Source organism: Myxococcota bacterium (assembly GCA_041389495.1).
In the GTDB taxonomy this organism is placed as follows: Bacteria; Myxococcota_A; UBA9160; order UBA9160; family UBA4427; genus JAWKRT01.
Map to the genome: position 1 here is coordinate 114,213 of JAWKRT010000002.1, position 52,763 is coordinate 166,975.

The 52,763-nt window shown below is 75.4% G+C and carries 66 protein-coding genes (2 of these 66 cut by a window edge); 46 read left to right on the top strand and 20 right to left on the bottom strand.

Annotated features, from left to right (window positions below; genetic code table 11):
- Positions 1–121 carry the 5' portion of a DUF1330 domain-containing protein gene (locus R3E88_11185; protein MEZ4217032.1) on the bottom strand. Its footprint begins 356 nt before the window's first position, so 121 of the gene's 477 nt are visible here — the first part of the coding sequence; the start codon lies at positions 119–121; its stop codon lies off the left edge, out of view.
- Positions 122–272: 151 nt separating this feature from the next.
- On the opposite strand from R3E88_11185, the gene R3E88_11190 reads away from it, so the two are divergent.
- The 4 genes from R3E88_11190 (at position 273) to R3E88_11205 (ending at position 2,436) form a co-directional block, all read left to right on the top strand.
- Positions 273–761, top strand: a complete 489-nt coding sequence (locus tag R3E88_11190) for a hypothetical protein (GenBank protein MEZ4217033.1) — start codon at positions 273–275, stop codon at positions 759–761.
- Between the two features lie 25 nt (positions 762–786).
- Positions 787–1,353: a methyltransferase gene (locus R3E88_11195; protein ID MEZ4217034.1), complete on the top strand. Its 567-nt coding sequence runs from the start codon at positions 787–789 to the stop codon at positions 1,351–1,353.
- Positions 1,354–1,441: 88 nt separating this feature from the next.
- Positions 1,442–1,834, top strand: coding sequence for a DUF427 domain-containing protein (locus tag R3E88_11200; protein ID MEZ4217035.1), 393 nt, complete (start codon positions 1,442–1,444; stop codon positions 1,832–1,834).
- Positions 1,831–2,436 carry a hypothetical protein gene (locus R3E88_11205; GenBank protein ID MEZ4217036.1) on the top strand — a complete coding sequence of 202 codons (606 nt, stop codon included), beginning with the start codon at positions 1,831–1,833 and terminating at the stop codon, positions 2,434–2,436. Before R3E88_11200 ends, R3E88_11205 begins: the two co-directional genes overlap by 4 nt.
- Before the next feature lie 6 nt (positions 2,437–2,442).
- Here R3E88_11205 and R3E88_11210 read toward each other — a convergent pair whose 3' ends face one another.
- Positions 2,443–2,859: a heme-binding domain-containing protein gene (locus R3E88_11210; GenBank protein ID MEZ4217037.1), complete on the bottom strand. Its 417-nt coding sequence runs from the start codon at positions 2,857–2,859 to the stop codon at positions 2,443–2,445.
- Positions 2,860–3,033: 174 nt separating this feature from the next.
- On the opposite strand from R3E88_11210, the gene R3E88_11215 reads away from it, so the two are divergent.
- The 9 genes from R3E88_11215 to R3E88_11255 all read left to right on the top strand — a co-directional run bounded on the left by R3E88_11215 (position 3,034) and on the right by R3E88_11255 (position 8,468).
- Positions 3,034–3,423 carry a diacylglycerol kinase family protein gene (locus R3E88_11215; protein ID MEZ4217038.1) on the top strand — a complete coding sequence of 130 codons (390 nt, stop codon included), beginning with the start codon at positions 3,034–3,036 and terminating at the stop codon, positions 3,421–3,423.
- A gap of 45 nt (positions 3,424–3,468) precedes the next feature.
- Positions 3,469–3,930 (top strand): SAM-dependent methyltransferase, encoded by a 462-nt coding sequence (locus tag R3E88_11220; protein MEZ4217039.1) that lies wholly within the window; start codon positions 3,469–3,471, stop codon positions 3,928–3,930.
- Positions 3,931–3,944: 14 nt separating this feature from the next.
- Complete coding sequence (locus R3E88_11225) at positions 3,945–4,628, top strand: lysoplasmalogenase (GenBank protein MEZ4217040.1); 684 nt, start codon at positions 3,945–3,947, stop codon at positions 4,626–4,628.
- A gap of 32 nt (positions 4,629–4,660) precedes the next feature.
- On the top strand, positions 4,661–5,077 hold the full coding sequence (locus R3E88_11230; protein ID MEZ4217041.1) for a hypothetical protein: 417 nt from the start codon (positions 4,661–4,663) through the stop codon (positions 5,075–5,077).
- A 570-nt stretch (positions 5,078–5,647) separates the two neighbouring features.
- Positions 5,648–5,833: a hypothetical protein gene (locus R3E88_11235; protein ID MEZ4217042.1), complete on the top strand. Its 186-nt coding sequence runs from the start codon at positions 5,648–5,650 to the stop codon at positions 5,831–5,833.
- A gap of 263 nt (positions 5,834–6,096) precedes the next feature.
- Positions 6,097–6,717, top strand: a complete 621-nt coding sequence (locus R3E88_11240) for a hypothetical protein (protein MEZ4217043.1) — start codon at positions 6,097–6,099, stop codon at positions 6,715–6,717.
- 4 nt (positions 6,718–6,721) lie between these two features.
- The gene (locus tag R3E88_11245) at positions 6,722–7,390 is read left to right on the top strand and encodes an aquaporin (protein MEZ4217044.1); all 669 of its coding nucleotides are present in this window, start codon (positions 6,722–6,724) and stop codon (positions 7,388–7,390) included.
- Complete coding sequence (locus R3E88_11250; protein MEZ4217045.1) at positions 7,378–7,788, top strand: hypothetical protein; 411 nt, start codon at positions 7,378–7,380, stop codon at positions 7,786–7,788. Before R3E88_11245 ends, R3E88_11250 begins: the two co-directional genes overlap by 13 nt.
- Before the next feature lie 11 nt (positions 7,789–7,799).
- Positions 7,800–8,468 carry a VTT domain-containing protein gene (locus tag R3E88_11255; protein ID MEZ4217046.1) on the top strand — a complete coding sequence of 223 codons (669 nt, stop codon included), beginning with the start codon at positions 7,800–7,802 and terminating at the stop codon, positions 8,466–8,468.
- 25 nt (positions 8,469–8,493) lie between these two features.
- Here R3E88_11255 and R3E88_11260 read toward each other — a convergent pair whose 3' ends face one another.
- Positions 8,494–8,964: a hypothetical protein gene (locus tag R3E88_11260; protein MEZ4217047.1), complete on the bottom strand. Its 471-nt coding sequence runs from the start codon at positions 8,962–8,964 to the stop codon at positions 8,494–8,496.
- 28 nt (positions 8,965–8,992) lie between these two features.
- Positions 8,993–9,739, bottom strand: a complete 747-nt coding sequence (locus tag R3E88_11265; GenBank protein MEZ4217048.1) for a hypothetical protein — start codon at positions 9,737–9,739, stop codon at positions 8,993–8,995.
- A gap of 182 nt (positions 9,740–9,921) precedes the next feature.
- On the opposite strand from R3E88_11265, the gene R3E88_11270 reads away from it, so the two are divergent.
- From R3E88_11270 to R3E88_11320, 11 genes are all read left to right on the top strand, one after another.
- The gene (locus tag R3E88_11270) at positions 9,922–10,602 is read left to right on the top strand and encodes a hypothetical protein (protein MEZ4217049.1); all 681 of its coding nucleotides are present in this window, start codon (positions 9,922–9,924) and stop codon (positions 10,600–10,602) included.
- Entirely contained in the window at positions 10,599–11,684 is a 1,086-nt protein-coding gene (locus R3E88_11275) for a TIGR03617 family F420-dependent LLM class oxidoreductase (protein MEZ4217050.1), read from the top strand. Before R3E88_11270 ends, R3E88_11275 begins: the two co-directional genes overlap by 4 nt.
- Entirely contained in the window at positions 11,681–12,301 is a 621-nt protein-coding gene (locus R3E88_11280) for a GNAT family N-acetyltransferase (GenBank protein ID MEZ4217051.1), read from the top strand. Before R3E88_11275 ends, R3E88_11280 begins: the two co-directional genes overlap by 4 nt.
- Entirely contained in the window at positions 12,298–12,810 is a 513-nt protein-coding gene (locus R3E88_11285) for a hypothetical protein (protein ID MEZ4217052.1), read from the top strand. The genes R3E88_11280 and R3E88_11285 overlap by 4 nt, the downstream gene beginning before the upstream one ends.
- Positions 12,811–12,839: 29 nt before the next feature.
- Entirely contained in the window at positions 12,840–13,307 is a 468-nt protein-coding gene (locus tag R3E88_11290; protein ID MEZ4217053.1) for a hypothetical protein, read from the top strand.
- Positions 13,308–13,378: 71 nt separating this feature from the next.
- Positions 13,379–14,422, top strand: a complete 1,044-nt coding sequence (locus tag R3E88_11295; GenBank protein MEZ4217054.1) for a TauD/TfdA family dioxygenase — start codon at positions 13,379–13,381, stop codon at positions 14,420–14,422.
- On the top strand, positions 14,419–15,033 hold the full coding sequence (locus R3E88_11300; GenBank protein ID MEZ4217055.1) for a nuclear transport factor 2 family protein: 615 nt from the start codon (positions 14,419–14,421) through the stop codon (positions 15,031–15,033). The genes R3E88_11295 and R3E88_11300 overlap by 4 nt, the downstream gene beginning before the upstream one ends.
- Positions 15,023–15,589 carry a hypothetical protein gene (locus R3E88_11305; GenBank protein ID MEZ4217056.1) on the top strand — a complete coding sequence of 189 codons (567 nt, stop codon included), beginning with the start codon at positions 15,023–15,025 and terminating at the stop codon, positions 15,587–15,589. Before R3E88_11300 ends, R3E88_11305 begins: the two co-directional genes overlap by 11 nt.
- Before the next feature lie 105 nt (positions 15,590–15,694).
- Positions 15,695–16,516 (top strand): alpha/beta fold hydrolase, encoded by an 822-nt coding sequence (locus R3E88_11310; protein ID MEZ4217057.1) that lies wholly within the window; start codon positions 15,695–15,697, stop codon positions 16,514–16,516.
- On the top strand, positions 16,516–17,064 hold the full coding sequence (locus tag R3E88_11315) for a hypothetical protein (GenBank protein MEZ4217058.1): 549 nt from the start codon (positions 16,516–16,518) through the stop codon (positions 17,062–17,064). The genes R3E88_11310 and R3E88_11315 overlap by 1 nt, the downstream gene beginning before the upstream one ends.
- Positions 17,065–17,105: 41 nt before the next feature.
- Positions 17,106–17,525 (top strand): hypothetical protein, encoded by a 420-nt coding sequence (locus R3E88_11320; GenBank protein ID MEZ4217059.1) that lies wholly within the window; start codon positions 17,106–17,108, stop codon positions 17,523–17,525.
- 25 nt (positions 17,526–17,550) lie between these two features.
- Here the strand turns inward: R3E88_11320 and R3E88_11325 are convergent, their stop codons facing one another.
- Positions 17,551–17,880 (bottom strand): hypothetical protein, encoded by a 330-nt coding sequence (locus tag R3E88_11325; protein MEZ4217060.1) that lies wholly within the window; start codon positions 17,878–17,880, stop codon positions 17,551–17,553.
- A gap of 182 nt (positions 17,881–18,062) precedes the next feature.
- Between R3E88_11325 and R3E88_11330 the strand changes: the two genes are divergently transcribed.
- The 5 genes from R3E88_11330 to R3E88_11350 all read left to right on the top strand — a co-directional run bounded on the left by R3E88_11330 (position 18,063) and on the right by R3E88_11350 (position 21,275).
- Positions 18,063–18,662: a hypothetical protein gene (locus R3E88_11330; protein MEZ4217061.1), complete on the top strand. Its 600-nt coding sequence runs from the start codon at positions 18,063–18,065 to the stop codon at positions 18,660–18,662.
- 55 nt (positions 18,663–18,717) lie between these two features.
- Positions 18,718–19,224: a hypothetical protein gene (locus R3E88_11335; protein ID MEZ4217062.1), complete on the top strand. Its 507-nt coding sequence runs from the start codon at positions 18,718–18,720 to the stop codon at positions 19,222–19,224.
- Between the two features lie 111 nt (positions 19,225–19,335).
- Entirely contained in the window at positions 19,336–19,719 is a 384-nt protein-coding gene (locus R3E88_11340; GenBank protein MEZ4217063.1) for an MAPEG family protein, read from the top strand.
- A complete protein-coding gene (locus tag R3E88_11345) occupies positions 19,710–20,426 on the top strand; it encodes a CoA pyrophosphatase (GenBank protein ID MEZ4217064.1) in 717 nt (238 codons plus the stop codon). The genes R3E88_11340 and R3E88_11345 overlap by 10 nt, the downstream gene beginning before the upstream one ends.
- Positions 20,427–20,504: 78 nt before the next feature.
- Positions 20,505–21,275, top strand: coding sequence for an SDR family NAD(P)-dependent oxidoreductase (locus tag R3E88_11350; protein MEZ4217065.1), 771 nt, complete (start codon positions 20,505–20,507; stop codon positions 21,273–21,275).
- 9 nt (positions 21,276–21,284) lie between these two features.
- Here R3E88_11350 and R3E88_11355 read toward each other — a convergent pair whose 3' ends face one another.
- Both R3E88_11355 and R3E88_11360 read right to left on the bottom strand, forming a co-directional pair.
- Complete coding sequence (locus R3E88_11355; GenBank protein ID MEZ4217066.1) at positions 21,285–21,611, bottom strand: DUF4286 family protein; 327 nt, start codon at positions 21,609–21,611, stop codon at positions 21,285–21,287.
- A 23-nt stretch (positions 21,612–21,634) separates the two neighbouring features.
- The gene (locus R3E88_11360; protein MEZ4217067.1) at positions 21,635–22,537 is read right to left on the bottom strand and encodes a fumarylacetoacetate hydrolase family protein; all 903 of its coding nucleotides are present in this window, start codon (positions 22,535–22,537) and stop codon (positions 21,635–21,637) included.
- Positions 22,538–22,734: 197 nt separating this feature from the next.
- Here R3E88_11360 and R3E88_11365 point away from each other — a divergent pair, with 197 nt between their 5' ends.
- The 8 genes from R3E88_11365 (at position 22,735) to egtB (ending at position 29,252) form a co-directional block, all read left to right on the top strand.
- The gene (locus R3E88_11365; protein ID MEZ4217068.1) at positions 22,735–23,454 is read left to right on the top strand and encodes a hypothetical protein; all 720 of its coding nucleotides are present in this window, start codon (positions 22,735–22,737) and stop codon (positions 23,452–23,454) included.
- Between the two features lie 68 nt (positions 23,455–23,522).
- Positions 23,523–25,229, top strand: coding sequence for an ATP-binding protein (locus tag R3E88_11370; protein ID MEZ4217069.1), 1,707 nt, complete (start codon positions 23,523–23,525; stop codon positions 25,227–25,229).
- An 82-nt stretch (positions 25,230–25,311) separates the two neighbouring features.
- Entirely contained in the window at positions 25,312–25,863 is a 552-nt protein-coding gene (locus R3E88_11375; GenBank protein ID MEZ4217070.1) for a hypothetical protein, read from the top strand.
- 25 nt (positions 25,864–25,888) lie between these two features.
- Entirely contained in the window at positions 25,889–26,596 is a 708-nt protein-coding gene (gene ccsA, locus R3E88_11380) for a cytochrome c biogenesis protein CcsA (GenBank protein MEZ4217071.1), read from the top strand.
- Positions 26,593–26,697 (top strand): heme exporter protein CcmD, encoded by a 105-nt coding sequence (ccmD, locus tag R3E88_11385; GenBank protein MEZ4217072.1) that lies wholly within the window; start codon positions 26,593–26,595, stop codon positions 26,695–26,697. Before ccsA ends, ccmD begins: the two co-directional genes overlap by 4 nt.
- 66 nt (positions 26,698–26,763) lie before the next feature.
- Entirely contained in the window at positions 26,764–27,189 is a 426-nt protein-coding gene (locus R3E88_11390) for a VOC family protein (protein ID MEZ4217073.1), read from the top strand.
- Positions 27,190–27,241: 52 nt separating this feature from the next.
- Positions 27,242–27,919, top strand: a complete 678-nt coding sequence (locus R3E88_11395; protein ID MEZ4217074.1) for a class I SAM-dependent methyltransferase — start codon at positions 27,242–27,244, stop codon at positions 27,917–27,919.
- Positions 27,906–29,252: an ergothioneine biosynthesis protein EgtB gene (egtB, locus tag R3E88_11400; protein MEZ4217075.1), complete on the top strand. Its 1,347-nt coding sequence runs from the start codon at positions 27,906–27,908 to the stop codon at positions 29,250–29,252. The genes R3E88_11395 and egtB overlap by 14 nt, the downstream gene beginning before the upstream one ends.
- A gap of 51 nt (positions 29,253–29,303) precedes the next feature.
- On the opposite strand, the gene R3E88_11405 is transcribed toward egtB, so the two are convergent.
- The 3 genes from R3E88_11405 to R3E88_11415 form a co-directional block, all read right to left on the bottom strand.
- Positions 29,304–32,168, bottom strand: a complete 2,865-nt coding sequence (locus R3E88_11405; protein ID MEZ4217076.1) for a fused MFS/spermidine synthase — start codon at positions 32,166–32,168, stop codon at positions 29,304–29,306.
- 40 nt (positions 32,169–32,208) lie between these two features.
- The gene (locus tag R3E88_11410; GenBank protein ID MEZ4217077.1) at positions 32,209–32,982 is read right to left on the bottom strand and encodes a hypothetical protein; all 774 of its coding nucleotides are present in this window, start codon (positions 32,980–32,982) and stop codon (positions 32,209–32,211) included.
- Positions 32,983–33,045: 63 nt separating this feature from the next.
- Positions 33,046–33,327, bottom strand: a complete 282-nt coding sequence (locus tag R3E88_11415) for an acylphosphatase (GenBank protein MEZ4217078.1) — start codon at positions 33,325–33,327, stop codon at positions 33,046–33,048.
- Positions 33,328–33,423: 96 nt separating this feature from the next.
- Here R3E88_11415 and R3E88_11420 point away from each other — a divergent pair, with 96 nt between their 5' ends.
- Positions 33,424–35,394: a cation:proton antiporter gene (locus R3E88_11420; protein ID MEZ4217079.1), complete on the top strand. Its 1,971-nt coding sequence runs from the start codon at positions 33,424–33,426 to the stop codon at positions 35,392–35,394.
- Here R3E88_11420 and R3E88_11425 read toward each other — a convergent pair.
- Genes R3E88_11425 through R3E88_11435 form a run of 3 tightly spaced genes read right to left on the bottom strand, consistent with a single transcriptional unit; the run spans position 35,391 to position 38,304 of the window.
- Positions 35,391–36,293, bottom strand: coding sequence for a glycosyltransferase family A protein (locus R3E88_11425; protein ID MEZ4217080.1), 903 nt, complete (start codon positions 36,291–36,293; stop codon positions 35,391–35,393). The two genes, R3E88_11420 and R3E88_11425, sit on opposite strands and share 4 nt — an antisense overlap.
- The gene (locus R3E88_11430) at positions 36,290–37,309 is read right to left on the bottom strand and encodes a lysylphosphatidylglycerol synthase transmembrane domain-containing protein (GenBank protein MEZ4217081.1); all 1,020 of its coding nucleotides are present in this window, start codon (positions 37,307–37,309) and stop codon (positions 36,290–36,292) included. The genes R3E88_11425 and R3E88_11430 overlap by 4 nt, the downstream gene beginning before the upstream one ends.
- Complete coding sequence (locus R3E88_11435) at positions 37,306–38,304, bottom strand: glycosyltransferase (protein MEZ4217082.1); 999 nt, start codon at positions 38,302–38,304, stop codon at positions 37,306–37,308. The genes R3E88_11430 and R3E88_11435 overlap by 4 nt, the downstream gene beginning before the upstream one ends.
- Positions 38,305–38,518: 214 nt before the next feature.
- Here R3E88_11435 and R3E88_11440 point away from each other — a divergent pair, with 214 nt between their 5' ends.
- Genes R3E88_11440 through R3E88_11455 form a run of 4 tightly spaced genes read left to right on the top strand, consistent with a single transcriptional unit; the run spans position 38,519 to position 42,434 of the window.
- Positions 38,519–39,616: a class I SAM-dependent methyltransferase gene (locus R3E88_11440; GenBank protein ID MEZ4217083.1), complete on the top strand. Its 1,098-nt coding sequence runs from the start codon at positions 38,519–38,521 to the stop codon at positions 39,614–39,616.
- Positions 39,613–40,560, top strand: a complete 948-nt coding sequence (locus R3E88_11445) for a PhzF family phenazine biosynthesis protein (protein ID MEZ4217084.1) — start codon at positions 39,613–39,615, stop codon at positions 40,558–40,560. Before R3E88_11440 ends, R3E88_11445 begins: the two co-directional genes overlap by 4 nt.
- Positions 40,557–41,195: a glutathione S-transferase family protein gene (locus R3E88_11450; protein MEZ4217085.1), complete on the top strand. Its 639-nt coding sequence runs from the start codon at positions 40,557–40,559 to the stop codon at positions 41,193–41,195. The genes R3E88_11445 and R3E88_11450 overlap by 4 nt, the downstream gene beginning before the upstream one ends.
- 12 nt (positions 41,196–41,207) lie before the next feature.
- Positions 41,208–42,434 carry an MBL fold metallo-hydrolase gene (locus R3E88_11455; protein ID MEZ4217086.1) on the top strand — a complete coding sequence of 409 codons (1,227 nt, stop codon included), beginning with the start codon at positions 41,208–41,210 and terminating at the stop codon, positions 42,432–42,434.
- Positions 42,435–42,461: 27 nt separating this feature from the next.
- On the opposite strand, the gene R3E88_11460 is transcribed toward R3E88_11455, so the two are convergent.
- Both R3E88_11460 and R3E88_11465 read right to left on the bottom strand, forming a co-directional pair.
- On the bottom strand, positions 42,462–43,274 hold the full coding sequence (locus R3E88_11460; GenBank protein MEZ4217087.1) for a thioesterase family protein: 813 nt from the start codon (positions 43,272–43,274) through the stop codon (positions 42,462–42,464).
- A gap of 6 nt (positions 43,275–43,280) precedes the next feature.
- On the bottom strand, positions 43,281–44,492 hold the full coding sequence (locus R3E88_11465) for a cytochrome P450 (GenBank protein MEZ4217088.1): 1,212 nt from the start codon (positions 44,490–44,492) through the stop codon (positions 43,281–43,283).
- 151 nt (positions 44,493–44,643) lie between these two features.
- On the opposite strand from R3E88_11465, the gene ilvD reads away from it, so the two are divergent.
- Positions 44,644–46,326 (top strand): dihydroxy-acid dehydratase, encoded by a 1,683-nt coding sequence (gene ilvD, locus R3E88_11470; protein MEZ4217089.1) that lies wholly within the window; start codon positions 44,644–44,646, stop codon positions 46,324–46,326.
- A gap of 39 nt (positions 46,327–46,365) precedes the next feature.
- The gene (locus R3E88_11475; GenBank protein MEZ4217090.1) at positions 46,366–46,797 is read left to right on the top strand and encodes a DUF1573 domain-containing protein; all 432 of its coding nucleotides are present in this window, start codon (positions 46,366–46,368) and stop codon (positions 46,795–46,797) included.
- A gap of 31 nt (positions 46,798–46,828) precedes the next feature.
- On the opposite strand, the gene R3E88_11480 is transcribed toward R3E88_11475, so the two are convergent.
- The 3 genes from R3E88_11480 to R3E88_11490 are packed head-to-tail and all read right to left on the bottom strand — an operon-like array spanning position 46,829 to position 49,020.
- Positions 46,829–47,815: a phosphatase PAP2 family protein gene (locus R3E88_11480; protein ID MEZ4217091.1), complete on the bottom strand. Its 987-nt coding sequence runs from the start codon at positions 47,813–47,815 to the stop codon at positions 46,829–46,831.
- Positions 47,812–48,249: a nuclear transport factor 2 family protein gene (locus R3E88_11485; GenBank protein ID MEZ4217092.1), complete on the bottom strand. Its 438-nt coding sequence runs from the start codon at positions 48,247–48,249 to the stop codon at positions 47,812–47,814. Before R3E88_11485 ends, R3E88_11480 begins: the two co-directional genes overlap by 4 nt.
- Before the next feature lie 15 nt (positions 48,250–48,264).
- The gene (locus R3E88_11490; protein MEZ4217093.1) at positions 48,265–49,020 is read right to left on the bottom strand and encodes an SDR family oxidoreductase; all 756 of its coding nucleotides are present in this window, start codon (positions 49,018–49,020) and stop codon (positions 48,265–48,267) included.
- Between the two features lie 91 nt (positions 49,021–49,111).
- Here R3E88_11490 and R3E88_11495 point away from each other — a divergent pair, with 91 nt between their 5' ends.
- Complete coding sequence (locus R3E88_11495; protein MEZ4217094.1) at positions 49,112–50,257, top strand: CaiB/BaiF CoA-transferase family protein; 1,146 nt, start codon at positions 49,112–49,114, stop codon at positions 50,255–50,257.
- Between the two features lie 26 nt (positions 50,258–50,283).
- Here the strand turns inward: R3E88_11495 and R3E88_11500 are convergent, their stop codons facing one another.
- Together R3E88_11500 and R3E88_11505 are read right to left on the bottom strand one after the other, a co-directional pair.
- Positions 50,284–50,817: a response regulator gene (locus tag R3E88_11500; protein MEZ4217095.1), complete on the bottom strand. Its 534-nt coding sequence runs from the start codon at positions 50,815–50,817 to the stop codon at positions 50,284–50,286.
- Positions 50,814–52,139 (bottom strand): HAMP domain-containing sensor histidine kinase, encoded by a 1,326-nt coding sequence (locus R3E88_11505; protein MEZ4217096.1) that lies wholly within the window; start codon positions 52,137–52,139, stop codon positions 50,814–50,816. The genes R3E88_11500 and R3E88_11505 overlap by 4 nt, the downstream gene beginning before the upstream one ends.
- A gap of 107 nt (positions 52,140–52,246) precedes the next feature.
- On the opposite strand from R3E88_11505, the gene R3E88_11510 reads away from it, so the two are divergent.
- On the top strand, positions 52,247–52,763 hold the 5' portion of the coding sequence (locus tag R3E88_11510) for a glycerophosphodiester phosphodiesterase family protein (protein ID MEZ4217097.1). Its footprint extends 464 nt past the window's final position; 517 of the gene's 981 nt are visible here — the first part of the coding sequence; the start codon lies at positions 52,247–52,249; its stop codon lies beyond the right edge, outside the window.

A 52,763-nucleotide genomic window follows, 5' to 3' on the forward strand; every position in this document is an offset into this window, starting at 1 on the left:
GGCCGCTGCGGTCCGCGGCGACGAGCTCGCGCAGCTGCGCCTCGGTCGGGTTGTGGCCGCCGAAGTCGTGGGTGGCGAGGCGCGCGAGCGCGCGGTCGACGTCGGCGGAGGAGCGCGTCATGCGGAGGCCTCGTCGCGCGACCGCGTGAGCGCGAGCGGCGCGTGCTCGCTTAGGCTAGCGACGGCGGCGAACCGACGCAGGGCGGCTTGCCGCGCGCGCAGCGCGCCGTGTAGCGTGCGCGCCGCGCCCGGCGCGCGCACCGGAGCCCGTGATGGAAGCGCTCGGCACGTTCGCGGAGTTCTCGCTCGCGCTCGCGGGCTTCGCGGCCATCGCGCTCGTGCTCGTCGAACGCGGCGGCGCCCTGCCGCCCGGCGCGTTCTACGTCGTGCGCTTCATGGTCGTGAACGCGATCGGCCCGGCGCTCCTGTCGCTGCTCGCGATCGTCGTGCTCGCCGGCGGCGTGCCCGAGCCCGTCGCGTGGCGGCTCTGCAGTGGCGTCTATCTCGCGGTCGCGCTCTTCTTCGGGCTTCTCTCGGTGCGCCAGCAGCGGCGGCTCGCGAGCTCGGGGGAGCTCCTGTTCACCGGTGCGCTGAACGCCGCCGTCTGGTCGGGTGCGATGCTCGCGCACGCGCTCGAGGTCGCGAACCTCGCCGGTGTGCTCGGCGGCCCGTCGCTCGCGCTCTTCCTCGGCGGCCTGTGGATGCTGCTCGCGGTGGCGGGCGTGCAGTTCGTGGCGCTCCTCTTCCTCGTCGCGCGCTAGCGCGGCCGCCGCGCACGAGGCCCCCGTGAACGTCGCTCGCACCGTGTTCCTGCTGCGCAACGTGCTCGCCGGCCTGCCCGCGGCCGCCGCGATCGCGTTCGCGTTCGCGCGCGGCGCGACGCCGGTCGGCGCCGCGCCGTGGGTCGCGGGCGCGCTCCTCGCGACCGGTGGTGTCGTGCTGCGCGCCTGGGCCGCGTGCCACAACGCATACGGAGGCGGCCGCCCCAAGACCCTCGCGGTCGATGGCCCCTACGCGTGGGTGCGCAACCCGCTCTACCTGGCCAACGCCGCGATCGTCGCCGGCGCGGTCGCACTCGCGGCGCGCCCGGCGTTCGCGCCCGCCTCGTTCGCGTGGGCGATCGCCGTGTTCGCCGTCGTCGTGCGGCGCGAGGAGGAGCGGCTGCGCGAGCGCTACGCCGACGCCTATGCGGCCTACGCGGAGCGCGTAGGGCGCTGGCTGCCCGTACCGCCGCGCGGGAGCGCCGGAGCGGGCCGCGTGCGCGTCGGCGCGACGGCCGTGCTGCGCGCGATTCCCGGCCAGTCCGGGGGGCTCGCGCTGCTCGCGCTCGCGGCGCTCGCGCGCGCGGCCTAGCCTCGGCGTCGCGCGCGCCGCGAGACGCCGCGACCGGCACTCCCGCGGCGCCACGCTGCGCGCGAACGGAACACCGAAGGGAGGAGCGATGGGACACGACGCTCGCCGCGCGTCCGGGAGCGCGCATCGCGTCGACATCGACGCGCGCGGCGTGTCCGCGCGCGCGTCGCTGCACGGCGTCGAGATCGCGCGCAGCGAGCGCGCGCTCGTGCTGCGCGAGACGGGCCTCGCGCCCGTCGTCTACTTCCCGCGCGCCGACGTGCGCGAGGGCGCGCTGCTCGCCAGTGCGCGCAGCTCCCGCTGCCCGTTCAAGGGAACGGCCTCGTACTGGTCGGTCGTCGCGGGCGATCGCACCGAGGGCGACGCGGCCTGGAGCTACGAGACGCCGATCGACGCAGTCGCCGCGATCGCCGGGCACGTCGCGTTCTACGTCGACCGCATCGACGTCGAGGCCGACGTCGCGGACGCCGCGCCGCGGTGACGCCGCGCGCGGGCCCGCTCGTCGCGGCCGCTGAGCTCGCCGCGATCGCCTCGATCGCAGCGGGCTGCATGTCGGGGCACGTCGAGTCGTGGGACGCGGTCGGCGCGCCAGCGCCGTGCGCGAGCGCGGCACTGGGCACGGTCGCGGTGCTCCCGGAGACGGCCTGGCGCGAGGACCAGAAGGATCGCGCGGAGCGCGAGGCGATGGCGCTGCGCGCGATCGAGCGCGCGCTCGAGGGGCTCGGCTGCGGATCGCTCGCGCCGCCGGGTGGTGTGCGCGCACTCGCGCCGTGGTCGGCGCAGGGCGATGCGGCGCTCGCGGCCGCGCTCGCCGCCGAGGGCGTCGACACCGCCCTGCTCGTGCGCGTCGAAGAGCTCGGGCCGCGCGTCGCCGTGACGCTGTCCCTGCCCATCCTGTGGGTCGGCACGACCGAAGCCGACTTCCGCGTGCGCATGCTGCGCACGCGCGACGGCGCCGTGTGGCTCGACCGTCGCGTGCGCCGCACGTCGGGCGGGCCGTTCCAGCTGCGGCCGGCGGCGTGGGCCGAGGACGAGCTGGCGGCCGGGCTCCGCGCCGCGCTGGCAGGCGACGCGCCCCGGTGAGCCTCGTCAGCGGGCCTTCGCCCAGGCCTCGATCGCGCGCAGGTCGGCCTCGCCGAGCTTCGCATCGGGGTGGAGGGGAACGTAGAACCACAGCGGCATCTCGCCCTCCTCGACCTCCTCCCAGACTTCGTCGAGCTTCTTGCGCTGCTTCTTCGCGGTGTACTCGTTCCACGTCGAGAAGTTGACGTGCTCGCGCCCTTCCTCGACGTCGTGCGCGACGAGCCAGCTCACGGGGGCGACGCGCGCGTACCACGGCCAGCGCGTCTCGTTCGAGTGGCAGTCGTAGCAGGCGCGGCGCAGGATCTCGCGCGTCGCAGGGTCGGCCGGGACCTCGGACGTGACGGGCGGGTTGCTGCGATCGACGGGGACGAGCTGGATGGCGGCGAGCAGGGCGACGGCGGCGAGAGCGATGCGCATCGACATGGAATCCCTCCCGAGCGCGACTACGAGCGCAACGTCGGCGAAACCTAGCGCGCGGCGCGTCGCGCGCAGCGTGCGCGGAGCGGCGCAGGCGCCGCATTTCGTTGCGGCGTTAGGCACGCGTCGTGGCGGCGTCGCACGGCGGGACGCGCGCACTCGCGCGCGACGGCGTCGATCGTGACGGGCCGCCTCGCCGCGCGCGCGCGCAGCTTCCGCTACGCGGCCCGCGGCATCGCCGCGATGGTCGCGAGCGAGCCGAACGCGCGGATCCACGCGCTGGCGACGATCGCGGTCGTCGCGGCGGGAGTCGCGTTGGGCATCGATCGCGGCGACTGGATCGCGATCGCTCTCGCGATCGCACTCGTGTGGACGGCGGAGGCGATCAACACCGCCTTCGAGGCGCTCTGCGACGTCGCGTCGCCCGCACGCGACCCGCGCGTCGCGCGCGCGAAGGACGTCGCGGCCGGTGCCGTCCTGCTGTCGGCGCTCGGCGCCGCGTCGGTCGGCGTGCTCGTCTTCGCGCCGCGCCTCGCGGCACTGGCGGCGGCGTTCGCGGCTTCGCGCTGAAGCGTGCGGAACCGCAGGGGAGGGGATGTGGAAGAGCGGATCGAGATGGTGCCCGTCGCGTTCGTGCGCGGCGGGCGGAGCGCGGTGCGCGACGACGACTGGGGCGGCTCCGAGGTCGAGATCGTCCTTCGCGACGACCTCGATCCCGCGGCCCTCGACGGGATCGAGACGTTCTCGCACGTCGAGGTGCTCTTCTTCTTCGACCGCGTCGACCCGGCGAAGATCGAGGTCGGCGCGCGGCACCCGCGCAACCAGCGGGCGTGGCCGGCCGTCGGGATCTTCGCGCAGCGCGGCAAGAACCGGCCGAACCGCATCGGGTCGACCGCATGCCGCGTCGTCTCGCGCGCGGGCCGCGCGCTGCGGGTCGCGGAGCTCGACGCCGTCGACGGCACGCCGGTGCTCGACATCAAGCCCGTGATGCGCGAGTTCCTGCCGCGCGGCGAGGTGCGGCAGCCGGCCTGGGCGAGCGAGCTGATGCGCGACTACTGGGCTCCGGAGCGCGATTGACCTAGCGTGCGCGCGTGCCCGACCCCGCCGCCTCGTCCGCGCTCCCGTCGATCGCGTCGTCCTCGCTCCTCCCGGTCGCACTGTGCGCCGGGTGCGTGGCCGCGCTGCTCGTCGCCGAGCGCGCGCAGCGCGTCGCCGCGGTGGCGGCGACGAAGCTCGCGGCGTCGACGTGCTTCGTCTGGGCGGCGGTCGCCTTCGGCGCGCTCGACACGGGCTACGGGCAGCTCGTGCTCGCGGGTCTCGCGCTCTCGTGGCTCGGCGACGCGTTGCTCGTGCCGCCCGGCAACGGCATCTGGTTCCGCCTCGGGATCGGCGCGTTCCTGCTCGCCCACGTCGCCTACGCGGCGGCCTTCGTGCGCGAGGGCGTCGGGGCGGGCGCGGCGCTCGCGGCGGCCGCGCTCGTCGGCATCGGCGCAGCGCGCATCCTCGCCTGGCTGCGTCCTCACGTCCCCGCGGACTTCCGGATCCCGGTCGTCGCCTACGTCGTGGTCATCTCCGCGATGGTCGTCGCCGCCTGTGCGACGCACGCGGCGTCGGGCTCGTGGCTGGTCGCCGTCGGCGCGGTCGCGTTCGCGGCGTCCGACGTGTCGGTGGCGCGCGCGCGCTTCGTCGCGCCGGGGTTCGCGAACGCCGCGTGGGGGCTGCCGCTCTACTTCGCCTCGCAGCTCGTATTGGCGTTCACGACGGGCCTCGCCTAGCGTTCGCGCCGCGTCTGCGAGAGCCTCCTCCGATGTCGATCCGCCCCGTGCCCATCGCGACCGCCGTCCTCGTCGTCTCCGCGCTCGCGCTCGGTGCGGCGGGTGGCTGTGCGCGCGAGGACGAGCAGGCGGGTCCCACGCCGTCGGCCGGCGCCGAACGCGCCGCACCCGCGCTCACGGACGTCGCGACGCCGCCCGCACCGCCTCCCGCGTCGCCCCGGGCCGCGGCCGTCGAGTCCGAGGAGCCGTATCCGCCCATCCTGGAACCGCGCGCCGACGGACCGCCGGCGCCCGCTCCCTATCTTCCGATCGCGAAGCGCCCCGACCTCCTGGGCGACGGCATGGCGCTGCCGAGCCCGCCGCCGATCGAGCTCGACCCGACGGCGGGGGCCGGGTCTCCGCATGCGCCCCCTCCCGCGGCAGATCCGCCCACAGCGTACGAACCCTGACATCGGACGCTACTTGGGCCCGCGGGCCGGTGCGCCCGTGGCGTCCCGCTCCGCCCCGCTCCGCGCGCGACGGGCCCAAGTGCGCGCGCTCGTGCACGCGGCGGCGCGCGCCTAACAGCGTGCAGGTGCGGGATGGGTGCAATCCGGCACGGGGCGTCGGTGAGGCGCATCACGTGCGTCCGCATGCGCACCGGCGTCGCGGTCGCGCGCAGCGGGATGCGCGTCGCGCAGCGCGTCGCGCGCCGGCGTACCTAACAATCCATCGAGCGCGCCGGCGTCGGAAGTGCTCCGCCCACGGGGATGCGCCGCGACCGGCCGGTCCGACGCTCGCCTATCGAACAAATGTCGGCTCCACCGCGTGCGGTTCCCGGCGTGCGTGTCATTATTCGGCGCGAGAGGGAAGTGGAGTCGAGCCCGAGTGGGCTTCCTCGCAGGATTCGACGGGCCAAACGCGCACGCCGGTGCATGCTCGAACGAGCGCACTGCTTGAGCGCGTGTCGAAGGCTGTGCTAAGACCCCGCTCCCGCAGCCGAGGACGGTAGTCGGGTTTCCGAGCCGCAGGAGACGAACATGGCGAAGCGACGTGACTGGGATGCGATCATCGACAAGCTCAACAGCAGCAAGACGGGCACCATGAGCGTGAACATGGGCTCGCCGGGAAGCGCGCAGGTGACGCGCTGCCGACTGCTCGAGCAGTGGAACAACCTCGAGGTGTGGACCGTCGGCTCGAAGCTGCACCTCCGCGTGGCGCGCTAGGCGCCCGCGGACGCCCGCGATGTCGCCCGGAGCGTGTGCGTCGCCGGAGCGAGCGCCGCGACGGCGAGCCGCTCGCACGCGGCGCCGCGCACACGCGCTCCGCGGCCCCCGAGCCGCGGCGCCCGACGATCGATTCCGGAAGGCGGCGCCGCTGCCGCCGCCCGCCATCGCACGGGCGCCGTTCGCGACCTCCCGTTAGCTGCACGGGCTCGCTCCGAGCGAGCCCTTGCCAACTCCATCGCCGCCGTTCGAGGATGGACCGCATGCACGTTCGCGGCTCCGCTCTCCGTCGACGACTGCGCGCGCTCGCGTGCGCGGCCGCCGTGGCCGGCGCGCTCGTCACGGCGTGCCGCATGCCCGCGACCGGCATCGTGCAGACGCGCGCCTACGGCCTCGTCGTCGGCTCCGTGCAGGTCCAGCTCCAACGCAGTGCGGGCTCGCCGACGGGCGTGAACCTCGTGCGCAGCGGGCTCACGTACACGTTCGAGCTCGACAACGATCGCCAGGCGTGGAACCGACCGACGCCGTACGTCCAGACGACCGGCGGCCCGCAGCCCTTCGCGCTCTCGCTCCTGCCCGGACGCAACCGCATCGACGAGCTCGGCATCACCGTGTACGACGGGCCGGGGGCGTGGTTCGCGGGGCTGCTCTCGCGCGCGCACGGCGCCGACGTCCCGCTCGCGCTCGCGTTCGACGCCGATCCGCGCCGCGTCACCTACGTCGGGCGCATCCGCGTCGTGCTGCCGAGCCGGCTCGGCGAGTTCGACGGCCCGGTGCGCGTGACGGTGGAGGACGCGAGCGAGGAGGATCTCGCCGCCTATCGAAGCCTGCTCGAGGGGACGTCCGTTCCGATCGAGACGCACCTCGCGCGCGTCGGGCGCTGACGCCGTGCCGCCGAGCTCGCCGCGCGCGTGGCTGGCCGAGGGCATCGGGACGTTCGCGCTCGTCCTGATCGGAACCGGCGCGATCGTCGCGAACGACCTGAGCGGAGGGCTCGTCACGCACGTCGGCGTCGCGCTCGCCTTCGGCGGTGTCGTCGCCGCGATGATCTACGCGGTGGGCGACGTCTCGGGCGCCCACCTCAACCCGGCGGTGACGATCGCGGCCTGGCTCGCGCGCCGCTCGCCCGCGCGCGACGTCGCGCCGTTCGTCGCCGCGCAGGTCGCGGGTGCGCTCGCCGCGAGCGTCCTCGTCCGCGCGCTCGCAGCCGATCACGCGACGCTCGGCGCGACCGAGCCGCTCGCCGGGCCCGGAGCGAGCTTCGCGATCGAGGTCGCGATCACGTTCCTGCTCGTCTTCGTGATCCTCGGCGTGACGCGGAGACCGGACGCGACGCCCTCGGTCGCGGGGCTCGCGATCGGCGGCACCGTGTTCCTGTGCGCGCTCGTGGCGGGGCCGTTCTGCGGGGCGTCGATGAACCCCGCGCGCTCGCTCGCGCCCGCGCTGGTCGCCGGTCGGCTCGCGGGGCTGTGGATCTACCTGCTCGCGCCGGTGGCGGGAGGCGTGCTCGCCGTGGGCGGATGTCGCGCCGTGCGCGGCCCGGGATGCTGCTCGTAGCGCGTGCGGCGGCCGCCGGCGCGGCGGTGGGTGTCGTCGCGTGGGCGCTCGCGTGCGCCGCGCTCGTCGCGCAGAGCGGCGTCTTCGCGCTCTTCGTCGCCGCGGGCGTCGTGATCGCCGCGCGGAGTGCGGGCGCGGGCGGTGCTCGCGACGCCGCGACGGCGACCGTCGTCGCCGCACTCGGACTCGCGGCCGGCGACGCGATCGGTGCGCTCGCGATGGTGTCGTCCGCGCACGCGGTGTCGCCGTGGCGCGCGCTCGATGCGCTCGGCGCGGCGAAGGTGCTCTCGATCGGTCACGGGCTCTACGCGGCGGTCGACGGCGCATTCGCCGCGGCGGCGCTGGCGCTCGTGTTCGCGCTCGTCCGGCGGCTCCCGGCGTCGCGGCATCCATGTTAGGCGGCGCGACCGTGGCGCGTGCGGCCGCGGGCCGGGGAGGCGTCGGCGCTCCCGGAGCCCGGGAACCCGGCGCCTCGCAGGCGCGCGGCGCGACGGCCGCGCGCGCGGGCCGCGTCCTCCGCGCGGCCCGCGCCGCGACGCGGCTCGCCGTCGCGTCGCCCGCGCTGCGCGTGTTCGGCGCGGCGCTGCTCGTCGCCTTCGTCGCGTGGTGGGCGCTCGGGCGCGCGGGCGGTGCGGAGGGCCTCGCGCGTCGCTACGGGCTCGCGGCGGCGTTCGTGCTCGTGCCACTCCAGGCGCTGCTCGCGCTGACCCCGTTCCCGAGCCAGGTCGTCGCGCTGCCCACCCTCGCGTGGTTCGGCTTCGGCGCGGGAGCGGCGCTCGTCTGGCTCGGGTGGTGGGTCGCAGCCGGCCTGCAGTACGCGCTCGCGCGGCGCGCGGCGTTCGACCTTCGGCTCGACGCGTTCCGCGCGCGCCTCCCGCGCGCGGTGCGCGACCTCCCCGTCGGCCACCCGGCCTTCCTGATCGTCGCGCGCTGGGTGCCCGGCGGCTCGCACGTCGTGAACGCGGCGGCGGGGATGTGCGGCGTTCCGCTCGCGCGGCACCTCGCGTGTGCGGCCGTGTCGATCGCTCCGCGCGCGCTCTTCTTCGCGTGCGTCGTGCACGGGATCGCGCGGCTCTGATCGGACGGCGCGCGGCGCGCGCGGCTCAGTCGTCGCCGCGGAGGCGCGGAAGCTCGTCGAACAGGTCGCCCATCAGCAGCCGGAAGAACCGGTCGCTCGCGAAGATGCGCTCGCCCGCGAGGCGGTGGTCGCCGCGGACGAGGATGCCGAGGACGCGGTGCGTCTCGACGCCGCCGTCGACGCGCAGCGACACGTCGTACTCCTGCGCGAGCGAGTCGGCGCTCGCCCACTCCTCGATGAACGCGAAGCCCGCGCGCATCGGCTGGAAGTGCTCGAAGAAGTACGCGTAGTAGCGCCGTGCGAGCGCCGCGCCGCGCAGCACGCGCCCGCACGGGTGGAACTCGTAGACCGGGTCGTCGACGAGCGTCGCGAGCAGCGGCTCGAGCGAGCCGATGTCCTCGCTCTCGAGCGCGGCGTGGCGGTGGCCGAGCTCGCGCATGTCGTCGGCGGTCCAGGCGGCGTCGCCCTCGCGGCGCGCGTCGTCGTGCGCGGACATCGTGCCCTCTTTCGCGTCCCGCGGCGCGTCAGTCGAAGTGGAGCAGCCGGTCGGCGCGCAGCTGGCGGAGCAGCGGCTTGTCCTGCGCGAAGGTCACGACGAGGCCGACGCCTGCGGTGTAGAAGCCGTCGTCGTCGCGCTCGCCGCCGCCGGCGTAGATGCGCAGTGCGACGGGCGACTCGCGGCCGGGCTGGAAGTAGAGGTCGCCGACGGCCGCGACCGTCGGCCCGCTGCCGGCCTCGAGGCCGGCGCCGAGGCGCACCTGCGGCGTCGCATACCAGCCGACCTCGAGCGAGCCGAGCCCGAGCTCGCCGCCGTCGCCCCCCTCGAAGCCCGCGCTCGCGAGCAGGTCGACGTCGCCGAGGTAGACGCCGCCGATCGCGCTCGCCTCGACGCGGTCGAGCGTGCCGTAGTGGAAGTAGCGGACGAGCGCACCGCCGAAGCCTTCCTCGGGCCGGCGCCAGAAGACGGCGCCCCGCGCGCCGAGCGCCTCGCGCACGTCGCCGTTGCCCGACGCGAACCCGACGTCGGCGCCGGCCGCGACACCGACCTCGCGCGCGACGGGCCAGTAGTACGTGCCGCCGCCCGTGAACGCCTGTCGGTCGTAGTGGGCGAAGCCGAGGAAGTCGGCGCCGAAGCGCAGGACGGCGTGGGGCTCGGAGACGGCTTCGTCGGCGCGTGCGGACGGCGCCGCGAGCGCGAGAGCGACGCCGAGCGCGGCGGACGCGGCGCGCGCGATGGCGAGCGCAGCGGAAACGGTCGGGCGCGAGTGCATGTCGGGCTCCTCGTGGGTCGGGCGACGCAGCATCGCCCTTGCTAGTCCGCGTCGCAAGCCGGGTCCGGCCTCCGGCGCGCTCCCCGCCGTGATAGCCTCGCGCGCCGCGCGCAGTGCGTGCTCGCGCGGTGCGCGCACCGCGCGGCGCCGTTCCGGGCGGCGGCGAGGACGAGGAGGCTCCGGTGCAGGCGCGAGCGCGCGAGCTCCTTCCGCAGGTGTTGCTCACGCTGCAGAGCATCGTGCAGGCGCTCGCACTCGAGCTCCTGTGGGATCGCGTCGCGAACGCGCCGCACCTGCTGCCGCCCGGCGGTGTGGAGGGCGTCGCGTTCGCCGGGCTGCTCGCGGGCTGGCTCCAGGTCGGCGCGATCGTGCTCGGCATCGTGCTGATCTGGCTCGTGTACGTGGGCCTCGTGCTGCGGTTCGCCTGGGTGCCGCGCACGCGCGACTCGCTGTTCCCGTTCGCGATCGGCCTGCTCGAGTTCCTCTCGATCGAGCTGCTCGGCCCCGATCACGCGCCGGCGTGGCTCGCCGTGATGGGCGTGATCTTCTCCGTCACCTCGTTCGCGACCAACGACGTGTTCGTGTTCGCGAGCCGCGAATCGGGCGGGGTGATGGAGGGCGGCAGGCTCTCCGGCCTGCGCGACTTCTGGGTCGGGCAGCTGCTGGCCTTCGCACACCTGGCGCTGGCCGGCGTGCTCGCGGTCGTCGGTGGGTACGGCGCGCTGGCCGCGACCGTGTTCGGCGCGATCGACGCCGTCCTGCTCTTCCAGATGTGGCTCGTGCACCTGTACCTGAGCGACGCTCTGCGCGGGCCCGCGCCCGCCGACCCGGCGGAACGCGAGGCGGAGGCGGACGGCACGTGAAGATCTACACCACCGCACCGCTCGAGGATCCGCGCGCCGCGCGCACGCTCTACCGCGAGCTCGAGGAGATCGGCTACGACGGCGCGTTCTCGTTCGAGGCGAAGCACGACCCGTTCCTCCCGCTCGCGGTCGCGGGCGAGCACACGACGCGCATCCGGCTCGGAACGGCGATCGCGATCGGCTTCGCGCGCAACCCGATGAACCTCGCGAACCTCGGCTGGGACCTGCAGACGCTGCTCGGCGGTCGCTTCGTGCTGGGCCTCGGGTCGCAGGTGCGGCCGCACGTCGAGAAGCGCTTCAGCTCGGGGTGGGGCCAGCCGGTCGAGCGCATGCGCGAGCTCGTGCTCGCGATTCGCGCGATCTGGCGCGCGTGGGAGGGCGGGGCGCCGCTCGACCATCGCGGCCGCTACTACACGCACACGATCATGATCCCCGCGTTCGATCCCGGGCCGAACCCGTTCGGACCGCCGCCGATCTACACGGCGGGCTATGGCCCGCGCATGACCGAGGTGGCGGGAGAGGTCGCCGACGGCTTCCTCGCGCATCCCTTCCACTCGCGCGCATCGCTCGAGCAGGTGACGCTGCCCGCGCTCGAGCGCGGGCTCGCGCGCTCGGGCCGCACGCGCGCCGACCTCGACGTCATCGCCGTCGCCCTCGTCGTCACGGCCGACGACGAGCAGGGCTTCGAGCGCGCGAAGCTCGCGGCGCGCAAGCAGCTCGCGTTCTACGGGTCGACGCCCGCCTATCGTCCGGTGCTCGACTGCCACGGCTGGGGCGACGTGCACGTGCGGCTGAACCGGCTGTCGAAGGAAGGGCGCTGGGACGACATGGCGGCGCTCGTGAGCGACGAGATGCTCGAGACGATCGCCGTCGTGGGCGAGCGCGAGGCGATCCCGGACAAGCTCTTCGCGCGCATGCAGGGCATCGCCGACGGCGTGAGCCTGACGCACAACCGCTGCCCCGACCCGGGCCACTGGCGCGCCGAGGTGGCCGCGTTCCGCGCGCGCCACGGCGGCGGCGGTGGCGACGACGGCGACGGCGCGGGCGGGCGCCGCGCGTCGCGGACGAGCGCGACGCCGTGAGCGGCCCGCGCGCGCCCGGCGTGCACGACGCCCGGCGCGACGAGTGGCGCGCCGTCTACCGCTCGCTCGCGCTCGCGTTCGAGGACGACCCGGTCACCGCCTTCCTGTTCCCGCGCGCGCGCACGCGCGTCGCCCGCCTCGAGCGGCTCTACGACGTCCTGATCCCGCGGCTCGTCGCGGAGGGGCGGTTGCTCACCGACGACGAGCATCGGGCCGCCTCCGTCTGGCAGGGGCCCGACCCGTCGCACACGAGCCATGCGAGCGGCGTCGCGACGCTGCTCCGTCTCGGCGTCGTGCTGCGCAGCCGCGTGCGCGCGGGGCTCGCGCTCGCCGCCGCGCTCGAGCGCGCGCGCGTGCGCGAGCGGCACTGGTACCTCGGCATCCTCGGCGCCGCGCCCGCGCACCAGGGAATGGGGCTCGGCTCGGCGCTGATGCGCCCCGTCCTCGACGACTGCGACGCCGAGGGCGTCGTCGCGTATCTCGAGTCGTCGAAGCGCAGCAACATCCCCTTCTACGAGCGGCACGGCTTCGCGGTGATCGACGAGATCGCGATCGACGGCGGGCCGCCGCTGTGGCCGATGCGGCGCGAGCCGCGCGGGCGGACGCGTCGGCCGTGATCGGCGCCGCGGACTTCCGCATGGTGGAGGTGATCGCCGAGGCCGACCTGCGCGCGCACCCTTTGTGGGCCGACTTCCGCGAGTCGACCGACCGCGAGCGCATCCTCGGCTGGGGCGTCGCTCCCGAGCGGCTCGCCGCCGAGATCGCGCGCTACGACTACTGTGGGCGACCGCCGCTCTTCCCGGTGCTCGAGCTCGCGGACGCCGCGCGTCTGGCGAACCCGACGGTCGCGCTGCGCATCGAGCCGCGCGAGGGCGAGGCGCGCGTCGGCTATCGCGTGGGGCGCGACGCGATCGGCGTCTTCGCGGGCGGCGTCGAGGCGTGTCTCAACCCGCAGCTCCCGAGGCTCGCCCGCCGCGAGCTCGAGCGGCTCGCCGCCGCGCTCGGGACCACCGTCGAGCGTCTGCTCCCGCTCCGCCACGCGCGCGCCGACGACCTGCGCGGCGTCGACACGCGCGAGCTCGAGCGCGCGTTCGGCCCGCTCGAGGGCTCGTTCGATCTCGCGTGATACGTTCCCGCGCGCACAGGGAGGGAGCGATGGACGGCATCCGGACTGCGGCGCGCGCGGCGCTCGCGCTCGCATGCGCGGCCTCGATCGGCTTCGCCGCATCGCCCGCGACGGCGCTGCCGCAGAGCCTCCGCAGCGACGAAGACCTGCGCGACGTCGCCGAAGCGTTCCTCTCGGCAATGGTCGCGAACGAGATCGCCGAGGCGTATCGCAGCGTCGGTCGGTACTGGTCCGAGGGCGGGAGCGAGCTCGCGGCACAGATCGCGGGCGCCGAGGCGGAGCGCAAGCGGCTGCGCGCGACCATCGGGCTCTCGCTCGGCTGGGAGCGCGTGCGGCGCGACGAGGCGGCGAAGCGCGTCGTCCGCCTCGTGTATCTCGAGCGCTTCGACGAGGGCGCCGTCGTCTGGCAGCTCGTCTTCTATCGCGCCGATGCGTCCTGGCAGCTCGTGTCGCTCGAATCGTCGCAGGACCTCGGGCTGCTCTTCGACGGTCGTTAGGTGGGCGCGGGAACGCGGTGCGGGTGCGCCGGTCTTCCCGCGCGAGCGCGGCTCTGGCACCCTCCCGCGCGATGACCGCGACCCCCGCCCCGGCGCTGCGCAGCTTCGGCTCCCAGGCGCTCCACTACTTCGCGCGCGAGCACGAGGGCGTCGCGCGCGCGCCGGTCGGCGGGCCTGCTTCGTGGCGCGGCGCCGAGCTCGCCGCTCGCGGGCTCGACGCGCTCGCGACGCCGCTCGCCCCGCACGAGGTCGCCGAGCTCGAGGGCGCGGCGCGCGGCGTGCTCGCGAGCGGCGCCGCGCCGGGTGCGCTCACGCGCGACGCGTTCCCGCTCCCGCGCCTCGCGCCCCGCATCGCGGGCTGGGCGCGCGAGCTCGACGCCGGCCGCGGCTTCGTCCTGCTGCGCGGCCTGCCCGTCGAGCGCTGGGGCGACGAGCTCGCGGGCCTCGCGTTCTTCGGGATGGGGCTGCACCTCGGGACGCCGGGCGCGCAGAATCCGCAGGGCGACGTGCTCGGCCACGTCACCGACACGGGCGACGACGCGCGCGACCCGTTCGTCCGGCGCTATCGCACGTCGGGCGACATCGCGTTCCACTGCGATCTCGCGGACGTCGTCGGGCTGCTCTGCCTGCGCGCGTCGCCGGCCGGCGGAGCGAGTCGCATCGCGAGCTCGGTCGCCGTGCACGACGAGATCCTCGCGCGCCGGCCCGACCTGCTCGCGCGCCTCTACGAGCCCTTCGCCCTCGACTCGCGCGGCGAGCAGGGCGACGGGCGCGCGCCGTACCTGCCCGTTGCGCCGTGTCGCCACGCACGCGGCCGGCTGCGCACGTTCTACCACTCCGACTACTTCCGCTCCGCGACGCGACACGCGGGCGTCGCGCCGTTCACCGCCGACGAGCTCGCGCTGCTCGACCTGTTCGAGGAGATCGCCGGCTCGCCCGCGTTCCGGCTCGACATGCAGCTCGCTCCGGGCGACGTGCAGCTCCTGTCGAACCACACGGTCGTGCACGCGCGCACCGCCTATCGGGACGGAGACGCGCCGCGCGAGCGCCGGCACCTGCTGCGACTGTGGCTCTCGCTCGAGCGCGCGGCTTCGCCCGGAGAGGAGCGCGCGTGACGAGCGACGAGCGGCTCGACCGTCTCGAATCGATCGACGAGATCCGACAGCTCGTCGCGAAGTACTGTCTCGCGCTCGACATGCGCGACCTCGACGCGCTCGTCGGCCTGTTTCCCGAGGACGTGCGCGTCGGCGGGGGCGAGCGCGGACGCGCCGCGCTCAAGCGCTGGTTCGACGACACGCTGCGGCTGCAGTTCACGGGCACCGCGCACGTCACGGGCAACCACATCGTCGAGCTCGAGTCGCGCGACACCGCGCGCGGCCTCGTCTACAGCCGCAACGAGCACGAGACGGGCGACGAGTGGGTCGTGATGACGATGCTCTACTGGGACCGCTACGAGCGCATCGACGGCCGCTGGCTCTTCCGCCGCCGCCTCCCGCTCTACTGGTACGCGGCGGACCAGAACGCGCCGCCGATCGGCGCGAACAAGATGCGCTGGCCGGATCGCGAGCCGTACGAGGGCGGCTACCACGACTTCTTCCCGTCCTGGCGCGAGTTCTGGGCGAGCGACTACGACCCGGGTCGGGACGTCGCCCCGCCCGCGCCGCTCGGCGAGTTCCTCGCGCGCATGCGCCCCGACGAGCGCGGCGCGTCGGTCCGTGTCCGCTGATCGAGCGGCGCTCGCGCTCGCGGCGCTCGCGTGGCTCGCGACGGCGTGCGCGCATTCGGGCGGGACGCAGGGCGGAGGCGGGGCGGAGCCGGACGCCGAAGTGGTGGCGCTCGCGGGCGCCCTCGCCGGGCTCGACGCCGCGGTCGACGCGGGCGAGGCGCGGCTCGCCGCGCAGACCGCGCTCGCGGCGACGCGCGAGCTCGCGGACGTCTATCGCATGACGTGGCCCCCGCAGCTCCACAACGCGCTCGTGAACTCGGGCCTGCGCGAGCGCGGACTGTGCTGCCACTGGGCCGAGGACATGGCCGCGCGGCTGCGCGCGCTCGACCTCCGCACGCTCGACGTGCACTGGGTCGTCGCCCATCGCGGGAGCCGGCTGCGCGAGCACAACAGCCCGCTGCTCGCGCCGCGCGGCGCCGCCGTCGAGCGGGGGCTCGTCCTCGACGGCTGGCGCCGCGCGGGCGCGCTCGTCTGGGCGCGGCCCGGCGAGGACACCTATCCGTGGGTGCCGCATCCGCTCGACGGCGAGTGGGACCGGCTCCGCTGCGCCGACTGAGCGCGTGCCGCGGTCCGCGCGCGCGTGACGCGCGCGATCGGCCTCCTACACTCGCGCGCCGGGTCGAGATGCGCGCTCCACCGGCCCGGGAGAGCCCCCATGGTGATGGATCTCGGATCCGCGGCGCGTCACTGCGCGCTCGCCGTCGCCGCGTTGCACGGCTTCGTCGCCTCGGTCGCGGCTCCCGCGTCCGGCGCCCCGGCGCCGCGCACCGTGTCCGCGCATGCGGTCGCGCGCGAGCCGGCCTCGCGCGGCGCGGTCGTCCTGCTGCACGGGCTCGGTCGCAGCGCACGCGCGATGGCGTGGCTCGAGCGGCGCCTCGCGCGCGCGGGCTATGCGACGCACGCGGTCGGCTATGCGTCGGTGACGCGCCCCTTCGACGCCATCGTCGACGACGTCGATCGCGAGATCGCGCGCTGCTGTGCGGACGCCGAGCGCGTGCACTTCGTGACGCACTCGCTCGGCGGGCTCGTGCTGCGCGCGTGGGCCGCGCGCGCGAACGACGCGCGCATCGGCCGCGTCGTGATGCTCGGCCCGCCGAGCGCCGGGAGCGCGATCGTCGATCGCCTCGGTGCGCTCCGCGCGGTGCTCGGCCCGACCGGACGCGAGCTCGGAACGGGCGAGGACGCGCTTCCGGGGCGGCTCGCGCGCGCGGGCCCCGTGCCGTTCGAGCTCGGCGTCATCGCGGGCGATCGCAGCTGGAACCCGATCGGCTCGTGGATGCTCGAGGGGCCGGACGACGGCGCCGTCGCGGTCGCGAGCGCGCGCGTCGACGGAATGCGCGACTTCGTCGTGCTGCCCGCCGCGCACACGGCGCTGCCCTACGCGCGGGACGTCGCTGCGCAGGCGATCCACTTCCTCGACCACGGTCGCTTCGACCGCCGGCGCGCGGAGCGCGCGCCGCGCGGTGGTGCCGGAGCGCGGTGATGGACGCGCGCGCGCGATGGATCGCGACCACGCTCGTCGGCGGTCCGCTCGTCGTCGCGAGCTACGTGTATGGCGCACTCGTGCCGCCGCCCGAGGGCACGAGCGGCCTCTGGGGCGGCGTGCCCGACGCCTGGAAGCCGGCCTACACCCTGAACATGCTGCTCGCGGCCGCGGGCTTCTTCGCGTTCGCGCAGCACCTGCTGCGCGCGGACCCCGCGCGCGCTCGCGCGCGCATCGCCGGGCGCGAGCTCGGGTTCGGCGCGCTCGCGCCGCTGTTCGGCGCGATCGTCTTCCCGTCGGCGCTCTGGCTCCCGCTCACCTACGCGATGCTGGCGACGCCCTCGCGCGCGCTGTGGCTCGCGATCCTCGCGTGCCTCGCGACGGTCGGTGTCGCGGCGCTCGGCGTGCTCGCGTTCGTCGCGCGCATGGAGCCGCACCCGGGCCGCGCGTCGCGCGCGCTCGCGATCGCGGGCGCCGTCCCGTTCGCACTGCAGACGGCCGTGCTCGACGCGATCGTCTGGCCGCTCGTGTTCCCGCTCGACGGATGATCCCGGTGCGCGGCGCGACGGGCCGCGAGGGGAGGACGGCAATGGAGCGATCTCGGATGCGCGTCGCCGCGGCGCTGCTCGCCACTCTGCTCGCCGCACCTCTCGCCACTCTGCTCGCGGGCTGCGGCGGCCCGCTGCTCGCGATTCCGGGCGGCGCGCTCGCGGGCGAGCCGGCGGCCGTGCCCGCCTCGTGGGGCGCGTCGCACACCGGCGTGCTCGAGCTCGAGACGCGCCCGGGCGATCCCTACTCGGTGCAGGTGAACTACGTCGTGCGCGACGGCCGCCTCTACGTCGACCCCGCCGACGGCCGGCGCTGGCTCGAGCACCTGCGCGCGAGCCCGCTCGTGCGCGTGCGCATCGACGGGCGCGTGTACGCGATGCGCGCCGTGCTCGCCGGTCGGCCGGGCGAGCTCGCGGGATTCGACGAGGATCGCTGGATCTACGAGCTGGTCGCTCGTTAGGTGTGCGACGCGCGCGCGTCGCGCGTCAGACGGCGTCGATCGTTCCGCCCTGCGCGCGGCAGTCGGCCGGGCTCGAGAACTTCACCGCACCGTCGACCGTGCAGCGGACGATGCGGCCCTCGAGGTCGCCGCCGTGGATCGACTTCACGTTGCTCCACTCGAGGCGGCGGCGCGGGTCGGCCGGGGCCTCCTCCGCCTTCGCCTCGGTCTTCTTGCCCTTGTCGAGCATGGCGCTCGCCTTGTCGAGCTCCTCGAACGCGCCGCAGCCGGGGAGGAGGAGCGCGGCCAGGAGGGCCGCGCCGGCGAGGCCGCGCGCCGTCGGACGGGAGCGGTGGCGGGTCGAGGCGCCGTGCATGGCGCCCCCCATCGGATGGGTCGCGCGCAGGCTGAAGGCCGGGGCCGCGCGCGCCGCGGTCGGGCGGGGAGCGACCCCGGCGCGCCTTCGGGCCCCGGCCGGCAGCGCACGTGTCGCGCGCTCGCTATTCCCCGGCAGCGATGAGCGGAGACGACACGCGACGTCCGGCGACGAGCAGCGCCGTGCGCGGCCGGCCCGAGCCGGCATCGGACGCGGCGCCCGGGCGCGTCTGCGGAACGTGCTCGCTCTGCTGCACGGTCCTGCGCGTCGACCCGCTGCGCAAGCTCGGCGGCGTCGACTGCGTGCACCAGCGCGGCGGCGAGGCCGGCTGCGCGATCCACGGCCGCGCGGAGCGGCCGGCGCTCTGCGGCGCGTATCGCTGCGCGTGGCTGAAGGGCCAGCTCGACCTGGCCGACCGCCCCGACCGGCTCGGCGCGACCGTCGATCTCGTCGCGCCGGGCGGCGCGCCGGTGCTCGCGATCGTCGAGGCGCGCCGCGGTGCGTTCGACGCGTCGCCGCGCCTCCAGGCGATCGCGGCGCGCTTTCGCGCCTCGATGCCCGTGCGCATCACGGCGGCGGCCGACGCGCTCGACCGCGGTCTCCCCTCGCGCATCCTCCGCCCCGACGGCAGCGAGCTGCGCGTGCGCGGCGACCGCGTCGAGGAGTGGCGCGACGGCGCGCTCGTGCGCGCGACGCGCGCGGGCGCGATCGAGCGCGCCGCCCGGCGGGTCGCGCTCGCGTGGCAGCGCTTGCGCGTGCGCGGCTACCGCGGCGCGGGCTAGGCCCGACGCCGCGCAGCGCCTCAAGCCCCGCGATGCGCGGGCCGATCCGCGCCGCATGTCCGGCACCCACGCCTCGCCGCTCGCGCAGCCGCGCGGCGCTCGTCGCGCGACCGTCGCCGTCGTCGCGGCGCTCCTCGCGCTGGCCGCCGTCGGCGCGGGCTGCGCGACGTCGATGACGGCCGACGAGCTCGACGGGCGGCTCCGCGCGGCCGGTCGCGAGGTGCGCGGGCTGCGGGCGCCGCACGTCTTCCCGCTCTACGCCGCGACGCGCATGGAGGCCTACACGCTCCTCGCGGACGCGCGCACCGAGTCGCGCGAGCGCGAGTCGCTCGACCTCGCGCAGCAGTTCGCGGTCGCGAAGACGCGCCGGCTCCACATGATCGTGGGCGGGCCGTACGCGGACCTGAACCGCCAGGTCGTCTGGAACGCGCTCAGCTACCACGAGGGCGTCGCGCTTCCCGGGCTGGTCATCGTCTACGCGAGCCCCGGCGAGCCCGACGCCGACCTCCTCGCGCTCGCGAAGCGCAAGCGCGTCCAGCTCATCCACCGCCCGCTCGACTGACGCGTTCGCGCTCCGCGAACGAGCGCGCGGCGCCGCCTCTGCCGCCCGGCGCGCCGCGCCGACCCGCGCGCGTGATAGGCTCGCCGCCGCGCCCTTCGCGCGGAGGTCCGCATGGAGTGGGTCGCGTTCGTCATCGTCTGCGCCCTGATCGAGTACATGCTGTTCGGCATCGCGGTCGGTCGCGCGCGCGCGGAGTACGGCGTGGCCGCGCCTGCGATCACGGGTCATCCGGCGTTCGAGCGCACGATGCGCGCGCACCAGAACACGCTCGAGAACCTCGTCGTCTTCGTGCCCGCGATCGCGATCTTCGGCGTCTACGTGAGCCCGGCCCTCGCCGCGCTCGTCGGCGTCGTGTGGATCGTCGGCCGCTTCGTCTACTTCCGCGGCTACGTGGAGGACGCGCCGAAGCGCGCGCCGGGCGTGCTCGTCACCGTGCTGTGCAACGCGATCCTCGCGATCGGGGGTGGCATCGGCGCACTCGTCGCGTGGCTGTGAGCCGGGCGTTCGCCGACGACTTCGAAGCGCGGCTGCGCTCGCTCGGCGGGCGCGCCGCGCGCGCTCTCCCGGCGGACGCGCTCCCGCCGTCGTTCCTCCCCGCAGCCGTGCTCCTTCCGTTCTGGCGCGAAGGCGACGGCGTGCGTCTCCTGCTGACCGAGCGCGCGGCGTCGCTGCGCGCGCACTCGGGCCAGGTCGCGTTCCCGGGCGGACGCGTCGACGCGAGCGACGCCTCGCTCGAGGCGGCCGCGCTGCGCGAGGCGCGCGAGGAGGTGGGCCTCGACCCGCGCGCGGTGCGCATCGTCGCGAGGCTCGACGACGCGTGGAGCGGCGCCGGCCACCACGTCGCGGCGTTCGTGGGCTGGCTCGAGCGCCCGCCGCGCTTCGTCGCGAACCCGCGCGAGGTCGCGCGTCTGCTCGTCGCGGACGTCGAGCCGTTGCTCGCGCCGGAGGCGGCGGTCGGCATCGAGCACGAGTGGGAAGGCGAGCGCTACGTGACGTGGAAGCTCGCGGGCGACTGGGGCGAGGTCGTCGGCATGTCGGCCGACCTGCTGCTCGAGCTCGTGCAGCGCGTGCGCGGCGAACCCTGCGATCGCGCCGACGTGCGCCTCGACGAGCTGCGACGTTATGCGGCGTCGAGCCCCGACCCGCGCGCGGTGGGTCGCGGTGCGGCGAGCGCGGGCCGGCGCCCGCGCGCGGACGGCTGAGCCACCGCGCGCGCCGGCCGCGCGCGAACGAACGCCGCGCGCGGCCTCGGCGGCCGGGCGCGGAGGAGCGGAGGATCCATGGCAGGCATCGAGCTCTCGCCGACGACGGGCGTCGTCGTGACCGGAGGCGCGTCGGGGATCGGGCTCGCGTGCGCGCGCGCGCTCGCGGAGGCCGGGCGCGGCGTCGCGCTCTGGGATCTCGACGCGGCGACGACGGAGCGCGCGGCGCGCGAGATCGCCGAGGCGACGGGCGTCGCGGCGATCGGGCTCGCGGTCGACGTGCGCGCGCCCGAGCGCTTCCCCGCCGCGCTCGACGCCTCGCGCGCGGCGCTCGGGACGCTCGGCGGGCTCGTGCACTCGGCGGGCGTCGTGCAGACGGTGCCGGTCGACGAGCTCGACGCCGCGTCGTGGCACGCCGTCGTCGACGTCAACCTCACCGCGTGTGCGCTCCTCGTGCGCGCCATGGCGTCCGATCTGCGCGCGAACGCGGGCTCGGCGATCGTCGCGATCGCATCGCTCGACGCGCTCGTCGGCAACGCGGCGATCCCCGCCTACTGTGCCTCGAAGGCGGGGCTGCTCGGGCTCGTGCGCTCCGTCGCCGACCGGTTCGCCGACGACGGCGTGCGCGCGAACTGCGTCTGCCCGGGCTACATCGAGACGCCGATGATGGCCGGGCCGCTGTCCACCCCCGAGCAGCGCGCCTACTTCGAGAGGCAGATCCCGCTCGGGCGCCTGGGCGAACCGCGCGAGATCGCGACCGTCGTGCGCTTCCTGATGTCGGACGAGGCGCGCTACGTGACGGGCGCCGAGCTGTCGGTCGACGGCGGCGTCTTCCGCACGCAGCGCTGACGGAGCGCTTCAGCCCGTGTGGCGCGGCCCGATGGCGGTGAACGCGAGCGCCTTCGCGCCGTCCGCGAGCGCGTCGCTGATCACCATCGAGCCCGAGCTCCCGCGCAGCGCGTCGAGCGCGGTGCCGAGATCCTCCTCGTCGATCTCGTAGATGGCGAGGTACTCGTAGCTGCGGTCCTCGACCATCTGTCGCTCGGCGAGGCGGAAGCGCTGCGCGGCCGTGAAGCCCTCGACGCCGAGCACGTCGCCGAGGTGGACGTCCTCGTACCAGGTGTTGAACTCGTCGTGGCGGCCGTCGACGGCGTTGGTGAGCACGACGAGCACGTGGCGCGGCATGGCATCCTCCGATCGTTGCGACTTCAGTAGGCGACGGTGTCGTCCGGCTCGTCGACGACCGCGTTCTCGATCGCTCCGAGCCCCTCGATCTCCACGCGCACGACCTGCCCGGGAGCGAGGTAGCGGCGCGGCTTCATGCCCGAGCCGACGCCGCTCGGCGTGCCGGTCGCGACCAGGTCGCCGGGCTCGAGCGTGAACGCGGTCGAGAGGTGTGCGACGAGCGAAGCGCAGTCGAACAGCAGGTGCTTCGTGTTCGAGTGCTGCCGCAGCTCGCCGTCGACCCACGTGCGCAGCTCGAGCGCGTCGGGGTGCGGCACCTCGTCGGCCGTCGTGATCCACGGGCCGAACGGACAGTGCGTGTCCCACGACTTGCCCATCGTGAAGGTCGCCGAGCGCATCTGCCAGTCGCGCACGCTGACGTCGTTCACGACGCAGTAGCCCGCGATGACGCGGTGCGCGTCCTCGCGCGGCACGTGGCGGCAGCGCGCGCCGATCACGAAGCCGAGCTCGCCTTCGTAGTCGAGCTTGTCGCTCGCGCGCGGGCGGTGGACGGGCGCGAACGGTCCGTTCGCCGACGTCGACTGCTTGTTGAAGATCATCGGGACGGTCGGGGTCTCGAGCCCGGACTCGGCGATGTGATCGCGGTAGTTCAGGCCGACGGCGAGGATCTTGGGCGGACGCGCGATCGGCGCGAGGAGCCGGGTGCGCGCGAGGGGTGTGCGCGGCGCGGCGGGGTCGGCGGCGGCGCGCCGCGCGGCCTCGAGCCCGGCCGGGCCGAGGGCGAGAAGGGCGCCGACGTCGCGCGGGAGGCCGGGGTCGGCGGCCGAGAGATCGACGACGTGGTCGCCGACGACGGCGCCGAGCGTCGGCGGCGCTTCCGCACCCCGTTCGTCGAGACCGGGGGCGACAGCACGGACGAGCCGCATCGCGATCTCCCGCTGCGCGCGCTCGCGTGCGCGCGGCCCGGCATTATGCGCGATCGAACGCGCGCGGGGCGGAGCGAAGTGGCATGTTCTGCCCGCCCGTCCGTCGGTGTGGAGGGTCGCGCCGCGCGGGCTCCGGGCCGCTCCCGAACGCCTCGGCTCGGCTCGGCTCGGCTCGGAACGGAGGGGAGGAACGCGGGATGCCGGAACGCGAGGATCGCGCGCCGACCCACGGTGCCGGCGCGCCGGCCGCGAACGCCGCGCCGGCGGAAGCGGGCGCGCGAGCGCGGCGCGCGCGTCGCGACGCGTTCGGCGGGCCGCGGCTCGTCGCGGCGTCGGCGGTCGCGATGTTCGCGGCGACGGCCGCGTCGTTCGCGCTGTACGGCGCGACCGAGGAGGCGCTGCGCGTCGTCGTGCGCGTCTCCGCGCGCGTCGGCGTCGTGCTCTTCGCGCTCGCCTTCGCCGCGCGCCCGCTGCGTCAGCTGTGGGCGACGCCCGCGACGGCGTGGTCGCTCCGCAACCGCCGCTACCTCGGCCTCGGCTTCGCGGTCGCGCACTTCAGCCACCTCGCCGCGCTCGCCGGCATCGCGCTCGCGTTTCCCGACCCGTTCGTCGCGCAGCTCGACCCGGTGACGCTCGTCGGCGGTGGCGTCGCCTACCTCCTGCTCGCGCTGATGGTGCTGACGTCGACCGATCGCACGGCCGCGTGGCTCTCGCGCGCGAGCTGGCGCCGGCTGCACCTGACGGGGAGCTGGGTGCTCTGGGTGATCTTCCTGAACAGCTATGCCTCGCGCGTGATCGCGGGCCAGGCCGGCTATGCGCCGCTCGTCGCCGTGCTCGTCGCAGCGGTCGGCGTGCGGATCGCCGCGCGCGTGGCGCGTGCGCCGGGCCGCGAGCGCGGGGCCGCGCCGGCGGCGTGAGTCGCGGGGGCGACGCGTCCGCGCGCCGTTCGCGCCCGGTCCGGCTGGCGGCGGCCGCCGACCGCGCGATGCGCGACGCGGTCGTTCCGAGCTTCGCGCTCGTCGGCATCGCCTACGTGCTGATCGGCGTCGTGCACCTGCACACCGACCCGCACCCCGCCGTGATCGGCAGGGTGGCGGCGGCGAGCGGCGCGGTGTTCCTCGTCGTCGCGGCGGCGCTCCGCGGCTGGCCGGTCGGTGCGGTCGCCGCGCAGGTGTTGGTCGCGGCGCTCACCGTCGTCGTGCTCGCGAACGAGGCCCTCTTCCTCGGCGTGACCGCGAAGCCGCAGCACGCCTACGGTCTCTACCTCGTCGCCCTCGCGCTCGGACTGCTGGCCTTCCGCTCGGCCTCGTGCTTCGCGCTGATGGCGGCGTGCGTCGCGGTCTGGGCGTTCGGCGTGTACGCGTCGGGCGCGCCGCTCGCCGCCTGGAGCGAGCCGGCCATCGCGCTGGCGTCCGTGCTCGCGCTCGCGTCGGTCGTCCGCGTGTTCCGCTCGCGCTACCTGGCGCGCCTCGACGCGCTGCAGGCGAAGGCGCGGCAGGGCCTCGCCGCCCGCGACCGCGCGCTCGAACGGTTCCGCTACATGACCGAGCACGCGACCGACCTGATCGCCGAGCTCGACGATCGGGGGCGCGTCCTCTACGCGAACCCCGCCCACGAGTCGGTCCTCGGCCGTCGGCCGGAGGAGCTCGTCGGTCGCTTCGTCGGCGACTTCCTCGTGCAGGATCTCGAGGCGGGCGACTTCGAAGCGCTCGGCGATGCGCTCGACGCGGGCACCTCGGTCGGGCGCGTCTTCGAGATGGTCGCGAGCGACGGGACGCCGCGCGCGGTCGAGGCGCACGTGCGCTCCCACCGGCTCGCGAGCGGCGAGCGGCGCATCCTGACGATCTCGCGCGACGTCACGCGCCGCGCCGCGGAGGAGCGCGCGCTCGAGCAGTACCGCGCGTCGCTCGAGGAGAAGATCGAGGAGCGCACGGCCGAGCTCGCGACGTCGCTGCGCGAGCTGCAGCGGAGCGAGCGCCTCGCCTCCATCGGCACGCTCGCGGCCGGCATCGCGCACCAGGTCAACAACCCGCTCGCGGCCATCCTGGCGAGTGCACAGTACGCGCTCGCGAGCACGAGCGGAATGGACGCGACGGACGGGAAGGACGTGTACGTCAAGGCGCTCCGCGACGTCGCCGACGAAGCCCACCGCTGCGCGCGCATCGTGCGCAGCATGCTCCAGTTCGCGCGCAACGAGCGCACGGAGAAGGCGCCGGAGGACGTCGTCGCGCTCGCGGCGCGCGTGTGCAGGCAGTGCGAAGGCTATGCGATGTCACGCAGCGGCTCGATCGAGCTCAGCGTCGCGGGCGGCTCCGAGCGCACGCCCGTCACCGTGATCGCGGGCGCGTTCGAGCTCGAGCAGGCGCTGCTCAACGTCGTGCGCAACGCGATCGAGTCGCGCGAGCGCGGCGTGCACGTGCGCGTGACCGTCGCGCCGATCGGCGACCTCGTTCGCATCGCGGTGAGCGACGACGGCCCGGGCATCGACGACGGTGCGCTCGCGCACGTCTTCGACCCATTCTTCACCACGCGGCTGCGCGAGGGCGGCACGGGGCTCGGGCTCAGCATCGCGCACGGCGTCGCGCTCGATCACGGCGGCGACCTGCGCGTCGAGAGCGAGGCCGGCAAGGGCTCGCGGTTCCTGCTCGAGCTGCCGCTCGCGAGCGGGCTCGCTGGCGATCGCCAGCCGTAGCTCCGCCGCGCCGTCGGCGGGGCACCGCGTGCTAGGATGCGCGCCGCTTCGCCACCCCCCTGTCCTGGAGCACCCGACCGTCATGCGCGCACTCCGACTCGTCCGCTCGCTCGCCCGGCGCGGCCTCCCGTCCTTCGTGTCGCTCCTCGCGCTCGCCGTCGCGATCGTGCTCGTCGGTGCCGGCACCGCGGCGCGCGCGCAGGACGACGCCGACGCGCCGAGCGCCGACGAGGAAGCGGTGCCCGACGCCGGCGGCGGGCAGGACGACTTCCTGCGCGACGACTTCCTCGACCGCGGCACCGAATCGGACGACTTCCTCAGCGAGGACTTCCTCGAGACCGCCGAGGAGGAGGCGCCGCCGTCCGGCCCCTATCACTGGGGCTTCGAGGTGCCCGTCGACATCCTGCTCCTGCGTCCGCTCGCGTTCCTCGATTCGGCCGTCGGGCTCTCGCTGTTCGGCGTGACGGGCGCGACGGTCGCCGTGCCCACGGCCGTCGAATCCCTGGTCAACCTCGCGATCGACGGCGAGTGGTACTGGAACAACGGCGACCTCGCGCAGGCGTGGCAGCAGACGGTGCTCGATCCGTGGGAGTACACGTGGCGCCGGCCGCTCGGCCAGCTGACGTCGTTCTGACGTCGCGCACCCGGCGCGGCGCGCGATGAAGGTCACTGCGTCCTCGCACTCCCTCGAGCGCACGAGCGCGCGCGCGCGCCGGCCGCTCGGCGCGGCGACGGCCGCGCTCCTCGTCGTCTGGGCCTGGTACGTCGCGAACGCACCGATCGACTCGGTGCAGGGCGTGATCCAGAAGATCCTCTACGTCCACCCGCCGCTCGCCTACGGCGCGTATCTCGGCTTCATCGTCACCGCGATCGCGGGCGCGCTCTACCTCCGCACCGACCGCGAGGCCTGGGACCGGCTCGCGATCGCGGGCGCCGAGGTGGGGACGCTCTTCTGCGCGCTGATGATGATCACCGGCCCGATCTGGGCGAAGGGGACGTGGGGCAAGTGGTGGAGCTGGGATCCGCGGCTCACCGTGACGCTCCTGCTCTTCTTCATCTACCTCGCCTATCTGTTCCTGCGCGCGTTCACGGAGGGCGGCGCGCGAACGGCGCGCTTCGCAGCGGTCTACGGCATCGTGGGCGTGCTGCTGATCCCGCTCAACTACTTCGTGATCGAGATCTTCGACGAGCGCGCGATGCACCCCGAGAACCTCGAGCGCGGGAGCCTCGGCGCCGGCATGGGCATGCCGTTCCTGCTCGGCAACCTCGCGCTGTTCGCGGCCTTCCTGTACCTGCTCGTGCTGCGCTTCGAGGTCGAGACGCTGCGCGCGCGCGCCGCGCTGCGCGCGGCGGGGGAGGAGACGTGAGCTACGTCGTCGCCGCCTACGGCGTCACGCTCGTCGCGCTCGGGCTCTACGCCGCGAGCCTGTGGCGCGAGCACGCGCGCCTCTCGCGCGACGAGGAGTGAGCGCCGCCGACGTCGCACGCGCCCGACCGACCACGCACCCGACGCGCCCGGGATGACGGAGCCTTCGTGGACCTCGAGATCAACGGCATCGCACACGTGTTCGTGACGGCGGGCGACTTCGCCCGATCCCGCGCCTTCTACGGCGAGCTGCTCCCGCGCTTCGGCATGAAGCCCGTCCTCGACGGGCCGGGCTTCTACTACTGCGTCGGCGGTCGCACCGCGTTCGGCGTGCGCGCGCCCTCGACCGACCACGAGGGGGCGCGCTTCGACCAGGGGCGGCCGGGCCTCCACCACGTCTGCTTCCGCATGCGCAGCCGCGAGCAGGTCGACGCGCTGCACGCACTGCTCGTCGACCTCGGCGCGACGATCGTGCACGCGCCGCAGGAGGACGCCTGGGCACCCGGCTACTACTCGCTGCTCTTCGAGGACCCGGACGGCATCCGGCTCGAGGCGAACCACGTGCCGGGCAAGGGGCTCCTCGGCGACGCCTAGCATCGGCGGTCGGCCGCGCGCCCGTCACGCCGCACCCCCGGAGGAGGATCCGATGCAGACGTCCCACGGCCGACCCCGGCGCGCCGGCCGCCGCGGCCGCGCGCGCGCCCTCGCGGCGGCCTTCGCGGCCATGGCGCTCGCGCTCCTCGTCGCCGGGCCGGCGTGCACGGCGCTCAAGCGCCGCGCCTACGCACCCGCCGATCGCGACGCGTGGCAGCAGCCCGCGCGCGTCGTCGAGGCGCTCGCGCTCGCGCCCGGCGACCGCGTGGCCGACCTCGGCGCGGGCGGCGGCTACTTCACGTTCCGGCTCGCGGACGCGGTCGGGCCCGGCGGGCGCGTCCTCGCCGTCGACGTCGACGACGGCATGCTGAGCGCGCTCGCGCGCGACGCCGGCGAGCGCGGCGTCGCGCAGGTCGAGGTCGTGCACGCGGCGCCCGACGACGCGCGCCTCGCGCCGGCGAGCGTCGATCTCGTGTTCACGAGCAACACCTATCACCACCTGCAGGACCGCGTCGCGTACTTCGAGCGGCTCGCGGCGGCGCTCGCGCCGGGCGGGCGCGTCGCGATCGTCGAGTTCCGGGAGAGCCCGAGCTGGGTGGGCGGCCACCACGCGACGAGCGAGGAGGAGATCGAGCGCGAGATGACGGCCGCCGGCTACCGGCGCGTCGCCCGGCACGACTTCCTCGAGCGGCAGTCGTTCCTCGTCTTCGAGCGCGATGGCGAGCGCTAGCGCGCGCGCGGACGGCGCCGCCCCCGCGCGCGTGCGCACACTGCGCGAGCGCTTCGCGCGCGTGCGCGCCGCGACCGTCGCGCTCGCGCGCCCGCTCTCCGAGGCCGACGCGAGCGTGCAGTCGATGCCCGATGCGAGCCCGACGAAGTGGCACCTCGCGCACACGACCTGGTTCTTCGAGACGTTCGCGCTCGAGCGCTTCGAGCCCGCGTTCGCGCCGCACGACCCCGCCTATCGCGTGCTCTTCAACTCCTACTACAACAGCATCGGCGAGCAGCATCCCCGGCCGCTCCGCGGGCTCGTCACGCGCCCGGGTCTCGCCGAGGTGCTCGCGTACCGCGCGGCGGTCGACTCGCGGGTCGAGCGGCTGCTCGACGCGCCGCACGACGCGCTCTGCGACCTCGTCGAGCTCGGGCTCGAGCACGAGCAGCAGCATCAGGAGCTCGTGCTCACCGACCTCCAGCACGCGCTCGCGCAGAACCCGCTCCTCCCCGCCTACGCGCCCCGTCCGCAGCGCCCCGCGGAGGGCGTGCCCACGCCGCTCGCGTGGGCGGCGTTCGACGAAGCGCTCTGCGAGATCGGCGACGCGGGCGCGGGCTTCGCGTTCGACAACGAGCGCCCGCGCCACCGCGTGTTCGTCGAGGCCTTCGAGATCGCGTCGCGCGCCGTCACGAACGGCGAGTGGATCGCGTTCGTCGAGGACGGGGGCTATGCGACGCCGTCGCTGTGGCTCTCGGACGGCTGGACGCGCCGCTGCGCCGAAGGCTGGGAGGCGCCGCTCTACTGGCAGCGCGCCGAGGCCGGCGCGCCGTGGGAGCGCTTCACGCTCGGCGGGCTCGTCCCCGCGCACGCCGACGAGCCCGTCTGCCACGTGAGCTACTACGAGGCCGACGCGTTCGCGACCTGGGCCGGCGCGCGCCTCCCGACCGAGGCCGAGTGGGAGCGCACGGCGGAGCGGTTCGCGCCCGCGCCCGACGCCGGCCGGCGCGCGGGCTTCGCGGAGGGCGGCGCGCTGCGCCCGCTCGGCTGCGCGGGCGACGCGGACGACGCGTCGCCGACCCTCGGCGCGCACGCCGGCGCTCCCGCAGTGCGACACCTGCTCGGCCACGTCTGGGAGTGGACGCGCAGTCCGTACGTCGCCTACCCGCGCTTCCGGCCCGCTGCGGGCGCGCTCGGCGAGTACAACGGCAAGTTCATGGCCGACCAGTGGGTGCTGCGCGGCGGCTCGTGCGCGACGCCCGCCGAGCACGTCCGCACGACGTACCGGAACTTCTTCCCGGCCGCGGCGCGCTGGCAGTTCAGCGGGCTCCGGCTCGCGCGCGACCCCGCCTAGCGCGCTGCGCGCCGGCTCGCGCCGTGCGCCGCTCCGCCCCGCGCGCCGCGCCTACTGTGCGGAGCCGGCGAGGTCGACCGCGGCCTCGAGCGTCGCGGCCTGCGCGCGCGCGCCGAGGGCGCGCAGGCGCTCGAGCTCGGCGCGCGCGGCGCGCACGTCGCCGCGCGCGGCCGCGAGGAGCCCGGCGTTCGCGATCGCCTTCGGGAAGAACGGGTTCGCGCCGAGCGCGGCGTCGAGCGCGCGCCGCGCGCCGTCGAGGTCGCGCCGTTCGGCGAGCACGCTCGCGAGGTGGTTCCACGCGCCGGCGTCGGCGGGCTCCCGCTCGACCCACGCGCGCAGCCGCGCGATCGCCTCGCCCGCGTCGCCGCGCTCCTGCGCGAGGCCCGCGAGCCCGAGGGCGGCACCGCGGCTTCCCGGATCGGTGCTCGCCGCCTCGCGGAAGAGCTCCTCGGCGCGCGCCGCGTCGCCGCCGCGATGGGCCTCGCTCGCGCGCTCCGCCAGGCGGTCGGCGCGCGCGCGTCGCGCGAGCGCGAGATTCGCGCTCTCCGCTTCGGCTTCGAGCGCGTCCGCGGCGTCGCGATCGCCGCGCTCGCGCAGGCGGCGCGCCTCGAGCCAGGTCTCGAGCGGCGAGGGCGCGTCCGCGTCTCCGCGCGCGGTGCGCGCGAGCGCGACGAGTGCCTCGAAGATCGCGGCGTCGTCGCCGCCGCTCCCGCGCGCCGCGTGCATCTCGAGTCGCGGGACGTCGTCGCGGAGCACTTCGCCGGCGCCGAACGCGGCGCGCACGTCGTCGGCGCTCGCGATGCGCCGCGCCGCGAGCGGGTCGCCGCCCGGCCGCGCGAGGCCGAGGTCGTCGAGCGCGAAGCCCGCCGCGGCGAGCCTCGCGGCGAGGGTCGCGTCGTCGGGGAGTGCGAACGGCTCGTGCGCTCCGAGCAGGATCGCGTTGCGCGCTCCCCAGAGCACGACGCCGTGCTCGAACACGTCGAAGAACGTGCGCGCGATCGATCGGAAGCTCGCGGCGGCGATGCGCTCGGCCGGAATCCACTGCGTGGCGATCCCGCTCGGCGCGACGGCGCGCGCGAGCCGCTCGAAGTACTCGCGCGAGTAGAGCCCCGTGGCGCCGAGCGACCACGGGTGGAGCGTGTTCGCGACGACGACGTCGAACGGCGCGTCGACGCGGCGGAGCCATGCGCGCGCGTCGCGGTGGTGGAGCACGAGCGCGCGGTCGCGCAGCACGCCGCGGTTCGCGGGCTCGAGGTAGCGCCCGGCGCGCAGCACCTCGTCCGCGATCTCGACGCACTCGATCGCGTCGAGCGGGAAGCGCGCGGCCGCGCCGAGCGTGATGCCGGCGCCGAAGCCGACCTCGAGGAAGCGCCGTGGCGCGGGATGGATCGCGAGCGGGAGCGCGGCGAGCAGCTCTTCCGTGCGGCGCGCGTCGCCGCCGGTGAACGCCTCGGAGTCGCCGTCGACGACGAGCTCGCGCTCGCCGTCGCGATCGACGACGACGGCCGTCGCGTGGCGCCCGTGCTCGACGTGGATCGCGCCCGGCGGCTGTCGCTGTGCGGCGCCCCACGTCCCGAGCGCCGTCGCGACCGCCGTGGCGCCGACGGCGCGCGCGGCGGCGCGCGCGAGCGGCATGCGCGCGGGCTCGCGGTCGTGCGCGCGCGCGAGCAGCGCGAGGCCGATCGCGAGGTTCGCGCCCGCGCACGCGAGCGCGCCGCCGACGAGACCGAACGCGGGCAGCAGTGCGAGCGGCGCGGCGAGCGAGCCCGCGATGCCGCCGGCCGTGTTCCACGCGGCGAGTGCGCCGAAGGAGCGGCCGGGCGCCGTGTCGAGCACGAGGCGCGCGAACAGCGGGAATGCGGCGCCCATGCAGAAGGCGGGCGGGAGCGTCCCGAGCGCGACGGCGGCGAGCGAGGCCGCGGAGATGCCCGATGCGCCGCGCGCGAGCGGCGGCGCGAGCACGGCGAGGCCCGCCGCGATCGCGATCGCGCACGCGACCTCGACGCGCGCGAGCAGCGCGCGCGGCGTCGACGTGGAGGCGGCGCGCCGCGCGAGCGCGAGGTTCCCGGCCGCGAGCCCGGCGAGGAAGGTCGCGAGCACGAGTGCCCACGCGAAGAGCGACGAGCCGAGGTGGAGCGCGGCCATGCGCGCCGACAGCACCTCGAAGCCGAGCGTCGCGAAGCCGGCCGCGGCGGCGAGCGAGAGCGTGCCGAGGGGGAGCGGCGCCCGCGGCGCGGGCAGCGCAGGGCGCTCCGCCGCGTCCGCCGCGGGCTCGGCGCCCGGCGTGCGCGCATCGACCGCGGCGGCGTCGTCTGCACCGACCGCGCCGCTCGTCGCCGCTCGGGCGCGCGGCGCCCGATCGAGTGCGACGGCGAGTGCGCCGACGCCCGCCGCGCAAAGCGCGCCCGCGACGAGCGTCGCCCACAGGCCGGACGTCGGGATCGCGAACGCGGCGGCGGCGACGCCGAGCACGGCGCCCGCGGTGTTGATGCCCTGGATCGCGCCGGCCGGCGCGGCCGCGCGCGCCGCGAGCGCGCCCGTGCTGCGAAGCAGCGCGGGCTGCGTGCCGCCGAGCAGGAACGTGACCGGGAAGATCGCGGCCGCGCACGCCGCGAGCATGGCGCTCGCGCTCGCCGGCCCGTGCGCGTCGAGCGCGCGCAGCGCGGCCGTCGCCGCGACGGCGAGCGCCGCCGCTGTGATCTCGAGCAGCCCGTAGAAGCGGAGCGGCCGCGCGCTCGCGTCGACCCGCGCGCCGAGCGCGCGCGACCCGAGCGCGAGCCCGCCGAAGAAGGCCGCGACCACGGTCGCGATCGCGTCGATCTGCACGCCCGCGAGCAGCGCGACCTCGCGCGTCCACACCACCTGGTAGACGAGCGCGGGCGCGCCGGAGAGGAATGCGAGCAGGAGCGCGTGCACGGCCGGCGGAGAGTACCCGAGCGGCGAAGCGCGCCAGGCCTCAGCGCGACTTCGGAATGAACGGATCGAAGGCCGTCACGATCGCGCTCGCGATGTTCGACTTGTCCTCGAAGATCTCCCCGCCCGTGCGGTCCGTCCACTGGTACCGATAGACGCTGCCCCGCGTTCCCCCCGAGAGCTTCTGGGCGAGGTCGATCCCGCCGAATCCCTCGTGAACGACCGTTGCCTGGCGGTCGACGACGCGGATGCGGGCGGAGGTCGCGACGATGTCGCCGCTGAACTGCCCATGGAACTCGATGCCTTCGATCTCCCAGAGCCCTTCGATCACCACCTTGCGGCCGACGCCGTCCCACCGGCCCTTCGTGCCGACGAGCTTCGCCTGCCGGTAGAGGACGTGCGGAACGACGAGCACCGTGTCCGTTCCGGGCTCGGCGAGGCGCTCGAGCACGCGGCCGAGGATGGCCGCGAAGCCCTCGTTCGTGAGCTTCGCGCGTGCGGTGTCGCCGAGCTCGGCCTCCCAGGCCTCGATGAACGCGGGCGGCTCGACGGGCTGCACGCGCACGCCGCTGCGCTCGAGATAGGCCTCGACGAGCGCCTGGACGTGCTCCTCGCCCGCGCGGATCTGCGGCGGGCTCGTGGAGTCGAAGTTCACGGGCGCGACGATCGCGACGTCGGGCAGCACGAGGGGCGGCGGTGGCGCCTTGCAGGCCGCGGTCGCGGCCGCCGCCGCGGCGAGTGCGGCGAGCGCGGTGACTCGCAGGAGCCGGAGCGCGCGGCTCCGCGCTCCGCGCGACCGATGGCGGTCTGCGTCCATGCGTCCTCCTGGCCCCGGCGCTCGCACTCTACGCGAGCCCGTGCGGAGCGTCACGCGGAATGACTAACGAACGCGGAAGCCCGCCTCGCGCGGGGCGTCGATCGCCTCGTGCGCGAGCACCTCGACGTCGTCGACGCGCGCGTTCTCGGGCCCGCGGCGCACGAAGGCGAGCGCGAGATCGACGGCCCCGGTCGGGCCCTCGAAGACGGCCTCCACGCTGCCGTCCGCGCGGTTGCGCACCCAGCCGTGCAGGCCGAGCTCCTGCGCGCGACGGCGCGTCGACGCGCGGAACCACACGCCCTGCACGCGGCCCCGCACCACGACGTGCGCGCGCGTGAGCGTCATCGTGCGTGCCCGCGGCGGGCGCCGATCCGATGCGACACGTGCGCGAGTCTACGCGAGGTCTCGCCCGGGCCGGCGCGAGCGGGGTACGTTCCGGCGGTGCTCGCGTCCAACCCCGCGCTGACCCTCGCGCTCGCGCTCGCCGCCGGCGTCGTCAGCCAGTCGCTCGCGCGGCATCTGCGGCTCCCGGGCATCGTCGTCCTGCTGATCGCGGGCGTCGCGCTCGGCCCGGACGGCATCGGCTGGGTCGAGCCGCGCGCGCTCGGCGACGGCTTCCACTCGATCGTCGATCTCGCGGTGGCGGTCATCCTCTTCGAAGGCGGGCTCAACCTCGAGATCTCGCGACTGCGCCGCGCGCAGGTGGCGATCCGCCGGCTCGTGCTGCTCGGCGCGGTCGCGACGCTCGCCGGCGCGTCGCTCGTCGCGTGGTGGGAGCTCGACGCGGGCTGGGAGCGCGCGGTGCTCTTCGGCAGCCTCGTCGTCGTGACGGGGCCGACCGTCGTCGGCCCGCTCGTCTCCGAGCTGCGGCTGCGGCAACGCGTCGCGACGGTGCTCAACGCCGAGGGCGTCCTGATCGACCCGGTGGGCGCCATCCTCGCCGTGCTCGTGCTCGAGCTCGTGCTCGCGCCCGAGCACGCGGTGAGCGGCGCGACGGGCCTGCTCCTGCGCGTCGGGACGGGCGCCGCGCTCGGCGCGGTCGCGGGCGTCGCGCTCGCGCAGCTGCTGCGGATCCGCCGGCTCGTGCCCGAGGGCCACGAGAACATCCTCGTGCTCGCGGCCGTGCTGCTCGTGTTCGAGGTCGCGGACGCGCTGTCGTCGCACAGCGGCATCCTCGCGGTCACGATCGCGGGCGTCGTCGTCGGCAACTCGAAGACGCTCGTCGATCGCGACCTGCGCGAGTTCAAGGATCAGCTCACCGTCCTGCTGATCGGGCTCCTGTTCGTGCTGCTCGCGGCGGACGTGCGGTTCGCGGACGTCGCGGCGCTCGGATGGTCGGGCGTGCGCGTCGTCGCGGCGCTCGTGCTCGTCGTGCGCCCCGCGGTCGTCGCGCTCGCGACCGCGGGGTCGGACCTCACCTGGCGCGAGCGCGCGTTCGTCGCGTGGGTGGCGCCGCGCGGGATCGTCGCGGCGGCGGTCGCGTCGCTCGTCGCGGGTGCGATGGAGGAGAGCGGGCTAGGCGGCGGCGCGCAGGTGCGCGCGCTCGTGTTCCTCACCATCGCGGGCACGGTCGTGCAGGCGGGCCTCACGGCCGGGTTCGTCGCGCAGTGGCTCGGCGTGCGCCTGCCGCGTCGCGAGGGCGTCGCGATCCTCGGCGCGCAGGGGCTCGGTCTGCTGCTCGCGCGCGAGCTGCGCGCGACGGGCGTGCCGGTCGTGTTCCTCGACTCGAATCCGCAGGCCTGTCGGCAGGCCGAGGACGACGGCTTCGCCGTCGTCTTCGGCAACGCGCTCGAGGAGCGCACGCTCCAGCGCGCCCGGCTCGAGGCGTTCGAGTCGGTGGTGGGCCTCACGCCGAACCAGACGGTGAACGCGGTCTTCGCGAACCGCGCGCGCGATCTCTTCCACGTGCCGCGCGCCTACATCGCCGTCCACGGACAGGGCACGGGCTTCGCCGCCGAGCTCGTGCGCGACGGGCACGCGAAGCTCGTCTTCGAGGGGCCGCACGACGTCGAGCGCTGGGACGTGCGGCTGCGCCACGGCGGCGTCGAGGTCGCGCACTTCGAGTTCGAGGGCGCTCCCGCGCCGGCCGACGAGGGGGCCGCGGACGCGTCGGGAGCGACGTCGGCGAAGAGCGCGGCGAAGGGGGTGGCGAAGACCGGCGAGGCCGCGAGCCCGCCGCCGATCGCCGAGCGCTGCGTGATGCTCGCGGTGCATCGAGGCGGCGCGGCCGCGCAGCCCGTCTCGCGCGGCTGGGCGCCGGCCGTCGGCGACCGGGTCGGCGTCGCGCTCCACGTCCCCGACGGCGACGACGCGGTCGCCGTGCTGCGCGCGCGCGGCTGGAAGCGGATCGAGGACGCGGAGGACGAGCCGTCGTCCCCCGCCGCCGGGAGCGACGCAGCGGCCGTCGCCTAACGTCGCAGCGCGAGCGCGAGCTCGGCGCGCGCGCGAGAGAGGCGGAGCGCGGCGGCGTCGGCGAGCGCGCGCAGCGCGAGATGCGCGCGCACGATGCGCTTCGCGCGCGCCGTTCGCGCGGCGCCCTCCCAGCCGAGCGCCGCGGCGCGCTCGGCGACGCGATCGAAGAGCGCCATCTCCTCCTCGAAGCGGAGCAGGCTCTCCGACTGCCGCCACGTCGCGCCGCCCTCGTGGCGTCGATAGGCGTACTCGACGCGCCGCGTCCCGACGAGCACGTCGCCGTCCATCAGCAGCCCCGACGTGAGGGCGAGGTCCTGCACCTGCTTCCAGCGCGGGTCGAAGCGACGGCCGCGCAGCAGCGCGGCGCGGTAGCAGAGCGTCGGACACATGATGAAGTTGCCGGCCATGAGGGCGCGCAGCGAGCGCTCCCCGGCGAGCTCGTACTCGCGCGCGCCGCGCGCCTGCGGCGGGAGGAAGAGCGGCTTCACGCGGTCGGCGAGCGAGAAGACGGGCGCACCCGCCGCGTCGACGACGCGCGCGTCGCAGTAGAGCGCCGTCGCGCCCGGATGGCGCGCGGCGAGGTCGCGCATGCACGCGACGTAGCCGGGGAGGAGCGCATCGTCCGCGTGGAGGAGCGCGACGAGCGGCGCGTCCGCCAGGTCGAGGCAGCGGTTCCAGTTCGCGGCCATGCCGAGGTTGCGCGCGTTCTCGACGCAGCGGACGCGCGTGTCGCCATCGAGCCCGAGCTCCGCGACGACGGCGCGCGCTTCGCCCCGCTCGCCGTCGTCGCAGACGAGCAGCGACCACGCGGCATCCGTCTGCGCGAGCACGCTCCGCACGGCGTGTGCGAGCAGATCGCGGCCGCGGTGGTAGGGAATGGCGATCGCGAGCTCGCTCATCGCGCGCGCGTTCCATCGGGGCTCGCGGCGACCGGCCGCGCCGCGCCGCGGCCCGCCGCGAAGAGCGCGAGGCCGACGAGCCCCCACGCGAGCGCGGCCGCGAGCGTCGACAGCGAGAGCGCGAGCGCGACCTCGGCGCGCATGCCGACGGCGCCGAAGAGCGCGACGAAGAGCGCCTCGCGCACGCCGGTGCCGCCGATCGAGATCGGCAGCAGGCTCGCGAGCGTCACGAACGGGACGATCACGGCGAACCACGCCGGCCCGACGGACTGGTCGAGAGGCACGGCGAGCGCCGCGACGGCGAGCACGGGGAGCCCCTGGTTCGCGAGCGAGAGCGCGAACGTGCGCACGAGCACGCGGCGATCGCGCGCGGCGCGCGTCGCCGCGGCGACGGCGTGGACGAGCGCGTCGGCGGCGCGCGGCCATGGCGCGGCGAGCCGGCGCAGCGCGCGCTCGGCGAGCCGCGCGAGCGTCGCGTGGGCGACGGCGAGCGGCGCGAGTGCGACCGCCGCGGCGGCGAGTGCGACGACGGCCCGCGCGCGCGGCTCGATCGCCGCTTCCGGCAGCAGGAGCGCGGCGCCGAGCGCCATCGCGCCGAGTGCGCTCATGCCGAGCAGGCGCTCGAGCGCGACGAGCCCGGCGACGGCCGCCGTGCTCCCAGCGTCGCGCCGCGCGTCGTCGAGCCGGTAGACGTCGCCGAGGATCATCCCGGGCAGCACGAGGTTGAAGAAGCTCGCGACGAGGTAGGCGCGCAGCACCGCCGCATAGCGTCCCGCCAGGCCGGCCGCGCGAAGCAGGAGCCGGAAGCGGAGCGCGCCGACCGCGAAGCTCGCGCCGAAGCAGGCGAGCGCGGCGGCCCACGGGAGGAGGGCGGGGCGCACCCACGCCGAACGCAGTGCCGCGACGAGGCCCGTGCCCGGCGGCGCGCTCGCCGCGGCCATCCGGAATGCGAGCCCGAGCAGCGCGAGCGCGACGACGAGCCGGAGCGCGAGGAGCGCGCCGCGCCGCGCGGTCACGGCGCCTCGGGGCCGGCGGTGAGCCTGCGGTGGAGCACCTCGCGCGGGACGTTCTGCAGGTCGTAGCCGAGCGCCGCGAGCACGAGCTGGAAGCCGAGGATCACGGGCAGCGCGGCGAGCATCACCGTGCCGCTCGTCTGCGCGACGTTGCTCTCGATGCCCTCGAGCCAGCGCCGCGCTCCGAACCAGCCGCCGCACGCCATCAGCACCGGGCCGAGCGCGAGCTCGATCGACGCCACGTTGAAGTTGCGCAGATAGTAGTTGTAGAAGACGCGCTTCACGGTGTTGCGCGCGTGGCCGGCCGCGAACTCGAAGACGGCGCGGCGGATGCGCAGGCTGCTCGGCTCCTCGCCGTAGCGCGCGGGCATCGGGACGTCGCACACGACGGCGCGCAGCACGCCGAGCCGGAACAGCACGTCCGACTCGAAGAAGTAGCCGCGTGCGATGCGGTCGAGCGGGAGCGCGCGCGCGACGGCCGCGTGGATCGCCGTGAAGCCGTTGTTCGGGTCGAAGACGTTCCAGTACCCGCTCGAGAGCTTGCACGCGAACGAGAGCAGCGAGTTGCCGACGAGGCGCAGCCGCGGCATCGCGGAGAGGCCCTCGAGATCGAAGAAGCGGTTGCCCTTCGCGTAGTCGGCCTCGCCCTCGAGCAGCGGCCGCACGAGGCGCGGGACGAGGCGCGGGTCCATCTGCCCGTCGCCGTCGAGCTTCACGATCACGTCGGCGCCGGCCTCGAGCGCGGCACGGTAGCCGGCGAGCGTCGCGCCGCCGACGCCTTCGTTGCGCGCGTTGCGCAGCACGCGCACGCGCGGGTCGCGACACTCGCGCTCGACGACGTCGCCCGTGGACTCGGGGCAGGCGTCGTCGACGACGAAGATCGCGCCGCACTCCGGTCCGATGGCGGCGATGACGTCGAGCACGTGCTTCGAAACGCGGTAGCAGGGGATGACGACGGCAATCACGCGCTGGCCCCCGGCCGACTCTCCGCGCTCCACAAGCGATCGGGCCTCGGGCCGCGATCGAGCGCCGCGCGCGTGCGCGCGGCGAAGCTCGGTGACGGGTGCGGAGGCTAACACACGCAGTCGCGCCGCTCGTCGCGCGTGCGCGTGCGACGCGCCGGGGCGAGTGCGCGCGCGACGCGCAGCTCGAAGGCAACTCGGCGCAGGTGTATGCTGCGCGCCCGCGCGCGCCCACGAGGAGCCGATTTCCGTGCGATGGCAGAGCGAAGGCGAGCGCGCACCGCGTCGCGCCGCACCCGACGCCGCGTCCGCGGACCGCGCGTGCGAACGCTGCGGCGCGCCGCTCGAGACGCTGCACGCCGGGCTTCGCGATCGCCACTTCGACACGGAAGCGCCCGCATCGGGCTTCGCGATCGCCGCGTGCGCGACGTGCGACCGCTGGGTGCTGCTGCCGCGGCCGTCGCCCGACGCGCTCGACGACCTCTACCGCGACTACTACACGCACGGGCACGGCGGTGCGGCGCCCTCCGGCTTCGAGCGCTGGGTGGCGCGCGCGACGGCAGCGCGCTCGCTCGGCTACGCGCGCAGCGCGAGCGCGTTCGAGCGCGCGACGGCGCCGCTCGCGATCGGGCCGCTGCGCGCGATCGGCGAGGCGCGCGCGATGTGGCTCCCCGCGCGGCTGCGCGACGCGGGCGGCGGGCGCGTGCTCGACGTGGGCTGTGGCGACGGCGAGCTGCTCGCGCACCTGCGCGAGCTCGGCTGGAGCGTGGCGGGCGTCGAGCCCGACGCGCGCGCGCGCGCCGTGGCGGCGCAGCGGCTCGGCGGCGCGCCCGTCTACGCGAGCGCGGAGGAGGCGGTGGCCGCGGGCGAGCGCGCGGATGCGGTGACCCTCTCGCACGTGGTCGAGCACGCGGCCGATCCCGAGGCGCTGCTCGCCGCGTGCCGGCGCGCGCTCGCGCCGGAGGGCCGGCTCGTCGCGCGCACGCCGAACCCGGCGAGCGCGGCGTGCGCGCGCTTCGGCGCGAGCTGGCTCCACTGGGATCCGCCGCGCCACCTGCGGCTCTTCGGCGAGCGCGGGCTGCGCGCGCTCGTCGAGGCCGCGGGGCTCCGCGTGCTGCGTTCGTTCACGTCGGCGGGCTCGGCGCACTTCGCCTACGCGGCGAGCGCGCGGCTCGAGCGCGACGGCCGCCTCCCCGGCCTCGACCTCGGCGCCGTGCCCGTCGGCGTGCGCCTCGCGTCGATCGCGTTCTGGCTCCGCGAGCACGCGCGCGTGCGCCGCGGCGAAGGCGTGGGCGAGGAGGTCGTGGTGATCGCGACGCTCGCGGGCGGGAAGGAGGCGCGCGCGTGACGAACGGCGACGAGCGCGTGGAGCTTCGCTTCGCGACGGTCGACGTGTTCACCGAGCGCGCGTTCGGCGGCAACCCGCTCGCCGTGTTCCCCGATGCGCGCGGGCTCTCCGACGCGGCCATGCAGCGCATCGCGCGCGAGATGAACCTCTCGGAGACCACGTTCGTGCTGCCGCCGGCCGACGCCGCGAACGACTTCTGCGTGCGCATCTTCACGCCCGCCGCGGAGCTCCCGATGGCCGGGCATCCGACCGTCGGGACGGCCCACGTCCTCGCGACGCGCGGCGCGGTCGACCTCTCGCGCCCGCGGAGCGAGCTGCGCTTCGAGCTCGGCGTCGGGCCGGTGCCGGTCGCGATCGAGTGCCGCGACGGCGCGGTCGCGCGCGCGACGATGCAGCAGCCGCTCGCGCTCTTCGGCACCGTGCGCGAGGACCGCTCCGGGATCGCGGCGCTGCTCGGCCTCGCCGCGGACGATCTCGCTCCGTCGCCCGTCCAGGCGGTGTCGTGCGGCGTTCCGTTCCTGATCGTGCCGCTGCGCTCGTCCGGCGCGGCCGCGCGTGCGCGGCTCGACGCGGCGGCGAGCGAGCGCGCGCTGCGCGACTTCGAGGCGCAGGAGGTGCTGTGCTTCTCGACCGAGTGCGCGACGCCCGGCGCGCTCGCACACGCGCGCGTCTTCGCGCCGCGCCTCGGCATCGCGGAGGACCCGGCGACGGGCGGCGCGGCCGGCCCGCTCGGCGCCTATCTCGTCCGCTACGGCCTCGTCGCGCCGGCCGTCGCGCGCGCGGGCTTCGCCGTCGAGCAGGGCATCGAGATGGGGCGTCCGAGCCGGATCGAGGTGCGCCTCGACGTCGACGACGCCGGCGCGCCGCGCGGCGTGTTCGTCGGCGGCGCGTGCGTACCCGTGACGGAGGGAGTGCTCGCGGTGCGGCGGGGAGACCTGACGTGATCCGGCTGTACGACTACCTGCCCTCCGGCAACGGCTACAAGGTGCGGCTCCTGCTCGCGCAGCTCGGCATCGAGCACGAGGTGGTCGAGCTCGACATCGCGGCCGGGGAGACGCACACCGCCGCGTTCCTCGCGCTCAACCCGAACGGCAAGATCCCGGCGGTCGAGCTCGGCGACGGGCGCGCGCTCGCCGAGTCGCACGCCATCCTCCAGTACTTCGGCGAGGGCACGTCGTTCGTGCCGGTCGACGCGTACGAGCGCGCGCAGATGTGGCAGTGGATGTGCTTCGAGCAGTACAGCCTCGAGCCGTTCATCGGGACGCTGCGCTACTGGCGGCACTCGCTCGGACGCAGCCCGGCCGCGATCGGCGAGGAGCGCTATCGCGAGAAGCTCGACGGCGGGCACCGCGCGCTCGGCATCCTCGACGCGGCGCTCGCCGACCGCGCGTGGCTCGTCGCGTCGGCGTACACGCTCGCCGACATCGCGCTCTACGCCTACACCCACGTCGCCGACGAGGGCGACTTCGAGCTCGCGCGCTTCCCGCACGTGCTCGCGTGGCACGAGCGCGTGCGCGCGCAGCCGCGCCACGTCCCCATCACGCACGCGGAGGGCTCGCGCTCGCTCGGCCGGAATTGATAGGCTCGCGCCATGTCGAACGAACCCGTCGATCCCGGGCCGGACGCGCACGGCCACGCGCACTCCCACGCACACGGGCACGCCCACGCGCACCTCGACGCGCCCGAGCCCGCGAGCGGCGGCGCGCCCGGGAAGCCGCGCCGCCAGGAGCAGGAGAAGGCGCGCGAGGAGATCACCGAGCTCGCGCCGAACGTGCTGCGGATGGAGCTGCCGATCCGCCTCCCCGGCCTCGGCCACGTGAACTGCTACGCGCTCGTCGACGACGACGGGTGCGCGGTCGTCGACCCGGGCCTGCCCGGCCCCGGGAGCTTCTCGGCGCTCGAGGACCGGCTCCGCCGCGCGGGCTTCGGCGTGAAGGACGTGCACACGGTGATCGTGACGCACTCGCATCCCGACCACTTCGGCGGCGCGGTGCGGCTCGCGCGCGAGGCGGGGGCGAAGGTCGTCGCGCACGACTCGTTCTACTTCGGAGTGCCTTCGCCCGAGGACGACGCGAAGATGTCGGTCGAGGACCAGGAGGCGGCGGAGCGCCAGGCCGAGGAGGAGGACGAGCCGCGCGCCGACGGCCGTCCCGCGCCGACGCCGCCCCCGCCGCAGCCCGCGCGCTACCGCGGCCGCCGCACGCCGTGGGGCGGCAAGCGGCCCGGGCCGTCGCGGCTCGCGCGCTGGGTCTTCCTCGCGATGCGCAAGCTGCGCGGCATCCAGTTCGTCCCGACCATCACCGCGCCCGTCGCGAACCTGCAGGTGCTGCGGCTCGCGAAGCGCGAGTACTTCGTCGTGCACACGCCCGGGCACACCGAGGACCACATCTGCCTGCACTGCCCGGAGGAGGAGATCTTCCTGTCGGGCGACCACGTGCTGCCGACGATCACGCCGCACATCGGCGGCATCGCGCGCTCGCTCGACCCGCTGCGGACGTTCTACGAGTCGCTCGATCTCGTCGCGGCGATCCCGCACGTGAGGCAGGTGCTGCCCGCGCACGGGCATCCGTTCGCAGACCTCGCCGACCGCTGCCGCGCCATCCAGGAGCATCACGACGAGCGGCTGCTCGAGGTGAAGCGCATCGCGGGCGAGCTCGGGCCGGCGACCGTCGCCGCCTTCTCGCAGAAGCTCTTCAAGCCGCGCAGCTGGGGCCCGATGGCCGAGAGCGAGACGTACGCGCACCTCGAGCACCTGCGGCTCGCCGGCGAGGCCGACGTCCACCGCGACCGCGCGGGCATGCTCGTCTACGAGCTCTGAGCGCGCGCTGCGCGCGCGCCGTGCTTGCTAGGCGGGAACCGGGTTGTGGAGGCGCGTCGACGCCGCGCGTCCGATCGCGCCGTGCTCGTCGAAGAGCGCGAGCGCGACGAGGCCGACCCCGTCCGTCTCCGACAGCGCGACGGGCGCGAGCGCGATCCACTCGCTGCGCGGCTCGCGCTCGAGGTAGAGCGTCGCGTCCGGGTTGATGTAGGGCGCGTGCGCGCCCGGCCCGCGCCGTCGCACGACGCCGGCGATCGCGTTGCCGAGGTCGGCGAGCGTCGCCGCGCGCTCGAACGGCGTGCACGCGGCGTCCGCGACGAGCGCCATCGGGAGCCGCATCCAGGCCGCGGGCGCGTCCGAGTCGGGCGCGCCCGCCCAGCGCACCCAGGCCTCGCGGTGGAACCCGGGCGGGACGCTCGGGCTCGTGCCCTTCGGCACGATCGCCGTCGTCGGCAGGCCCTCGGGCCCGGGCGGCGGGACGGTGGCGCCGCCGAACGGCTCGCGCGCGGGCGCGTCGCTCGCGCGCGCGAACAGCGCGCTCGCGCGCGCGACCTCGCGGCCCGCGGCGCGCAGCGCGACGTCGACGAGCGCGATGCGGCGCGCCTCGCGCACGACGCGCGTCGCGAGCTCGAGCGGCGCCATCGGAACCGGGCGGTGGAGGTCGACGGTGAGGCGCGCGGCGACGACGTCGCCGCTCGGGCGGTGGCGCTCCGCGCCGTGCGCGAGCAGCCCGAGCACCGGGCCGCCGTGCAGGAAGCCCGCGGCCCACGGGCCGTGCGCGAGCGGCGTCGGCTCGTAGAGGTCACCGCGGCGGACGAAGAGCGCGTCGGGCTCCGCCACGCGTCGTCAGCGCCGCGCGAGCCGCACGGGGATCTCGGTGAACGCGCGGAACACCGGGCTCCCGTGCAGGGGGAGAGGGTCGTCGTTCACGCGCTCGATGCGACGCGTCCCGCGCAGCAGCGCGCCGATCGCGACGCGCGCTTCGAGGCGCGCGAGGTTGGCGCCGATGCAGTAGTGCGTGCCGTAGCCGAACGACAGGTGCGCGTTGCGCGCGCGCCGGAGGTCGAACGCGTCGGGGCGCTCGAAGACGCGCTCGTCGCGGTTGCCGGAGGCGAGCCAGCACAACACGAGGTCGCCCGCGCGCAGCGTCGCGTCGCCGACCTCGACGTCGCGCACGACGCGGCGCGGGTCGAACTGCACGGGCGCGCTGAAGCGGAGCACTTCGTCGATCGCGCCCGGCAGGAGCGACGGGTCGGCGCGCAGCGCGTCGGCGTCGTCCGGCCGCGCCATCAGCTCGATGGCCGCGTTCCCGATCAGCGTCGTCGTCGTCTCGTTGCCGGCGACGAGCAGCAACACGAGCATCGTGAGCATCTCGTCCTCGTCGAGCTTCGAGCCCTCGTGGCGCGCCTGCACGAGCCCGGTGAGCAGGTCGTCCTTGGGCGCGCGCCGGCGCTCGTCGGCGAGCGGCACGAAGTAGGCGCGCATCTCGGTGAGGAGCGCCATCTGGCGGCGCATGCGGTCGGGGTCGCCGCCGTCGAGGAGCCCGAGGCCGAGCGTGCTCACGATGCGGTCGGACCACTCCTTGAACTGCGCGCGGTCCTCGGGCGGGACGCCGATGATCTCGGCGATCACGACGACGGGCAGCGGATACGTGAGCGCCTCGACGAGGTCGACCTCGCCCTTGTCGAGCGCCGCATCGACGAGCTCGTCGGCCACCTCGTGCATGCGCGGCTCGAGGCGCGCGACGATGCGCGGCGTGAATGCCGACGAGACGAGCGCGCGCAGGCGCGTGTGCCGGGGCGGGTCGCTGCCGAGCATGCTCTGCGGCGGCGGGCCTTCCGTGTCCTCGGTGCGGAGCGCCGGCGGCACGATCTCGTTCGAGAACGTCTCGTGGTCGCGCAGGACGCGCTGGATGTCCTCGTAGCGGAAGACGGAGCGCAGCGGCAGCGGGAGGCCTTCGTGCGCGACGACGCGCGCGGCGCGGCCGCGCGCGTAGACGTCGTAGGGGTCGCGCCGGAAGGCGGGGTCGAGAGGGTTGAACGCGAGCGGCTCGGTCACGGCTCCTCCGATCGCGCGGCCGGCGACGGCGCGCGCGAGGGTCGCAGCGATCGACGGCGCGCGCGCGAGCGGCCGCTTTCCCGCTGCTAGACTGGCCGGCCGTCCCGGCCCGCGGGCCGGGTGCGCCCACCCATCCTGAACGGAGCGCGGCATGGCAGGCAAGCTGAACAAGACGAGCGCGCGCCTCACCCAGCGCAAGTCGCAGGGCGCGTCGCAGGCGCAGCTCTACGCGACGGGCCTCGACGAGTCCGACATGGACAAGGCCCAGGTCGGCATCGCGAGCGTCTGGTACGAGGGCAACAGCTGCAACATGCACCTGAACGACCTCGCCGCGAAGGTGAAGGAAGGCGTCGAGGCGGCGGGCCTCATCGGCATGCGCTTCAACACGATCGGCGTCTCCGACGGCATGTCGATGGGGACCGAGGGCATGAGCTACTCGCTCCAGTCGCGCGACCTGATCGCGGACTCGATCGAGACGGTCATGCACGCGCAGTGGTACGACGGCAACGTCTCGATCCCGGGCTGCGACAAGAACATGCCGGGCTGCCTGATGGCGATGGCGCGCGTCGATCGCCCGGCACTCATGGTCTACGGCGGCACCATCAAGCCCGGCCACGGCCGCAAGGGCGACGTGCTCGACATCGTCTCCGCGTTCCAGTGCTACGGCGAGTTCGTCGCCGGCCGCATCGACGAGGACACGCGCTTCGACATCGTGCGCCACGCGTGCCCGGGCCCGGGCGCGTGCGGCGGCATGTACACGGCGAACACGATGGCGAGCGCGATCGAGGCGATGGGCATGTCGCTGCCCTACAGCTCGTCGATCCCGGCCGTCGACCCGGGCAAGCTCGACGAGTGCTTCCGCGCGGGCGCGGCGATCCGGAACCTGCTCGAGCTCGACCTGAAGCCGTCGGACATCATGACGCGCGAAGCGTTCGAGAACGCGATGGTGATCGTGAGCGCGCTCGGCGGCTCGACGAACGCGGTGCTGCACCTGATCGCGATGGCGCGCGCGGTCGGCGTTCCGCTCTCGATCGACGACTTCCAGGGCGTGAGCGACCGCGTGCCCTTCCTCGCCGACCTCAAGCCCTCGGGTCGTTATGTGATGGAGGATCTCCACCGCGTCGGCGGCACGCCCGCGGTCGTCCGCTTCCTGCTCGAGCACGGCGCGATGACGGGCGACTGCATGACGGTGACGGGGCGGACGCTCGCCGAGAACGTGGCCGACCTCCCGGGCCTCGCGCCGGGTCAGGACGTGATCCGCCCCTGGAACGACCCGATCAAGGACAGCGGCCACATCCAGATCCTGCGCGGATCGCTCGCGCCGGACGGCGCGGTCGCGAAGATCACCGGCAAGGAGGGCCTCGCGTTCGCGGGCCCCGCGCAGGTGTTCGACCAGGAAGAGGCGATGCTCGCTGCGCTCGAGCGCGGCGAGATCCGCAAGGGCAGCGTGATCGTCATCCGCTACGAGGGGCCGAAGGGCGGGCCGGGCATGCCGGAGATGCTGACGCCGACGAGCGCGATCATGGGCGCCGGGCTCGGCGAGCACGTCGCGCTGCTCACCGACGGGCGCTTCAGCGGCGGCTCGCACGGCTTCATCATCGGGCACGTGACGCCCGAGGCGCAGGACGGCGGACCGATCGCACTCGTCCGCGATGGCGACCGCATCACGATCGACGCGAAGAAGCGCGTGCTCGACGTCGAGGTCGACGCGGGCGAGCTCGCGAAGCGGCGCGCCGCGTGGACGGCGCCGCCGCTGCGCGCGACGAAGGGCACGCTGTACAAGTACATCCGCTGCGTGAAGAGCGCGTCGGAAGGCTGCGTGACCGACGAGTAGTGCGCGCTGCGCGGCGCGCGATCGCACGGGAGGACGTCGATGGCCACAGGGTCGAGGAAGGCGCCGCGCGCGCGGGCGACGGCGCGCGCGCGCGCGGCCGCGCTGCTCGCGGCGGCGCTCGGTGTGGCGGGTGCCGCGCGCGCCGATCTCGCGTTCCCCGAGACGCGGCGCGACTTCGGCGAGCTCGCGGGAGCGCCCTCGCCGACGGTCGAGTTCGCGTTCACGAACACGGGCGACGCGCCCGTCACGATCGCGAAGGTGCGCACGACGAGCCCCAACACGGAGTTCGACTGGCCGCGCGAGCCCGTGGCGCCCGGCGCGACCGGCGCGATCCCGGTCACCGTGAAGACGCGCTTCGGCGGGCCGTTCCGCCACGAGCTGCTCGTGGTCGTCGTCGAGGACGGCGAGGAGCGCGTCGTCGAGACGCTCGTCGTGACCGGCCGCTTCCCCGACCAGCCGCTGCGACGCTAGGCGGGGACGGGCGGCGCGCTCGCCCCGCCCGTCAGAAGCGCACCGTCCACAGCACGCCGCGCCGCGATGCGGCGAGCGACCACGTCGGCTCGTCGCGCGCGGGGGCGAGGCCGAGCCGCTCGCGCTCGGCGGCGCGCTCGGCGCGCTCCGCGTGCAGGCGCGCGACCGTCCGCCCGACGAACGTGCCGATCGCCGCGCCGACGAGCACGTCGCTCGCCCAGTGCCCGTCGCTCGAGATGCGGCCGAGCGCGACGGTCGTCGCGGCGCCGTACGAGAGCACCCAGACGGGCCAGTGCCGGTAGCGCTGGCTCACGATCGTCGCGAGCGCGAACGCGTGCGTCGCCTCGCCGCTCGGCATCGAGAAGTCGCCGCTGAACGGGTGGAACTCGCGCGCGTCGACGAGCGGGCCGGGGCGCTCGCGGCCCGCGGTCCACTTGAGCGCGAGCGAGCTGCCGTAGCCGAGTGCCGACGCCTCGATCAGCATGCTCGCCGTCTCGATCTCGTCGTCGCGGAAGAGCACGCCGCTCGCCAGGAATCCGCCCGTCAGCGCGAGGAAGCCCGGGCCGTTGCCGAGGAAGCGCACGTCGTCGCCGAAGTTGCGGAAGCCGCGGCTCCCCTGCGCGGCGTCGCGGATCTCGTCGTCGGCGAGGAACACGAGGCCCGTCGCGGCGCCCGCGACGCCGAGCAGCACGAGCCACTCGCGCGCGCGCCAGTCGAGCGGCGACGCGACGAGCGCGGCGCCGTCCGACAGCGTGGCGTTGAGCAGGCCGTAGGACTCGTTCGCCGTGCGGCGGAGCGTGCGGCGCAGCACGCCGTCGGTCGGCGCGTAGTCGAGCCGCACGTCGGGGAGCAGGAGCCCGTCGTCGTCGTCGTCGTCGGCGGCGGCGGCGCGCGCCGCCGACGACGCGTCGGACGCGTCCGACGCGCGCGCGGCCGCGGGCGCGGCCGACGCGACGAGCACGGCGAGGGCGGTCGCGACGCCCCGCCGCGCACCGGCCCGCCGCAGGCGCGAGGTCACGCGGCCGGCGTCGCGAGCTTCCCGCCCGCGGCCATCCAGCGCTTCATCACCTCTTCCGCCTCGCGCGGGTTGTACAGATCCTCCTGGTAGGACCACAGCCCGTCGCCCGCGTACTCGAGGATCGTGACGCAGCCGAAGCGGTAGTCGTCGCCGCGGTCGTTCGGGTCGGGCAGCACCTGCCACGGGTAGTAGACGACGCGCGAGCCTTCGATCACGTGCCAGCCGACCGGGAACTCCATCATCGGGACGGGCTTCATCACGTCGACGATCGCCTTGCGGATCGCCTCGCGCCCGACGAACGTGCCGAGGTGGTGCTCGACCCAGCGGCCGTCGATACTGTGCAGGTCGGCCCAGGCGTTCCAGTCGCCGCTGTCGCCGACGGCGACGAAGTTGCGCCACGCCTCCTCGACTTCACCGCGCGAGAACTTCGACATCGCTCGTCCTCCCGATCAGCTCAGCGTCGCGCCGTCGACGCGCACGTGTTCGCCGTTGATGTGCGCCGCGTCGTCGGACGCGAGGAACGCGATCACGCTCGCGCAGGTCTCGGGCGGGCGCGCTTCGTCGAGCGGCGAGATGCGCGCCATCAGCGAGAAGTCGGCGTCCTTGGGAATGCGCACGTTGCGGATCGGCGTGAGGATCCCGCCCGGACAGATGGCGTTCACGCGCAGGCCCTTCTTCCCGTATTCGATGGCCAGCGTCGTCGTCATCGCGAGGAGGCCGCCCTTCGACGCGGCGTAGGCGAGCATGTACGGGTGGCCCGCCAGCGCGGCCGTCGACGAGACGTTGACGATGTTGCCGCGCGCTTCGAGCAGCGCGGGCAGCGCGGCCTGCGTGGCGACGAAGGCACCCGTCAGGTTGACGGCGAGGATGCGATGCCACTCCTCGAGCGGGAGCTCGTGGCTGTGGTGCGCGTGCAGCACGCCGGCGACGTTGCACAGCACGTCGAGCCGGCCGAGCCGCGCGATGGCCTCGCCGACGGCGGCGCGCGCACCGGCCGCGTCCGCGAGGTCGACGACGCGCGTCCACACCGCGGCGCCGCGCGCCTCGCACTCCTTCGCTGCGCTCTCGAGCCCGGCGCCGCTCACGTCGAGGAGCGCGAGCGACGCGCCCTCGTCGGCGAGCCGGAGCGCCGTCGCGAGCCCGATGCCCGACGCGGCTCCCGTCACGATCACGGCCTTGTCCTCGAAGCGTCGCATCGCCTGCATCGCGGGCCCTCGTCCTGCGCGCGCTCGCGCGTGTAGTCTGCGCATCCTAGACCGCGCGCGCCGCGCGCGCTGCGACGAAGGGAGTGGAAGGATGGCCGGGCCGCTGCACGGGCTCAAGCTGATCGAGATCGTCGGCATCGGGCCGGCGCCGTTCGCGTCGATGCTGCTCGCCGATCTCGGCGCCGAGGTGCTGCGTGTCGATCGCGCGAAGGGCACGGCGTTCCTGCGTGGCGACGGGTCGCCGTTCGACTTCCTCGGCCGCAACCGCCGGAGCGTCGCCGTCGACCTCAAGCATCCGAAGGGCGTCGAGACGGTGCTGCGGCTCGTCGACGGCGCGGACGGCCTCGTCGAAGGCTTCCGCCCGGGCGTCGCCGAGCGGCTCGGCATCGGGCCCGACGTCTGCCTCGCGCGCAATCCGCGCCTCGTGTACGGACGCATGACGGGCTGGGGGCAGACGGGCCCCTGGGCGAACGCGGTCGGCCACGACCTCAACTACATCGCGCTCACCGGGGCGCTCCACGCGATCGGCACGGCGGGCGGGCCGCCCGTGCCGCCGCTCAACCTCGTCGGCGACTTCGGCGGCGGCGGCCTGTGGCTCGCGTACGGCATGTGCGCGGCCTTCGTCGAGCGCGCCACGTCGGGGAAGGGGCAGGTGGTCGACGCGGCGATGATCGACGGAGCGACGACGCTCATGGCCTCGATCCACGGCGCCGCGCAGACGGGCTTCTGGAGCGAGGAGCGCGGCACCAACATGCTCGACGGCGGCTCGCACTTCTACAACGTCTACGCGACGAAGGACGGGAAGTGGATGTCCATCGGCTCGATCGAGCCGCAGTTCTACGCGGAGCTGCTGCGCTGCCTCGGGCTCGAGGGCGAGGAGCTGCCCGCGCAGATGGACGCCGCCGCGTGGCCGGCGATGAAGGAGCGCTTCGCGGCGATCTTCCGCACGCGCACGCGCGACGAGTGGTGCGCGGTGTTCGAGGGGCGCGAGGTGTGCGCGGCGCCCGTGCTCGCGATGCGCGAGGCGCCCGCGCACCCGCACAACGCGGCGCGCGGCACGTTCGTCGAGTTCCACGGCGCGCAGGCGCCGGCGCCCGGCCCGCGCTTCAGCCGCACGCCGGGCGAGCTGCGCACGATCTCGTGCGCGCCGGGCGCGCACACGGACGAGGCGCTCGCCGCGTGGGGGTTCGGCCGGGACGAGATCGACGCGCTCCGAGAGGCGGGCGCCGTCGGCTGAGCGGGCGGCGCTCGCGACGAGCGACGCTAGGCGAGCGGTGTGAACTTGCGCAGCTTGCGCTGCAGGCTCTGCCGGTGGAGGCCGAGACGCCGCGCCGCCTGGCTGATGTTGCCGCCGCACTGCGCGAGCACCCACTCGATGTACTCGCGCTCGTGGCGGTCGAGGCTCTGGAACTGGTCGGGGATCTCGGCCGCGTCCTCGTCGTCGGACAGGAGCGCGCGCTCGAGCTCCTCGATCTCGACCGGCTTCGTCAGGTACTGCGTCGCGCCGCGCTTCGTCGCCGCGACGGCGGTCGCGATGCTCCCGTAGCCCGTCAGCATCACGATGCGCGCGTGCGGCGAGTGCTCCTTGATCGTCGCCACGGCGTCGAGCCCCGAGTCGCTGCGCAGGCGCAGGTCGACGACGGCATAGCCGACGCCCGACACGTCGAGGCGGGCGAGCTCCTCGAGGCTCGCGGCGCGCGAGACGGCGTAGCCGCGGTCGTGGAACTCGGCGGCGAGCGTCTCGGCGAAGCGGTCGTCGTCCTCGACGAGCAGTACGTGCGGCGCGTCGTCGCTCACGTCGCGACCTCGGCGGCCTCGACGCCGGGAGCCGCGGCGACGGGCGCGCTCGGCTCGGCGGCGGGCAGCGTGATGCGCGCGATGGCGCCGCCCGAGCTGCGGTCCTCGAGGACGAGCTCGGCGCCGAGCGCCTGCGCGAGCGTGTGGACGTAGTAGAGGCCGAGGCCGACGCCGTGCGGCTTCGTCGTGACGAAGGGCTCGCCGAGGTGGCGGCGCACGACGTCGGGCCAGCCGGCGCCGCGATCGAGCACGGAGACCTCGACCGTGTTGCCGCGCCGCCCGACGACCACCTCGACGCCGCCGTCCGCACCGCCCGCCTGCACGGCGTTGTCGATCAGGTTGAGCACGGCCTGCGAGAACGCGACGGCCGGGACGAGCGCGCGCCGCGGCGAGCGGCCGGTCGCGAGGAAGCGCACCGACGCGCCCTCGTTCGCGCCCGCGAAGCTGCGGCACACGCGCTCGACGAGGCGGTCGATGTCGATCTCGTCGAGCGAGAGCCCCTCGGGCCGCAGCTGCGAGCCCGCCATGTGCCGCAGCACTTCGCCGCAGCGCTCGAGCGCCTCGGTGGCGGTCGCGAGGTCGGCGTCGCCCTCGAGGCCGTGCACGCGCGCGAGGCGCCGCAGCTTCACCTGTGCGGTGTTGAGCGGCGTCGCGAACTCGTGCGACAGGCCGGCGGCGAGCGCGCCGACGGCGCGCAGCCGGTCGATGCGCGTCTTGCGTTCGCGGAAGGCCGAGAAGCGCCCCTGCATGGCGGAGAGCGTGCGCGAGAGCCACGCCGTGAGGATCCAGAACACGACCGCGAACAGCATCTGTGCGGGCAGCAGGATCTCGCCGGGAACGAGCCGCCCGCGCAGGCCCGCCGGGATGAACGCGAAGCCCTGGATGAAGAGCAGACAGCCGATCAGCAGCCCGAAGAAGTAGAGGCTCGTGCGACCCTCGAGCAGCAGCGAGCCGAGCACCGCGTGCACGAACAGGATGGGAGCGAGCGGGTTCCACGCGCCGCCCGTCAGCGCGAGCAGGAGCGACAGCGCGGCCGCGTCGATCGCGAGCTGGAACATCACGTGGGGCTGCGTCGCGCTGCCGCCGCGGCGCAGCCATCCCCACGTCGTCACGTTGAGCGTCGCGAGCACGCCGATCACGGCGACGAAGGCCGGAAGCTTGGCGGGCTCGAGCAGGCCGAAGTGCAGCGCGGGCTGGATCGTGCCGACCTGCGCGAGCAGCGCGATCCAGCGCAGACGCACGAGCCAGGCGAGCTTCTGCGTCCCCTGGTCGAGGTCGGCCGAGATCGGCGGCGCGAAGAAGGAGCGGACGGCGTCGAGCACGGCGCACAGGCTAGCGCGCCCCGGGAACGCACCGGCGCGCGCGCCGGAGCCTGTTCCGGCGCCCCGGTTGCCCGCGTCGCGCGCCTTCGGTACTCGACGCCGGCACCATGGCGATGCGAGGCGGAGCGGGGAGCGAGCGCGCGACGCGAGCGCGCCGCGCGCTCGCATCCGCGCCGCTCGCGGCGGCGGTGGCCGCACTCGCCTGCGCGGCCTCGCCGCAACCGGCGCCGCCCCGCGCGACGGAGGTCGCCACGCCCTTCCACGTCATCGGTCACCGCGGCGCCGCCGCCTACGCTCCCGAGAACACGCGCGCGGGCGTCGCGGCCGCGCGCGCGCTCGGCGCGCCCGCCGTCGAGCTCGACGTGCAGCGGAGTCGCGACGGCGCGCTCGTGCTCTTCCACGACGCGACGCTCGACGCGAAGACGCCGCTTCGCGGACGCGTCGCCGAGCACGATCTCGCCGCACTGCTCGCCGCGGACATCGGCACCTGGTTCGACGCGACGCATCCCGACGCGCCGCGCCGCCACGCGGGCGAGCCGCTCGCCGCGCTCGGCGACGTGCTCGACGCGAACGGCCGCGCGCTCGCCTATCACCTCGAGATCAAGAGCGACGACCCGGCGATCC

What these genes read in the sequence shown, in the direction of transcription:
- R3E88_11190 (MEZ4217033.1), top strand. Translation starts at nt 273, where the DNA reads ATGGAAGCGCTCGGCACGTTCGCGGAGTTCTCGCTCGCGCTCGCGGGC.
- R3E88_11200 (MEZ4217035.1), top strand. Translation starts at nt 1,442, where the DNA reads ATGGGACACGACGCTCGCCGCGCGTCCGGGAGCGCGCATCGCGTCGAC.
- R3E88_11210 (MEZ4217037.1), bottom strand. Translation starts at nt 2,859, where the DNA reads ATGTCGATGCGCATCGCTCTCGCCGCCGTCGCCCTGCTCGCCGCCATC.
- R3E88_11220 (MEZ4217039.1), top strand. Translation starts at nt 3,469, where the DNA reads ATGGTGCCCGTCGCGTTCGTGCGCGGCGGGCGGAGCGCGGTGCGCGAC.
- R3E88_11230 (MEZ4217041.1), top strand. Translation starts at nt 4,661, where the DNA reads ATGTCGATCCGCCCCGTGCCCATCGCGACCGCCGTCCTCGTCGTCTCC.
- R3E88_11235 (MEZ4217042.1), top strand. Translation starts at nt 5,648, where the DNA reads ATGGCGAAGCGACGTGACTGGGATGCGATCATCGACAAGCTCAACAGC.
- R3E88_11240 (MEZ4217043.1), top strand. Translation starts at nt 6,097, where the DNA reads ATGCACGTTCGCGGCTCCGCTCTCCGTCGACGACTGCGCGCGCTCGCG.
- R3E88_11250 (MEZ4217045.1), top strand. Translation starts at nt 7,378, where the DNA reads ATGCTGCTCGTAGCGCGTGCGGCGGCCGCCGGCGCGGCGGTGGGTGTC.
- R3E88_11260 (MEZ4217047.1), bottom strand. Translation starts at nt 8,964, where the DNA reads ATGTCCGCGCACGACGACGCGCGCCGCGAGGGCGACGCCGCCTGGACC.
- R3E88_11265 (MEZ4217048.1), bottom strand. Translation starts at nt 9,739, where the DNA reads ATGCACTCGCGCCCGACCGTTTCCGCTGCGCTCGCCATCGCGCGCGCC.
- R3E88_11290 (MEZ4217053.1), top strand. Translation starts at nt 12,840, where the DNA reads ATGGACGGCATCCGGACTGCGGCGCGCGCGGCGCTCGCGCTCGCATGC.
- R3E88_11295 (MEZ4217054.1), top strand. Translation starts at nt 13,379, where the DNA reads ATGACCGCGACCCCCGCCCCGGCGCTGCGCAGCTTCGGCTCCCAGGCG.
- R3E88_11310 (MEZ4217057.1), top strand. Translation starts at nt 15,695, where the DNA reads ATGGATCTCGGATCCGCGGCGCGTCACTGCGCGCTCGCCGTCGCCGCG.
- R3E88_11315 (MEZ4217058.1), top strand. Translation starts at nt 16,516, where the DNA reads ATGGACGCGCGCGCGCGATGGATCGCGACCACGCTCGTCGGCGGTCCG.
- R3E88_11320 (MEZ4217059.1), top strand. Translation starts at nt 17,106, where the DNA reads ATGGAGCGATCTCGGATGCGCGTCGCCGCGGCGCTGCTCGCCACTCTG.
- R3E88_11325 (MEZ4217060.1), bottom strand. Translation starts at nt 17,880, where the DNA reads ATGCACGGCGCCTCGACCCGCCACCGCTCCCGTCCGACGGCGCGCGGC.
- R3E88_11335 (MEZ4217062.1), top strand. Translation starts at nt 18,718, where the DNA reads ATGTCCGGCACCCACGCCTCGCCGCTCGCGCAGCCGCGCGGCGCTCGT.
- R3E88_11340 (MEZ4217063.1), top strand. Translation starts at nt 19,336, where the DNA reads ATGGAGTGGGTCGCGTTCGTCATCGTCTGCGCCCTGATCGAGTACATG.
- R3E88_11350 (MEZ4217065.1), top strand. Translation starts at nt 20,505, where the DNA reads ATGGCAGGCATCGAGCTCTCGCCGACGACGGGCGTCGTCGTGACCGGA.
- R3E88_11355 (MEZ4217066.1), bottom strand. Translation starts at nt 21,611, where the DNA reads ATGCCGCGCCACGTGCTCGTCGTGCTCACCAACGCCGTCGACGGCCGC.
- R3E88_11360 (MEZ4217067.1), bottom strand. Translation starts at nt 22,537, where the DNA reads ATGCGGCTCGTCCGTGCTGTCGCCCCCGGTCTCGACGAACGGGGTGCG.
- R3E88_11365 (MEZ4217068.1), top strand. Translation starts at nt 22,735, where the DNA reads ATGCCGGAACGCGAGGATCGCGCGCCGACCCACGGTGCCGGCGCGCCG.
- R3E88_11370 (MEZ4217069.1), top strand. Translation starts at nt 23,523, where the DNA reads ATGCGCGACGCGGTCGTTCCGAGCTTCGCGCTCGTCGGCATCGCCTAC.
- R3E88_11375 (MEZ4217070.1), top strand. Translation starts at nt 25,312, where the DNA reads ATGCGCGCACTCCGACTCGTCCGCTCGCTCGCCCGGCGCGGCCTCCCG.
- ccsA (MEZ4217071.1), top strand. Translation starts at nt 25,889, where the DNA reads ATGAAGGTCACTGCGTCCTCGCACTCCCTCGAGCGCACGAGCGCGCGC.
- R3E88_11395 (MEZ4217074.1), top strand. Translation starts at nt 27,242, where the DNA reads ATGCAGACGTCCCACGGCCGACCCCGGCGCGCCGGCCGCCGCGGCCGC.
- egtB (MEZ4217075.1), top strand. Translation starts at nt 27,906, where the DNA reads ATGGCGAGCGCTAGCGCGCGCGCGGACGGCGCCGCCCCCGCGCGCGTG.
- R3E88_11410 (MEZ4217077.1), bottom strand. Translation starts at nt 32,982, where the DNA reads ATGGACGCAGACCGCCATCGGTCGCGCGGAGCGCGGAGCCGCGCGCTC.
- R3E88_11415 (MEZ4217078.1), bottom strand. Translation starts at nt 33,327, where the DNA reads ATGACGCTCACGCGCGCGCACGTCGTGGTGCGGGGCCGCGTGCAGGGC.
- R3E88_11425 (MEZ4217080.1), bottom strand. Translation starts at nt 36,293, where the DNA reads ATGAGCGAGCTCGCGATCGCCATTCCCTACCACCGCGGCCGCGATCTG.
- R3E88_11455 (MEZ4217086.1), top strand. Translation starts at nt 41,208, where the DNA reads ATGTCGAACGAACCCGTCGATCCCGGGCCGGACGCGCACGGCCACGCG.
- ilvD (MEZ4217089.1), top strand. Translation starts at nt 44,644, where the DNA reads ATGGCAGGCAAGCTGAACAAGACGAGCGCGCGCCTCACCCAGCGCAAG.
- R3E88_11475 (MEZ4217090.1), top strand. Translation starts at nt 46,366, where the DNA reads ATGGCCACAGGGTCGAGGAAGGCGCCGCGCGCGCGGGCGACGGCGCGC.
- R3E88_11485 (MEZ4217092.1), bottom strand. Translation starts at nt 48,249, where the DNA reads ATGTCGAAGTTCTCGCGCGGTGAAGTCGAGGAGGCGTGGCGCAACTTC.
- R3E88_11490 (MEZ4217093.1), bottom strand. Translation starts at nt 49,020, where the DNA reads ATGCAGGCGATGCGACGCTTCGAGGACAAGGCCGTGATCGTGACGGGA.
- R3E88_11495 (MEZ4217094.1), top strand. Translation starts at nt 49,112, where the DNA reads ATGGCCGGGCCGCTGCACGGGCTCAAGCTGATCGAGATCGTCGGCATC.